Genomic DNA, 57353 nt, shown 5'->3' with positions numbered 1-57353 from the left:
CGGCAGGCCCGACGGGCTGGAGCGCTCGTAGGGAACCTGCGGCGCGTTGTTCGGATAGGTCTGGGCCATCGCGGCGGGGGCGGCCGCCAGGGTCGCGGCGAGAACGGCAAGGGACAGTTTGGCGTTCATGGCATCCTCTTCTCTCGATACGGCGTCTCGCACCGGCGGAGCGGTGCTGCGCCATTTCGCCCGCCCGGCCGGAACCGAGCAGGCTGGCGACCCCGACAACAGCGTTCGTCGCCCGTTGTTGCGGTCAAGCCAGCGTTATCGGGATGCCCCTCCCCCTTTTGGAACCGACCCTACCCAAAAAAAGCTCTTTACGGGAGCGGAGTCCGGGAACCTTTCAGACCGGAGCCGTGTTCTGCACAATACTAACACGCTCTTCACAGAGTAGGACGTTCAACAGACTGCGCGCCGGACGAGCTGTAACGCGCTTCGGACCGAGCGAGGGAGGTTAGGATGCTCTATTGGGCACTTGTTTTCTTCGTGATCGCGCTGATCGCCGGCGCACTCGGTTTCGGCGGGGTTGCGTCAGCCTCCTCAGGCATTGCGCAAATCCTGTTCTTCCTTTTCCTGATCCTGTTCGCGGCGAGTTTGATTCTGGGCCTGGTCAGGCGCCGCTAGACCCAGCACCCGCCCGGAACCGTCCGGGCGGGCGTTTCCCGCAGCGCGCCCTTGTCCGGTCTTTCACGTCTCGGAGGGCCGGGCTCGCGAGTACCCCCAAAGCCTCTCGATGTTAGCCTCGCACCTGACCGGCAACGCCCCATCCGGAGCGTTGCCGGTTTCTCTGTGCGGCCAGTGCTATTGAAGACCCAGCGTCATCGAAGACGGAACGCGGACGGGTCAGTCCTCGTCGGTCGGGCTGTGCCCTTCCATGAGCTGGCGCAGGGCACGCCGCCCGCGCGACAGGCGCGACTTCACGGTGCCGATCGAAATGCCGAGGATGTCCGCGGCCTCGCCATAGGAGATGCCCTCCAGCCCGATCAGCAGGACCACCTCCCGCTGCTCGGTCGGCAACAGGCCGAGCGCGCGCTTCAGATCGCGCAGCTCCAGCCGGACGAACTGCCCGCCATGGGCGGCGCCGATCGCCGCCTGCCCTTCCCCGTCGATGTCCACGACCGCCTGCCGGCGGCGGATGCCGTTGATGTGCAGGTTGCGCAGGATGGTGAAGAGCCAGGCGCGCAGGTTGCTGCCGGGCCGCCACAGATGCAGGCGCGACAGGGCGCGCTCCAGGCATTCCTGGACGAGGTCGTCGGCCAGCGTGGCGTCCCGCACCATGGCGCGGGCGAAACGGCGCAGGCGGGGAATCTCCGCCTCGATCTGCGCGATGATCGCCGGATCGGGGGGCGCCAACGGTGCCGAAGACGCTTCCGCCGCGTCTTCGGCGGCCGGATCGTCGGCTTCGACGCCATCCTCGGCTTCGACCGCAACGTTCAACTCGTCCTCGTCCGCACGGCGGCTTCCCATCACCGGCTTGAGGGCGACGGGGTCAAGCGGCGCGGGGCTGCTTGCCGGACGGCGCAAGGAACTCGCGACGTGGTTCGCCATCGGTGGAACGCTGCCTCCCTGTGTACCGAAAGATGTCCTGATCGCTCAGGGCGCGTCTGAAACGCCCGAACCATTACTCCGGCCCCCGCTTGCGCCGAATGCGCGCGGGGCATAACCGGATTCTCCAACGACGATCGTCGGTCCATCAGTACGTAATGGTGCACCACAGGGGCTGCCAGTTGGGAAAAAGGCTAGGCCCCTTCACAATTTGGCGAGATTACCCCTAACATGTCATTGATCGTCCGATTGCTCCCGTAGCATTCGATCGGAGATGATGTATCGTCTCCGGACATACGGGAGGCTCCATGACTTTGCTCAAAAGGAAAAGGCCGGCTGGCTTTCACCAACCGACCTCAAATCTCCTTTGCGGGATAGCCATGTCTATGGCCAACGATGAATTCGCTCATTCATCCATCCGCAGGTCCGCTGCCAGCGGCTCTTCTTCTCTGTATAGGCGGCGTTTCCGTCCCTTAGTGGAAGTCTTATTTCATTGTAGTCCGCTTCCTCTGTTGGCCGGAACCATATCGCATTACGTCTTTCGCGGACAGCCGGACGTTGGCTCTAGCGCGGCGATCTTCTCGCATACACCGAAAGACCGGCCGGCCTCACCAATCGGCGAAAGGCGCTTCAAGGCGGTGAAAACCGCGGCGGCGCTGGCCGCCGGCGGGCTGATCGCGTCCCTTCTGACGGCTCTGCCGGCCGCAGCCCAGGAGGTGTCGGTCCAGACGGCAACAGCCCAGCCCCCGTCTTTTCAAAACTCGTCCGAGCGCACGATCCGCGCGCTGGAGGCGCTCGCCAGCAAGGGCAGCGCCCGCGCCCAGTATGAGCTGGCCATGCGCTACGAGGTCGGCAAGGGCGTGAACCGGGACGAGCGGATGGCCCTTTCCCTCTATTGCCGGGCGGCCCGCCAGGACTACGCCGAAGCGGCCTACCGCGCCGGGCGCATGCACATGGCCGGACGGGGTGCGGTGTCGAAGGATGAGGAACTCGGCCGCTCCTGGCTGCGCCGCGCCGCCCTGCTGGGCAACGAGGACGCGACGCGGATGGTCAAGCCGGCCAGCGCCACGGGCAAGGGCGCGGTGAGCAAGACGCCCGACCGCTGCGAACCGCCGAGCGTGCGATGGGGCGTCATCCGCATGCCGCCCAAGGAAATCCGCGCGATGGTCACCAAGATGGCTCCCAGCTACGGGCTCGACCCGGATCTGGTGCTGGCGGTGATCGCCGTCGAATCCGGCTACCGCGTGGATGTGGTGTCCGAGAAGAACGCCATGGGGCTCATGCAGCTCATCCCCGAGACGGCAGAGCGCTTCGGCGTGACCAAGCCTTTCGACCCCGAGCAGAACCTGCGCGGCGGCATGAAGTATCTGCGCTGGCTGCTGGCCTACTTCGACGGCAACGTGACCCTGGCGCTGGCCGGCTACAACGCGGGCGAAGGGGCCGTGGTCCAGTACAAGGGCGTCCCCCCCTACCGCGAGACGCAGGACTATGTGGTGAAGGTCCACAGCGTCTATCCGCGCCGCGTCCATCCCCACGATCCGGGCGTGGTGCGCTCCGCCGGCCTCCCCGCCGCGAAGCAGGAGGAGGTCGCCGAGTTGAGCGTCTCCCGGTCGGGCGCCTCTGCAAAACGATGAAGCGCTCCCGCCGGCCTTTCCCGTATCATGCGGAAAGGCCGGCAAAGGGGATTGCGAATGGGCAGCGCGGACGGGACGGGTTCCGACAAGCATTACTGGCACCAGTACATCGACACCTACCGTCAGGCCTTCCAGACGCTGGGCCCGGTGCGGATCATCCTGGAATACGGGGTGTTCCGGGGCGATTCGATCCGCTGGCTGCGTTCACAGTTTCCGGACGCCTTCATCATCGGCGCCGACATCCTGGAACCGCAGCCGGAATGGCCGCAAGACGACCGCATCCAGTATGTGCGGTTCGACCAGAACGATCCCGAGCACATCGGGCGCAGCCTGCGGGCCAACGGCATCCTCTTCGACCTCATCATCGAAGACGGCAGTCACATCCCCCAGCATCAGGCGTGGTGCCTGACCCAGTCCCTGCCCCACCTGCGCAGCGGCGGCCTGTACATTCTGGAAGACGTTCACACCTCGCACCCGGAGCACGGCCTCTACCGGGCCTATTGCGCCGATTACGCCCAGCCCCCGGCCACCAGCCTCCAGGTGCTTCTCGCCCTCCAGCACATCCGGGCAGCGGGGATTCCCTTCACGGACGCGATGGCCGCGGGCTTGGCGTCCAAGGACTTCTTCACGGCGGACGAGGTGAAGGCGCTGCACATGGACATCGCCGGGATCGAACTCTATCGGCGCACGCGCTTGCCCCTTCACTGCTACAAATGCGGTTCCAGCGATTACGACTACGCGGCGATGCGCTGCCGCTGCGGCGTGCCGCTCTACGAGACCGCGGACTCCATGTCCTTCCTGATTCGCAAGACCTGAGGAGGGCGCGGCGAAACCACGCCGGTGCACTCCCGAAACGACGACGGCCCGCCGAAGGGCGGGCCGTGGATCGTTGATGCCGGAAAGGATGGCGTCCCCTAGGGGATTCGAACCCCTGTTACCGCCGTGAGAGGGCGGTGTCCTAGGCCTCTAGACGAAGGGGACCTTCATCGGGCGATGCTCGGTTGCCAGCCGATCGAATTGGCGTCCCCTAGGGGATTCGAACCCCTGTTACCGCCGTGAGAGGGCGGTGTCCTAGGCCTCTAGACGAAGGGGACAGTCTTTCGTCGTCTGACGACGTGGCGTCGTCGGCGTGGCGGGTTTTTAGCGAACCCACCCTGCCCGATCAAGCCTTTTCTGACAGATCCTTGGCGATTTTCAGAAAAGAGTTCACGACGGCCTGCGGCGTGTCGAAGGCGGTGACCAGACGCAGCAGATCGCCCTCCCAGCGGTAGAAGCGGTAGCCCGCCGCCTCCAGCCCGTCGGCCACCGCGGCGGGCAGGCGCACGAAGACCTCGTTGGCCTCCACCGGATGAGCCAGCTCCGCCCCCGGCAGGGTGGCGAGCCCCTGAGACAGCCGGTCGGCCATGGCGTTGGCGTGGCGGGCCAGCCGCAGCCACAGATCGTCGGCCAGCCAAGCGTCGAGCTGCGCCGACAGGAAGCGGCCCTTGGACACCAAGTGCCCGGCCCGCTTGCGGCGGAAGCCGAAATCCTCGGCCAGCGCCGGGTTGAAGAACACCACGGCCTCCGCGGCGAGGCAGCCGCCCTTGGTGCCGCCCAGCGACAGCACGTCCACCCCGGCCTTCCAGGTCACCTCCGCCGGGGCGCAGCCCAGCCGGGCCACCGCGTTGGCGAAGCGGGCGCCGTCCATGTGCACCGCCATGCCGTGGGCATGCGCGACGTCGGACAGGGCCGCCACCTCCTGCGGACGGTAGACCGTCCCAGCCTCGGTCGCCTGCGTCAGGCTGAGGGCGGCGGGCTGCACCCGGTGCACCACGCCGATGCCCGCCCCGGCCAGCGCCGCGCTCAGAGCGGCGGGGGTCAGCTTGCCACCCTCCCCGGCCAGCGGCACCAGCTTGGCCCCGCCGGTCGCCATCTCCGGTGCGCCGCACTCGTCGACGTGGATGTGGCTTTCCTGGTGGCAGTAGACCGCGCCGTAGGGTGGGACCAGGGCCGACAGGGCCAGCGCGTTGGCCGCCGTCCCGGTGGCGACCGGGAACACCGTCACCTCCGCCTCGAAGAGAGCGGACAGGCGACGGGTGACGCTGGCGGTCAGCGGGTCCTGCCCATAGGGATCGGCGGACCCGACCGCGGCCGCGGCCAGGGCGTTGACCACCTCCGGCGCCGCGCCGGCCACATTGTCGCTGCGGAAGTCGTGAATGACGGCGTTGGTCATGGCGCGGCGGCTCCGGCGGTGACGGTCACGGCGATGGCGCCGGTGCGCGGGTCCATCACATAAAGACGATCGGGGGCGTCCGGTATGGTGACGCGGAAGACGACGCGGTTGCCCACCGCCACCGGGTCGCCCAGGCGCGCGCCCGCCGGCAGGCCCAGCGTGACCTCCTCCGCCCGGCCCGCGGGGGTGGCGGCGCGCTCGGTCTCGGCGGCGGCCCGGCGCTCCGGATCGCTGATGCGCTTGTAGAGTTCGACGCCGAGGATCGCGAAGCCGGCGATGATCATCACGCCCATGATGACGACGAGTGCCTTGAGGAACTGCACGGTTTGGGGTCCACTCTCGCGCGAATGTGAGGAGTTTTGCCGAACGATGCCCGAACGCACCGAAATCGACGACGATGAGGACGAATACACCGGAACGCAGGACGGCGAAACCGGCGAAGGCACGCGGCACCGCTGGAGCGTTCCGGACGAGGCCGGCGGCCAGCGGCTCGACAAGGCCCTGGCGACGGGGCTTCCCGGCCTGTCGCGGTCGCGCGTGCAGGCTCTGCTGGAGCAGGGCTGCGTGCAGGACGGCAACGGGCGGACGGTCACGGACCCTTCCGTGAAGGTCAAGCCCGGACAAACTTTCGACGTTTTCATCCCCGAAGCTGAGCCTGCACAGCCCGAAGCCCAGGACATACCCCTGGACGTGGTCTATGAGGATGAGGACGTGTTGGTGATCGACAAGCCCGCGGGCATGGTGGTCCACCCCGCCGCCGGCAATCCGGACGGCACGCTGGTCAACGCCCTGCTCGCCCACTGCGGCGACAGCCTGTCGGGCATCGGCGGCGTGCGGCGTCCCGGGATCGTCCACCGGCTCGACAAGGACACCAGCGGCCTGATGGTCGTCGCCAAGAACGACCGCGCGCACCACGCGCTGACGGAGCAGTTCTCCGGCCGCACGCTCAGCCGCACCTACCAAGCTCTCGTTTGGGGCGTCCCCTCCCCCCGCGAGGGACGGATCGAGGGCAACATCGGGCGCAGCAGCACCGACCGCAAGAAGATGGCTGTGGTCACCGGCGGCGGAAAGCACGCGGCCACCCGCTACCGCGTCGTCCGCTCCTTCGGCACCGCGCTGGCGCTGGTCGAATGCACGCTGGAGACCGGACGCACCCACCAGATCCGCGTGCACATGGCGCACATCGGCCATCCCATCGTCGGCGACCCGCTCTACGGCAAGGGGCGTGCCGGCCGGGCCGGCGGCAAGCACGCCTCAGCCCTGCCGGAACCCCATCGCGAACGGTTTGTTGGCTTTCCACGTCAGGCGTTGCACGCCGTCGGGCTGACCTTCCGGCACCCCGCAACGGGGGAGACGGTCCGCTTCCAGGCGCCGCTACCCACGGATATTAAAGATTTGTCAGATTTCTTAGAATCGCTGTAATCCACTATACCCGCGCGCAGAAGTCGGTTATTCTTCGCGTCAACAGCCACCCACGCTCACGCTTGCATCCGGGACCATCCCCGGCGGATCGAACGGGCAAGCGGACGGCGAGGCGGCGCAGAACAGTGAACGGCCGTGTGCCCGTGAGAAGGCACGAACAACAGCCGTCGGAGAGGGTCCAACATGGCGACGATATCCAGCGTTCCGGTCATCAGTTCCGAAAGCAACCTCTCGCGCTACCTCCAGGAAATCCGCAAGTTCCCCATGCTTGCGGCGGAGGAGGAGTACATGCTGGCCAAGCGCTGGCAGGAGATCGAGGATTCGGACTCGGCGCACAAGCTGGTGACCAGCCATCTGCGGCTCGTGGCGAAGATCGCCATGGGCTACCGCGGCTACGGCCTGCCGCTGTCGGAGCTGATCTCCGAGGGCAACGTGGGCATGATGCAGGCGGTGAAGCGGTTCGATCCCGACCGCGGCTTCCGGCTGGCGACCTACGCCATGTGGTGGATTCGCGCCGCCATCCAGGAATACATCCTGCACAGCTGGTCGCTGGTGAAGATGGGCACCACGGCGGCGCAGAAGAAGCTGTTCTTCAACCTGCGCCGCCTGAAGGGCCAGATGCAGGCCATCGAGGAGGGCGACATGTCGCCCGAGCAGGTGCGCCACATCGCCACGACCCTCGACGTGCCGGAGCAGGACGTCGTCAACATGAACCGCCGCCTCGGCGCCCCCGACCATTCGCTGAACGCGCCGTTGCGCGCCGACAGCGAGGGCGAGTGGCAGGACTGGCTGGTGGACGAGACGGCGAACCAGGAAATCTCCCTGGCCGAGAACGAGGAGTTGGGCAAGCGGCGCAAGCTGCTGACCGCCGCCATGGAGAACCTGAACGAGCGCGAGCGCGACATTCTGGTGGAGCGCCGCCTGCGCGACAACCCCACCACGCTGGAGGATCTGTCGCAGAAATACGGCATCAGCCGCGAGCGCGTCCGCCAGATCGAGGTGCGCGCCTTCGAGAAGCTCCAGAAGGCCATCCGCAACGCCGCGGTGGAACAGAAGCTGGCTGGGTAGTTAACAACCCTCTCCCCTTTGGGGAGAGGGAAATACACTCTCCTCACGCCCCCGCGGGTTCGGCCAGTTGGTCCTGTTCGTCCGGCGCGTGACCGCCCGCCTCGTCGAACAGGTCGCCGGCCACCTCCGGCCCCCATTCCTGGACCAAGCCGACCTTCACGTCCTTCAGCGCGCTGACCCGCTTCTCGGCGCGCATCACCTCGAAATTCGCCACCATCGGCGGTATGCCGAAATAGAGCGCCCAGCCGATCGCCGCCGACCCGTACATCACCAGCCAGGCCAGCGGGTCCATGAAGATCTTGCCGGCGGCGCCGATGGTGTGATTGTGCTTCCACAGCTCGATGGCGTAGGGCATGCAGCCGCAGAAGTTCAGCCCGCCGACGGTGATCGGCGCCGATTTCTCCGGGTCGCGGTCGGTGACGTAGGCGACGATGGTCGGGATCATGCCGATGCCGAACAGGATCGACGTGGGCAGCACCACCAGACCCGCCGGGATGATCAGCAGGATCAGCGTCAGCATGCTGCCCTTGCGTTTCTTCTTCTTTCCGCCGTTCTTGCCGCCGCGCGCCATGGGTGCCACCCGATCCTTGGTTTGAAGGCCGCCGTCAGAAGGCGAAGAAGAGGATGATGCCGCCAACCAGAATCGTGGACAGCAGGCTCGACACGATGGCCGCCACCTGCCGGCCGGACGATTCGATGATGCTGTTCCGGTCGCCGATGCTCTGCCGCAGCTTGTTGATCTCGGCATCGGCCTCGCGGTAGGCGATCTGGGCGGCCTCGAACTCCAGCTTGTCGCGGCGCAGCGCCTCCGGATCGTCGACGATCTTCAGCAGATCGCCGAGGCGCCCATTGTGGGCCGCGGAATCGGCCAGCTTGCGCACGTTGTCCTGGTGTGGCCGGCTGTGGAAGCGGCGGAAGGCCGGGTCGAGCAGCGACACCACCCAGGCGGCAAGGTGCGACAGCGAGTCGGTGCCGGTGCGCACCTGCACGTCGGCGAGGATTGTCAGCATGGCGATCACCCGCCGCATCGGCTCGATGCTGGAACCGAGCTGGGTGTAGAGCATCTCGTCGGTCCGCCGGTGCCGCACCGCCAGGAAGGCGGCGACGTGGCGGTCGATGGGGTCCTTGTGCCGCTCGCTCCCCGCCCCCATCCAGTCGAGGGCGCGCAGCAGTTCCGCGGGTGTGGTCGGCATCTGCTTGGCGACCAGCGGGCTGATGCAGGGCATGGTGGGGTTCATCTCGTACAGCACGCGCTCCACCCCCAGACCGTGGCCCGTGCGGTCCAGCAGACCGCGGACCTGATCGAAGTTCTGCACCATCGGCACGAACTCCGGCTTGAAGTCACTCTGCACGCTCACCCAGAACATGGGAAGCTGGTTGGCCAGGACCTCCGCCGACGGCTGTGGCGACTCGCCGCGCAGGAAAGCATCGGCCAGCATGGTGCCGATGCCGTCCGGCATCATCGCCTTGCCGCGGTAGCGGATGGGCGCACCGGGGTCCAGCGCCATGCAGACGCGGGCAACCAGCCGTTCGGCCATGCTGCCGCCCTTGCCGGTGGTCGAGGCGGTCTGCACCGCGTTCGCCACCGCCTCCGCCCGCGCGTCGTCGCCCATGGAGCGGCGCAGCCACTTGTCCAGTTCGCCGCCCTCGATGACGGTGGCGGCAGGCGCCACATGACGGGCGAAGGCGCGGGCCAGCGTTCGGCAATGCCAGTAGTCCTGCCCCTGGAACTCCAGCGGGCGGGCGGCGCGGCGCGGCACCTGCGGCTGTTTCGGGCTGAGGCGGCGGCCGGCGACCCAGAGATCGAGATCCTGGAGCGTCCAGCGCTGCTTGGGATCGTCCACCAGCAGACCGCGGATTACCTCGCTGATGGCCAGCGGCAGGCGCATCTGGCCGACCAGCGCCGGGTAGGAGCCGCGCTCGATCTTGGCCTGGAGGATCGCCTCGTCCTCCAGCGCCCCCACCGGGTTGCGCCCCAGCAGCAGGAGCAGCAGCGTGACGCCCAGCGAATAGAGATCGTCGGCCATGGTGCCGGTGCCGCGCCCGGCCGGGGAGGCCATGCCGCGCTCCACCGTCTCCAGCAGGACCGGCTGGCCGTAGCCCGGCGGGGTGGACAGGCATTCGCCCAGCATCAGGCTGCTGGAGGCCAGATCGCGGTAATAGAGATTGGTTGGGCGGATCGCGCCATGGACCACGCCGCGGCTCGACAGCTCCTTCAACGCCGCGACCAGCGGGTGGATGATCTGCCGGGTCAGATGGTCTTCAGGGATCGGGTCCGTGGCCTCGGTCAGGCTGTTCATCAGCCGCTTGCCCGCCGGACGCTCGAAAATCATGCAGAGGCGGCGCCCGTGGCTTGCCGGCCAGTCCACCATGCCCCAGTCGAGCAGGCGCATGTGGGCCTGATTGTCGAGGCTGGCGACGGTGGCGGCGATGTCGGTGCGCGCCAGCGTGGCGCCGTGGCCGATGATGGCGAAGGCTTCGGACCGCTTGTCACGCAGCGGCTTCGCCGTGTAGGCGTTGCCGCCGATGGCGTTGAGCGCGGCGAGCGGCGCGTTGGGATGGATTTCGTACCGCTCGGCCAGCTTGACCGGCTCGGCGTTCGCCATCATCCGATCCGCGGCGGCTGCGGTCATGGCATCGGATGGCATGGCGTTCGAATCCCCGGAGCCTGCGAGCGTGTGCCAGCCTTAGTCGCTCGAAAAGGGCAAACAAACTGTTAACGAGGAGGGAAGTGGTTGCGGTGGGACCCCCACCGCAACCACTCAACAAGCCTCAATCCTGGAACGGGTCGTTCATCAGGATCGTGTCGTCGCGCTCCGGGCTGGTGGACAGCAGGGCCACCGGGGCCTGGATCAGCTCCTCGACATGGCGGACGTACTTCACCGCCTGGGCCGGCAGCTCCGCCCAGGAGCGGGCGCCCTGGGTGCTGTCCTTCCAACCCTCGAAGGTCTCGTAGATCGGCTCGACGCGGGCCTGGGCGCCGGCGTTGGCCGGGAAGTAATCCAGCTCCTGCCCGTCCAGACGGTAGCCGACGCACACCTTGATCTCGTCGAAGCCGTCCAGCACGTCCAGCTTGGTCATGGCGATGCCGTCGATGCCGCCGGTCTTCACCGCCTGGCGCACCATCACGGCGTCGAACCAGCCGCAACGGCGCTTGCGGCCGGTGACCACGCCGAACTCCTTGCCACGCTGGCCGATCAGCTCGCCGACGTCGTCGAACAGCTCGGTCGGGAACGGGCCGGAGCCGACGCGCGTGGTGTAGGCCTTGCAGATGCCCAGCACATAGCCGACGGCGCGCGGGCCCATGCCGCTGCCGGCGGCGGCGTTGCCGGCCACCGTGTTGGAGGAGGTGACGTACGGATAGGTGCCGTGGTCGATGTCGAGCATCTGGCCCTGGGCGCCCTCGAACAGGATGCGCTTGCCGGCGCGGCGCAGCTCGTCCAGCGTTTTCCAGACGACCGAGGCGTAGGGCAGCACCTGCGGGGTGATCTCGCGCAGCGGGTCCAGCAGGTCGGCCGGCTTCATCTCCGCCGCACCCAGGCCGCGGAGCAGCAGGTTGTGGTGGGCCAGAAGGGCGTCCACCTTCTCCTTCAGAACCGCCTCGTCGCCGAGGTCGCACAGGCGGATGGCCCGGCGGGCCACCTTGTCCTCATAGGCCGGGCCGATGCCGCGGCCGGTCGTGCCGATCTTGCCGGCGCCGCGGGCCTCCTCGCGCGCCTTGTCGAGCGCGCTGTGGACCGGAAGGATCAGCGGAACGTTCTCGGCGACCTGGAGCGTGGCGGGGGACACGTCCACGCCCTGGCTCTTGATCGCCGTCACTTCGCGGATGAAGGCCCAGGGGTCGAAGACGACGCCGTTGCCGATGATCGACAGCTTGTTCGGCCGAACCACGCCCGAAGGCAGCAGGCTCAGCTTGTAGGTCACGCCGTTGATCACCAGCGTGTGGCCGGCGTTGTGACCGCCCTGGAAGCGCACCACCACGTCGGCCCGGCTGGACAGCCAGTCGACGATCTTGCCCTTGCCCTCGTCGCCCCACTGGGCGCCGACCACCGCCACGTTGGCCATGTGTGTCTCCGCAAAAAAAGAAGGCAGAAAGAAAACGTTGCCCATGCAAAGGCGTCCCCCGACCTTGCGGGGGAAGCCCCATCGTGAAGTCTCAAGTCAGCGGCGTGACCGTGCCGCCGTCCAGCCGGTGGCCGCAGTCCAGCCGCCGGGCCTCCGCCGCCGCGTCCGCCACGGGGGCCAGCCCCGCCACGGTGACCCAGCCCTCGGCGCGCAGCTTGCCCGCGGCCGCCCAGGAGGTGCCATGCGGCACATAAACGCGCTTGGCCGGCTCCGGCGCCGGAACGGCGCGCAGGAGCGTGTCCATGTAGAGGGTGAAGCCGGTTCCCGGCTCGCCCTCCTCCTCCACGCCCGGACGCACGCCGGCGCGGTAGCGGCCCCCCGCCCCCAGCTCGCCGCGCACGTCGCGCGCGAACAGGGTGAAGCTGAGGCCGGTCTGGTATTCGAAGCCGCGGTGCTCCACCAGATCGACGGTGATCGTCAGATCGGGGCGCGCGGCGCGCAGCAGGCGCAGGGCGTCGGTCAGGCGGCGGCGGTCCTTCTCCGCCGTTTCCGGCAGCGGCAGCGCCGACAGCACCTCCATGGCGCGCTCCGCCGGGCCGGAGGCGGCCATCAGCGTGTGCAGCAGCGTGGCCGCCGGACCGCCGACCGCCGTCACCGCGGCGGCGTCCTTCTTGTCCAGCGCCTCGCGCAGGCGGGCGGTTTCCTCCTCGCCGAGCCCGAGGCCGCGGCAGACCCGCGCCACCATGGTCGGAACGCAGAGATCCACCGACAGGTGCCGCACCCCCACCCCTTCCAGGGCGTGGGCGGCGAGCAGGATCACCTCGGCGTCCGCCTCGGCCTCCAGCGGGCCGATCAGCTCGACACCGACCTGGGTGATCTGCCGTTCGGGACGGAGCTGCGACCCCTTCACGCGCAGCACCGGCCCGGCGTAGCACAGCCGCACCGGGCGGGCGCCGTTCTTCAGGCGTGTGGTGGCGATGCGCACGATCTGCGGGGTGATGTCCGCGCGCACGGCCATCATGCGCTGCGACAGCGGGTCCATCAGCCGGAAGGTCTGCTTCGCCATGGCGGCGCCGGAGCCGGACAGCAGATTGTCCTCGAACTCGACCAGCGGCGGCTCGACGCGCTCATAGCCGTGGGCGGTGAAGTCCGCCAGCAGGCGCGCCACCGCCGCCGCTTCGTGCGCCGCTTCGGGCGGCAGCACGTCGTGCAGGCCGGCGGGCAACAGGGCGGAGCTCAGGGAATCAGCGGGCATGGCCTGCGTCGTCTCGTCGAATGGGTGGCAAACCGTCGGCATGGCGAGAGCCCGCACGTCCGGTGGGCATGCGGTGCTCGGGCATACGGAGCGGGTCAATACCCCACCCCCCTTCCTCATGCAAACGGAAAAGCCCCGCGACCCGTGCCCGTCTCCCCTGCGCCGACGACAGGCGCCCATCCGGAAAGGTTCAAATCAGGATGGCATTCCAAACGAATCTCTGTTGAGTTTGACGCGAAACCTCCGGCATCCTGTGTACGAACCGTGCCAGCAGCAGCGGGGCAATGGCACCATGGCACGCCCGTCCGCCAGCTACGAAGTGCAGATCTACAAGCAGGACCACTGGGTCCTCGAAGCCCGCTTCGACACCGAGGCGGAGGCGCTGGTCTTCGGCCGCAAGGCGTTGTCCGGCGGCAAGGTCGAGGGCATGCGGGTGGTGCGCGACTGGCGGCGCCCGGACGGCCGCCATGTCGAGACGGAAGTCCATGTGGAGTTCCGTCAGGTCTCCCGCACGGTGGCCGCCTCCCCCATCGACGAGGCGCCGGCGCTCTGTCTCACGCTCGACCACTGCTACGGCGTGCAGAGCCGCATGGCCATGAACCGCGTGCTGCGCACTTACGTGGAGCGCGCGGTGGTCACTCCGACCGAGGTGCTGCACAACCACGCGGAGCTGGCGCGGCTTCTCAACACCGACAACCTCGTGCCCACCGCGGTCGGGCGGGTCGCCGCCCTCCAGGCGGGGAAGGCCGGGACGGACGGGCGCGGTCGACGCGACGCGCTGAACCTGCTGATGCACGAACTGACCGACCGGGCGCGCGTCGCCGCCGCGCGCAAGGACCTGCCGGCCATCGCCGCCACCGGCTTCCGCCCCATGTTCGACCGGCTGGATTCGAGCCTGCCGGCGGAGGAGCGCGACTTCCTCGCCCGCGTCGTCCTGTCCCGTGAGCTGGTGCAGATGCGCAACTGGCTGGCCAAGCTGGATTTCCTGGGCGAACTGGCGCGGGAGGACGGGGCTGCGGCCGACCGCCCGCTGGGGCTGCTCGACGGCGTGATCGCCGACGTCCTGGGCGCGCCCTCGGTCGCGCAGGAACTTCTCGGCGTCCAGGGCAGCCTCGCGGAGGCGCTGTGCAACCTGATCGACCTGTCGCGGGGCCGCCTGTCCCCGGCCAAGCGGGCGGAGGACGACCGCGCCGTCCAATTGAACGAGCTTCTCGCCTTCCACGATCTGGACCAGACGCGGCTGGTCATCCTGGATCTGGTGCGCCGGCAGTTGAAGGGCACGCAGCCCCTCTACCGCTCCGACCCGTCGCTGGAGATGGAGGCCTTCCAGGAGATCCTGAAGCGCACGCTCGGCCCCGACGGGCCGGCCGGTGGCGGGCCGATGGCCGAGGCGCTGGTCCTGCGCTACCTGCGCTTCCTGGAGGGCGGCGGTGCGCCGGGCCGCAGGCAAGCCATCGCGGAAGTGGCCGACCGCATCCCCGATGCGCGGGATCGGGTGCGCTTCCTGCTGGCACTGGCCGACTCGGACCTTGGGCATGGGCACACCACGGACATCTTGCGGCTGCTGCGCGCGCTGACCGGGAACCCGGCGTGCTATGGCCGCTTCATCCACCCCCGTCTGCCGCCCCGCGACAATCTGGAAGCGCTGACCCTGCTCTACTGCCAAGCCGCCGACTCGGCGCTGCCGGAGGAGGCCCGGACCCGCCTGACCAGCGATCTGGACGAAATTCTGGTGGCCTACATCACCGAGGAGCGGGTGGTGGAGCGGCTGGACGATCCCGGCGACGCGCTGCGGCTGCGGGCGAACCGCCTGCTGCAGGTCTGCGCGCCGGGCATCCTGCGCAGCCGGCGGGCGCTGGAGATGGTCCGGCGCCGCGTCGTCGAGCATCTCCGCCAACCGCAGTTCGACCGGAAATATGTGGAGGACCTGCCCGACGCGGTGGCGCAGCAGCGCGCCCTGCGGGAGTTCTACCGCATGTTGGGAGACGCCGGATTCGTCTGACCCGCAGACGGGTCCGCAGCCCCGATGCGGATGGACAGCTCCCGTCCCTTTGGATAATCAGCGCAGGACAACGGGGCAAAACTCGGGGAAGGACGGGGCGCCGCCACCGGCCCCCGCGGCGACGAAGGGCACAGCCTTGGGCAATGGCGTCGGCAATGGAATTGCGCTGGGACCGGTCTTCCACATCATCGGTATCCTTTTGACCATCCTGGGGCTGGGCATGCTGGTGCCGGCCTTGGCCGACGCCGCGGCAGGCAACAGCGACTGGACGGCCTTCGTCGGCTCCAGCGCGGCGACTCTGGCGGTCAGCGGGGGCATGGTCCTGGCGACGTCGAGCAAGGAACGCACGCGCTTCACCGTGAAGCAGCATTTCCTGCTGACGACGCTGTCCTGGTGCGTGCTGGCGGCCTTTGGCGCCCTGCCCTTCATGATCTCCGCCGCCCGCCTGTCCTTCACCGGCGCCTATTACGAGGCGATGTCGGGACTCTCCACCACCGGCGGCACGGTCATCGTCGGGCTGGACAACGCCCCGCCGGGGGTCCTGCTGTGGCGGTCGCTGCTGAACTGGTTCGGCGGGGTCGGCATCATCGTCATGGCGATCGCGGTGCTGCCCATCCTGCGGGTCGGCGGCATGCAGCTGTTCCGCACCGAATCCTCCGACAAGGGCGACAAGCCCTTCGCCACGGTGCAGGACACCGCCGGGGCCATCGCCATGACCTATCTGGCGCTGACCATCCTGTCGGCGGTCGCTTACCATCTGGCCGGAATGACGTGGTTCGACGCGATCAACCACGCCATGGCCTCCATCGCCACGGGCGGCTTCTCGACCAAGGACGCCTCGCTCGGCTGGTTCGACTCCCACGCGGTGCTGTGGGTGGCGACCTTTTCGATGATCTGCGGGGCCTTGCCGCTGACTTGGTACATCCGCCTGCTGCGCGGCCAGCGCAACGCGCCGGTCTTCGGCGACAGCCAGGTGAACGCGCTGCTGGCGATCCTGCTGGTGGCCGGCGTCGCCATGACCCTGTGGGCCTTCACCATAGTCGGCCTGCCCTTCTGGGACGCGCTGAGCCATTCGGCGGTGAACGTCACCTCGATCATCACCGGAACGGGCTTCGTCTCCACCGACTATTCGACCTGGGGCAGCTTTGCCGTCGTCGCCTTCTTCTTTTTCTACTTCATCGGCGGTTGCACCGGATCGACGGCGGGGTCCATCAAGATCTTCCGCTGGCAGGTGCTGGCCCTGTCGATGCTGAACCAGATGCAGCGGATGCTGAAGCCGAACCGGGTGCTGGTCCCGCTCTATCAGGGCAAGGTGCTGGACGAGGATGTGGTCGGCTCGGTCATCAACCTTGCCTTCGCCTTCATGGCGGCCTTCGGCATCCTGTCGCTCCTGGTCGCCGCGATGGGCGTGGACTACCTGAGCGCGGCCAGCGCCGTCGCCTCCGCGCTGGCGAACGCCGGGCCGGGGCTGGGGCCGGTGGTCGGCCCGTCCGGCACCATGGCCCCCCTGCCCGACGCCGCGAAATGGGTGCTGAGCTTCGCCATGCTGCTGGGCCGGCTGGAGGTCTTCACCGTGCTGGTGCTGATCCTGCCGAGCTTCTGGCGGGATTGAGCGGACCATGGAAAAGGCCGCGCAGAAACGCCTCAGCCGCGCAGTCTGTCCAGAATCTGTCGGCTGTGATTCACCCCACCAAAGAAGACGGCGAGAATCCTGACCTCGACCAACCCCTCATCGATTTCGAAATAGAAGATGAAATTTCCACTGGTGACGGTGCGGATGCCGGATCGAATTTCCGGATGCTCCGTGCCACGGTGTGGATGGGCCTCGAACGTCCGCATGTAGGCAAGGGCTTCGCCGATCCGCCCGGCGGCCCGCTCCATCGCACGTTCCCCGTCCTCGCCAAGGTCCCGATAGGCCTGGACGAGATGATCCTCGATCAGGTCGAAGTCTCGGGTAAGGGAGGCCGCGCGACGGACCTTATAGAGCCGCACGCGCCTGCCTCTTGCGGTCCAGCATCGCCTGGATTTCAGCCTCGCCGTCATCAAGATCGACGAACGCACCGGCGCGGCGCTGGTCGATCAGAATCCGCAATGCTTCGATCTCGACGTTGCTTCTCTCGGTGTCGCGTCGGAGCATGTCGAGGCCGCGCTGAAGAACCGCGCTGAGGCTCGGATACTGCCCGGCCTCGACAAGGCTGCGTGCGAAGGCTTCCTGTTCGTCGGTCAGCGAGATCGAGGTCTTCACAGTCATGCCTTGCCCTCCCTCACCAACCAAGTACTACCCAGTGGCACCAAGTTCAAGACTCAGCGCCCGAAGGTCTCCGCCTTGACCGTGGCGAAGGCCCAGTCGAGCCAGGGCAACACCGCCTCCATATCCTCGTTCTCCACCGTGGCGCCGCCCCACAGGCGCAGGCCCGGAGGGGCGTCGCGGTAGGAGCCGGCGTCGAAGGCGGCCTCCTCCTTCTCCAGCAGCGCGGCAAGCTTCTTGGCGAAGTCCGCCTGGGCCTCCGGCGTCAGGGCGGTCACCTCGGGATCGGTGAAGCGCAGGCAGATCGAGGTGCAGGAACGCGTCGCCGGATTGTCCGCCAGGAAGCCGGCCCAGGTCGAGGCCGCCACCCACTCCGAGACGATGCGGAGGTTTTGCTCCGACCGGCGGATGAGCTGGGTCAGGCCGCCGACCGACAGCGACCAGCGCAGCCCGTCGATGGCGTCCTCCACGCAGAGCATGGACGGCGTGTTGATGGTGTCGCCGACGAAGATGCCCTCGATCAGCTTGGCGCCGCCCTCCTTCCCGGCCGTCGTCAGGCGGAAGATCTTGGGCAGCGGACGGTCGGGCTGGAAGCTCTCCAGCCGCGCCACGGCGCGCGGGCTGAGCACCAGCATGCCGTGCGCGGCCTCGCCGCCCAGCACCTTCTGCCAGGACCAGGTGGCGACGTCGATCTTGCTCCAGGGAATGTCCATGGCGAAGGCGGCGGAGGTCGCGTCGCAGATCGACAGACCCTCGCGGTCCGCCGGAATCCAGTCGCCGTCCGGCACCCGCACGCCCGACGTCGTGCCGTTCCAGGTGAACACCACGTCGCGGCTGAAATCGACCTGCGACAGGTCCGGCAATTCGCCGTAGGCGGCCTGAATGGTCCGCACGTCGGACAGGCGGAGCTGCTTGGTGACGTCGGTCACCCATTCCTTGCCGAAGCTCTCCCAGGCCACCATGTCCACGCCGCGAGCGCCCAGCAGGTTCCACAGCGCCATCTCCACCGCCCCGGTGTCGGAGGCCGGGACGATGCCGATGCGGTAGTCGCCGGGGATCGCCAGAACGGCGCGGGTCAGGTCGATGACCTCCTTCAGCTTCGCCTTGCCCGGCTTCGAGCGGTGGGAGCGGCCGAGCAGCGCGCCATCCAGCGCGTCCAGCGACCAGCCGGGCCGCTTGGCGCAGGGGCCGGAGGAAAACAGCGGGTTCGACGGCCGGCGGGCGGGCTTCATGGACACTCTACTCCCCGGAACATGGGATTGCGGTATGGCCGGGGACGATAGGAGGTGCGCGGAAGCCCGTCAATCAGCCGCTCACGCGCAGCAGCGTCGCCTGGATGTGCCGGACGCCCGCCGCGTCGCAGATGTAGTAGCAGACCGCCACCCGCCCGTCCGCCAGAACGGTCGCCCAGGGATAGCCGACGTCGGGTGACGGGGCGTCGGCGCGGATGACGACCTCCGGCGCGCGCTCCAGAGTCTCCCGCCGGCTGTCCCAGACGCGGGCGCGCACGCCGTAGGGCTCGTGGCGGTAGCCGTAAACGACGAGCAGCCGTCCGTCCGGCAGCGGGCAGGCGTCGTAGGGATGCCCGATCACCGCGCTTTCGATCCAGGGCGCCCAGCTTTCCCCCAGGTCATGGGAGACGGAGGTGGCGAGGCGGTCGCCCAGCCCGGTCGTGCGGTGGAAGGCGACCAGTTGCCCGTCGGCGGTCAGATGCAGGGCGGTTTCGCAGAAGCCGGCCCGCCCCGCCGGGTCGCGCGCGATGGTGCTGCGCAGCGTCCAGCTTTCCCCCCGGTCGCGGGAGGCGAACAGGTAACTCGTGTAGGGGCCGCCGGTGTAGGTCGCCATCAGCAGCGTGCCGTCCGGCGCCTCCACCGCCCGCCCACGCACCGCGCCGCCCAGCATCGGGCGCATGCCGGGCAGGATCGGCCCCTGGTCCGGCAGTTCCGGCAGGTAGCGGTGGGCCGACCAATGCCGCCCGCCGTCGTCGCTGACGCGGGTGCTGCCGCCCCAGAACAGGAAGAAGGTGCCCGACGTCTCGGCGTTGCCCAGCAGGTGGACGCCCTTCTCCCGAAGCCGCAGGCCGTGGCGCGCCGACATCGGGTACCAGCCGAAGCTGCCCATGACGATCCGCCCCGAACGCAGAACCAGCAGGCTGGGGTCCTGATCGCCCGCCTCCGGGTCGGTGGGCAGGGGCTGCGGCGGGCCCTCCGGCTCGAAATCCGGGGTAAAACGCTGGACCACGAGGTGGGAGCGCGAATCCACATGGTCGACGCTGGTGAAGTCGCCGTTGCCCTCCGCCGGCTCCCCGTGCAGCCAGCGGTGGTCGCGGGCGCGCCGGAAGGCCACGAGCACCCGACCGTCGGCCAGCGTGGCCGCGGACGGAAAGGACGCATAAAAGCGCCGGTCGCTGTAGACGATGCGATGAGAAAAACTGTCGAGCATGCCCTCTGATCCGCCGGGCGCCCACGGCATTGGGGGCGCCCCGCCAATGTCCGGTTGCCGGAATGAAGGATTCCTTTACGGTGCGCGTGGTCCCTTGCTAGTCACACCGCTTTCCGCAGCCCTGCCCGGCGAAGGTCATGACCGAAGTGAGCACCGAAGCGACCGCTCCCGCGAACATTCCCTATGGCCGCCACCGCGACCGCAACGACCTGTCGCAGGTGCTGCCGCTGACCACCCCCTTCTCGCTGCTGATCGACCCGTCGAACGGCTGCAATTTCCGCTGCGTCTTCTGCGCCACCGGCAACCCGGAGCTGCTGAAGGAGGTCGGTCGCCCCCGCGGCGCCATGAAGTTCGATCTGTTCCGCAAAATCGCCGACGACATCGCCGAATTCGACGCGCCGATCAAATCCGTCCACCTCTACAAGGACGGCGAGCCGCTGGTGAACACGCGGATCGAGCACATGGTCCATCTTCTGAAATCGCGCGGCCTGGCCCGCCATGTCGAGATGACCAGCAACGGCTCCCTGCTGACGCCGGAGCGGGCGGACGCCCTGCTGGCCGCCGGGCTGGACGCCATGCGCGTCTCCGTCTACGGCGCCAGCGACGCCATGTACAAGCGCATCACCCGTCGCTTCGACCGCTTCCAGACCGTCGTGGACAATGTGGCGTACCTTTACCGCCGCAAGACGGAGATGGGCCGCGACTTCCACCTGCACTGCAAGATCATCAACGTGGAGTTGACGGAGGAGGAGCGGCAGAGCTTCATCGACACCTTCACGCCGATCGCCGACAGCCTGTTCGTCCATCCCCTGCACGGCGAGGCGCTGGCCGAGGATAGCGCCTTCGCCGCCGCCCCCGACACGGCGCGCAAGGTCTGTTCGGAGCCCTTCCTGAAGCTGGCCATCAACTTCAACGGCGAGGTGTCGGTCTGCTGCGCCGACTGGCGCATGGGAACCATCGTCGGCAACGTCGCCGAGGAGTCGCTGCGCGACATCTGGAACGGCGAGCGGCTGCGCGATTTCCGGCTGAAGCATCTGGAGGGCCGCCGCGACGAGATCGAGGCCTGCCGCGGCTGCTCCTACGTCCAGACTCTGCCCGCCGACAACAATCTGGACGGCTTCGCCGCGGACCTCATCGCCAAGTACCAGGCTTGAGCGTGCGCACAAGGCCGGCGTTCAGGGCCAGCGCTTCGCGCGCAGCGGCACCGGGCCGGAGCCCTCCCCCGCCACGGTCCCGGTGTCCTGCGACTCCGGTTCCCGCGGCCCCGTTTCGAGCGGTCCCGCCTCCAGGGGGCGGTCGGACAGCAGGTTCTTGATCGGCACGCCGAGGATGTCCTCCTGGTTCCGTTCCGCCTGCTCCAAAAGCTGGGCCGTGCGGTCCTGCCAGGGCAGTTCCAACCCGCCCAGCCCCCGGACGGAGCCGCGCAGGCCGATGCCCAGCGCCTTCATCAGGTCGAACAGCGTGGCCTCGCTCAGGTCGCGGGTGACGACCCAGGCGTTGTGCGTGGTGTGGGCCACCCAATGGGCGTCGCGAAGCTGCTCCAGAATGCCGTCGATCAGCACCGTCCCGACCGGAACGCGCCCGACCAGCGTCCGCCGCCGCAAGCCCACGCCGAGCCGCGTGCCCTCCAGAAGCTCGTGCAGGACGGCCAGCGCCAGCCCCAGCCGCTGGGCGGGCAGCAGCCCCTCCGGCCCGCCTCGGGTGATCTTGCCGGCCCGCCATTCCGGCAGCGAGGCGGTGATGACCGCGCCGAACAGCACCGTGGACCAGGCGATGTAGAGCCAGAACAGGAAGATCGGCACAGTCGCCAGCGCGCCGTAGATGGTCTGGTAAGCCGGAAACTCCTTCATGTACATGGCGAAGCCCGCCTTGGACGCCTCCAGCAGCAGCGAGGCGACCGCCCCGCCGCAGGCGGCGTCCATCCACCCCACGTCCCGGTTGGGGATGATGACGTAGAGCAGCGTGCAGCCGACCAACTGCAGCATGAAGGGCAGGATCGCCCCGATCCCCACCAGCGGGTCGGCAAACCCCTCCAGATGGGCGAACTGGAGCACCGCCCACAGGGTGCTGGACAGCGACAGGCTGGCGCCGGCGAACAGCGGGCTCAACGACACCACCGCCCAGAAGGACAGGATGCGGGTGACGTAGGAGCGCGGTTCGCGCACCCGCCAGACGGTGGCGAAGGACCCCTCGATGGTCCAGATCAGCAGGACGGCGGAGATCGCCAGCCCGAGGATCCCGAACACCGGCATCTGCCCGGCGTTGGCCATGAAGGCCGCCAGATATTGCAGGATGGCGTCGCTGTTCTCCGGCACGAGGTTCTTGAACAGCAGCGTCTGGATGCGCGACTGCAGCGCGTTGAAGGCGGGAAAGGCGGAAAAGATCGCGAAGCCGATGGTCATCAGCGGCACCAGCGCCAGCAGCGAGGTGTAGGTCAGCGACGCCGCGGTCTGGAAACAGTTGTCGTTGTAGAAGCGCATGGAGGAATAGGCGATGAAGCCGCCGATTTCCCGAACGCGCACAAAGGGGTTCCACGCCCCTTTCGAAGTGCCTTCGGTTTCAGCCACAGGACGCCTCCCGCCTAGGTTTGACCGGGCCGGTCTTTCGTGTAGGATGCGGCCCACTTTTCAAAGCATACTCTGGATGCACGAGGTACGGATGTCCAACCCGAAGCCGCTCATGGACGGCAAGCGCGGCCTGATCATGGGCGTGGCGAACGATCGGTCGATCGCCTGGGGAATTGCCTCCACGCTGGCGCAGCACGGCGCCGAGCTGGCCTTCACCTATCAGGGCGACGCGCTGCTGAAGCGCGTGAAGCCGCTGGCCGAACAGGTCAAGGCCCCGCTGCTGCTGCCCTGCGACGTCACCGACGAGGCCAGCGTCGACGCGACCTTCGCCGCCATCGAGAAGGAATGGGGCAAGCTGGACTTCCTGGTTCATGCGATCGCTTTTTCCGACAAGAACGAGCTGGACGGCCTCTATCTCGACACGACGCGGGCCAACTTCCTGCGCACCATGGACATCTCCTGCTACTCCTTCACCGCGGTGGCGCAGCGCGCCGTTCCGCTGATGAAGGACGGCGGCAGCCTGCTCACCCTCTCCTACTACGGCGCCGAGCGCGTGATGCCCCACTACAACGTGATGGGTGTCGCCAAGGCCGCGCTGGAGGCGAGCGTGCGTTACCTGGCCGTCGATTTGGGCGGTCGGGACATCCGCGTCAATGCCATCTCCGCCGGCCCGATCAAGACGCTGGCCGCCAGCGGCATCGGCGACTTCCGCTACATCCTGAAGTGGAACGAGCTGAACGCCCCGCTGAAGCGCAACGTCACCATCGGCGAGGTCGGCGGTGCCGGCCTGTTCCTGCTGAGCGATCTCGGCACCGGCGTGACCGGCGAGGTCATGCACGTCGACTCCGGCTATCACACGGTCGGCATGGTCGCGGTGGACGCGGCGGCCGAGGTGTCGCAGCTCCTGGGGTCGCTGGGCGGCGCTGGCAAGCCCGCCTGATCCCAGGCCTCCGGCGACGGCGGGCGCGTCCGGTTCGTTCCGGAACGCCCGCCGGAAACGCCCTTACCCCATTTGAGACATTTTTTACCGAACGTCGTATTACCTACTTTTGCGCACCGCAGCAGACCGCTATTCTTCACGCCTACGGAAGGTTGCGGAAGGTGACGGTCGGATGCGTGCACGGCGGCAATCGGATTCGGTGTCCCCGATTCTGGAGCAGATTCTCTACGGCGGCTCCAGCGTCTCGATGAACTTGATCACCATCACCCGCGAGATCCCCGAAGAAAACCGCCTGTTCCGTGCCCGTGGCTTGAACAAGGCCATTTTGTTCAAGTATCCGAATTTCGATGAAGACGCCGACGACTACGCCAACCCCATCGCCGACGAGGATGAGGATGGCGACGCCGCATCGCGCCCGGTCGAAACCGGCATCTACATTCCGCACAGCGTCGAACACACCGAAGCGGGCGGCCTCGCCATCTATCTGCGCGCCCGCAACAGCAACCTCCTGCTGGCCGAGCAGTTCGGCATCGGCGAGGCCAACAGCGAGGCCGCGGCCGCGGACCTGCGCACCCTCACCCTGATCGACAGCGTGCCCTCGCTGGACGCCTTCCTGCTGAAGGCCTGTTTCGAAGGCGAAAAGGTCCCGGTGGACAAGCGTCACTGGGCGATCAGCGACACCGAGGACCAGCAGCTCCGCCGCCTGATCCGGGCGCGCATCGAACCCATCGTGCGCAAGGCCATCGACGGCGGCGGCAACGGCGCCCAGAGCATCGAACGTTTCCTGGAGGCAATCTGGAATCCCGAGCTTGAGGAAGCCGGCCTGTTCGTCTCGGCCTTCGGCATCGACCGCAGCGAAGCGGACCAGATCTTCAGCGCCTGGAAGGGCACGACCTTTTACGAGTACCAGCTTCGCCGCATCGCGCCGCGGGCGCGGATCATCCTGAACTGGCTGAAGTCGCGGGAATGCATCCCGGTCGATATCCGCATGCACAAGCCCTACGAAACCCAGCTTCTGATGCACATCGAGAAGGTGGGCAAGCTGCTGGAAACCACGCTGATGGACATCCGGCAGATCCTCGCGGATTACGAGGCGAGCTTCTCCGCCTTCATGGCCGGCCAGCCGGAACCCTTCCGCGACTATTTGCGCAAGATCCGCTCCCATTACTGGCTGCTCGGCTACTGCGTCTCGGCGCTCACCAGCGTCGCCCATCTGGACGCTCGCTGCATGAAGAACAACCCGCAGCGCAAGCTCTACTTCGAAACCACGCACAAGCTGCTGCGCCAGTTCGAAGTCGCGCTCGACCGGCGGCGTGAACAGAAGGGAGCGTTTTAAGCCCTCTCGCGCTTGACGCGCCGGCCGAAACGCCGCAAGAAACGCGCTCCACCGTACAATGTACGGCAACATCGCGTCGCATCGGGAGTCCTCGCCATGGCCGGCAACAGCTTCGGAACGCTTTTCCGCTTCACCACCTGGGGCGAGAGCCATGGGCCGGCGATCGGCGTGGTGGTGGACGGCTGCCCGTCGCTGCTCTCCCTGACCGAGGCGGACATTCAGCCCTGGCTCGACAAGCGCCGCCCCGGCCAGTCGCGCTACACCACCCAGCGCCAGGAGCCCGATCAGGTCAAGATCCTGTCCGGCGTGTTCGAAGGGCAGACCACCGGCACGCCGGTATCGCTGATGATCGAGAACACCGACCAGCGTTCCAAGGACTACAGCGAGATCGCCGCCAAGTTCCGGCCCGGCCACGCCGACTACACCTACTGGAAGAAATACGGCATCCGCGATTACCGCGGTGGCGGCCGCTCCTCGGCGCGCGAGACGGCCTGCCGCGTGGCGGCGGGTGCCGTGGCGCGCAAGGTGCTGGGCGACGGGGTGACCGTCCGCGGCGCGCTGGTGCAGATCGGCCCGCACAAGGTGGACCGCGGCCGCTGGGATTGGGCGGAGGTGGACAACAACCCCTTCTTCTGCCCCGACCCGCAGGCCGCCGCCGAATGGGCCGACTATCTGGACGGCATCCGCAAGAGCGGCTCCTCCATCGGCGCGGTGGTCGAGGTCGTGGCCTCCGGCCTGCCCGCCGGGCTCGGCGACCCGCTCTACGACAAGCTGGACGGCGATCTGGCCCGCGCCATGATGACGATCAACGCCGTGAAGGGTGTGGAGATCGGCAACGGCTTCGAGGCCGCCACCCTGACCGGCGAGCAGAACGCCGACGAGATGCGTTCCGGCCCTGACGGCGAGCCGGAATTCCTGTCCAATCAAGCCGGCGGCATCCTGGGTGGCATCTCCACCGGACAGGACATCGTGGTGCGCTTCGCCGTGAAGCCGACCAGCTCCATCCTCACCCCGCGCCAGACCGTCGATCTGGAGGGCAAGGACACCGACATCCTGACCAAGGGCCGCCACGACCCCTGCGTCGGCATCCGCGCCGTTCCGGTGGGCGAGGCGATGATGGCCTGCGTGCTGGCCGACCATCTGCTGCGCCACCGCGCCTACGCGCGGGGCTGAGGCCGATGCGGGGACCGGGACGCAGGACGGGTGCGTGGCGTGGTGGCGTGATCGCGGGGGTTCTGCTGGTCGCCGCCCTCCCCGCCGCCGCCCAGTCTCCGGCCTACCGCGAGCATTCGGAGACCTTCAAGGACTGGCGCCTCTACTGCCAGGTCTGGAGCGAGCCGCGCCGCGTCGAATGCGAACTGCTGTCCCGCCCCGGCAGCGACCGGCGGTCCCGCCTCGTCTGGCTGCGCTCCAGCGAGCGCTGGCTGGAGGGGCTGCGCTTCCGGCTGGACGAGCAGACGATGGACCTGTCGAAGATCGTCCGCGTCTGGGTGGACCGGGCGCTGTTCCGCCCCGAATATCCGTGCGAACGCTTCGAATGGGAGACCAACACCTGCGCGGTGGGCGATCCGGAGACCAACGCCAAGCTGGTCGAGCGGCTGACTCCCGGCAAGGAGGTCTCCGCCGTCGGCTCCGCCCCGGCAGGCGGCAAGGCGGAGGTGCGCTTCTCCCTGACCGGCTTCAAGCCGGCGTTGGAGCGCATGGAGGAGATCCGCCGCGAGGCGGGCATACGCTGGAAATAGATACGGCGCTCAGGCCGGATCGCCCTCGCTCTCCGGCTTGGCGTACTTCTTCTTGGCGCGGTCCAGCGAGGCGAGAAGCTGCTGGCCGATGGCCCCGCCGTCGCCGCTGATCCGACCGGCCATCACCGCCTTGATGGCGTCCACATGGGCCTTCAGCAGCAAGCGCTCATTGCCGGTGACGGCGGGAAAGCTGCCGTGCGTCGCCTCATAGAGCGACTTGGCGATTCGGGTGATCAGCGGATAGCCGAAAATGCCGCCCTGCCCGCGCATCTCGTGAGCGGAGCGGTTGATCTGCGCCATCAGCGCCGGGACCGCGGCGGCGTCCTCGCGCAGCCGGTCGACGCGGCGGGCCAGCTCGTCCACCTCACCGGCGATCCAGGTGGCGTAATCGCCCGCCCGGTTCTGGATCTCCGCCTCCGCCGCCGCCAGAACCTCGTCGGGCAGGGTCGGGACGGGATCCTTCGGCGCGATGCCCATCTTGGCACCCAACCGGTTGGGCAAATCGAAATGGACGACCGGAAAGCGGTCGATGCCCATCGCCTTGGACTTGCTGTGCACCACCAGGACCTCGCCGGGGCCCGTCATCCGGCAGTCCATCGCCACGGGTCGCTGCGTCCGCCGCCGGTCCGGCCCGAAATAGCCCTTGGCGAGCACGAAGCGCCGCGGCCGGGCGATGGCGGTCAGCAGGCGGCTGGCGATGGTGGCGGCGGAAAAGGGCTTGGCGATGAAGTCGGTGGCGCCCAGGTCGCGCGCCTGCTCCACGTAATGGCGGTCGGCGGCGCCGGACAGCATCAGCACGGGCAGGAAGCGGTCCGGCGACTTCGGACTGCAGCGCAGCCAGCGCAGCAGCATCAGCCCATCCACCTCCGGCATCACCAGATCGGAGATGATCACGTCCACCGGCGCCGTGCCGGGCGGCAAGGCCGCCCGCCGCTCTTCCAGGAAGCGGATGGCTTCCGCCCCACCCGGCTCGGCATGAACCGCGCCGACGCCGATGGTGCGCAGGGTGGCGGTCAGCACATTGCGGATGAAGGCGCTGTCCTCGACCACCAGAATCGAGAGGAGGCCAAGCTTGGGCGCGCCTTTGCCTCCCGAATCGTTCATCGGTCGAACCACTGCGTTGCAAGGAGATGAACTCTTCGCACGAGCAATGGCGGCTTGGCGAGAGACAACGCATGAAAGGCAGGATTGCAACCCATGGTGAAGCGCCTGGACCGCCCTGACCGGAGGTGGGGCTTTGCGAAGCGTCTCCGCCCGGCTACCCTGTCGGCCAAAACAGCATCGACCGCAACGACGCAGACACACCGGAGGAGAGCACCGCGATGCCGCAGCCCGATCACGTCATGGCCCTGCCCGTTCCCGAGACGCCCGACCTCGACCCGGAGATGGCGGCGCTCTTCGCCAAATGCGAGGAGAAGCTGGGCTTCGTCCCCAACGTGCTGCGCGCCTACAGCCTGCGCCCGAAGAAGCTGCGCACCTTCGCCCAGCTCTACAACGAGCTGATGGTCGGCGAGAGCGGACTGTCCAAGCTGGAGCGGGAGATGATCGCCGTGGTCGTGTCCTCCGCCAACCACTGCTACTACTGCCTCGTCGCCCATGGGCAGGCGGTGCGCAAGCTGTCCGGCGATCCGGAGTTGGGCGAGATGCTCGCCTTCAACTACCGTGCCGCCAAGCTGGAGCCGCGCCAGCGCGCCATGCTCGATTTCGCGTGGAAGCTCACCAAGGAGCCCTGGACCATGGGCGAGCCGGACCGGCAGGCGCTGCGCGATGCCGGCTTCGGCGAGGAGGAGATCTTCGACATCGCCGACACCGCCGGCTTCTACAACATGTCGAACCGCGTCGCCTCCGCGGTGGACATGCTGCCGAACCGCGACTACCACAAACTGGACCGCTGACGCCGCGCAACCACCGGAGCCACCCGGATGCTGAGGTTCTTTGTCCGCCTGTTCGCCCTCATCGGCTTCCTCGTGGTGGCCGCCGTGGTCACCGGGATCGTCCTGGCGGTTCGGCATGAGCCCTCCCTGCCCGACACCGTCGTGCTGGAACTGGACCTTCGCGACCCGCTGGCCGAAGGGAGCGTGGACCGGCTGGGCAGCGTCCTCGGCCATGAGACGACCTTCCAGGAAGTGCTGGACGCGCTGGAGCGGGGGCGCGGCGACCCGCGGGTGAAGGGCGTTCTCGCCCACTTCGGCGGGGACGGTGCCAGCTTCGCCCAGGTGCAGGAACTGCGGGCGGCGGTGGAGCGGTTCCGCGCGTCGGGCCGCTTCGCCATCGCCTTCGCCGAATCCTACGGCGACACCGGGGCGGGCAACCGCTCCTACCTGCTGGCCAGCGCCTTCGACGAGGTGTGGATGCAGCCGCTGGGGTTGCTCGGCCTGACCGGCCTGTCGGCCCAGATCCCCTTCGCCCGCGGCGCTCTGGAGAAGCTGGACATCCAGCCGCAGGTCTTCCAGCGCGAGGAGTACAAGAGCCTCGCCGACAGCGTCATGCGGACGGACTTCACGCCCGCCCACCGCGAGATGATGGAAGCGCTGCTCGGCGACCTGACCAACCAGATCGTCGACGGGGTGGCGGTGAGCCGCCGCCTCCCCCCCGCCGCCGTCAAGGCGGCGATGGACCGTGCCCCCCTGATCGACCGCGAGGCGATGGACGCCAAGCTGGTCGACCGGCTGGGCTACGCCGACGAAGCGCGGGAGGAGGCGCTGCGCCGCGCCGGGGCCGCGCCCGGCGCCGACACCATGGAGGCGGCGGACTATCTGGACGTCGCCGGCCCGCCCAACCGCGGCGGCCCGACCATCGCCCTGATCCACGCCACCGGCACCATCACCGGCGGCGACAGCGGCAAGCCCGGTCTGGGCGAGGTCACCGCCGGGTCGGAAACCATCGTGGAGGCCATCGAGGACGCGGTCGACGATCCCGACGTCAAGGCCATCCTGTTCCGCATCGACAGCGGCGGCGGCAGCGTGACCGCGTCCGAAACCATCCGCCGCGCGCTGGTCAAGGCCCGACAGTCGGGCAAGCCGGTGATCGCCACCATGGGCGGCACGGCGGCATCCGGCGGCTATTGGATCGCGCTGGCCGCCGACCGCATCGTCGCCTCCCCCGCCACCGTGACCGGCTCCATCGGCGTGGTCGCCGGCAAGATGTCGGTCGCCGGCCTGTCGGAGCGGCTGGGCGTGCATTGGGGCGTCCTCGACACCGCCCCCAACGCCGGCCTGTGGTCGCCCTTCCGCCCCTTCGGCCCCGCCGGGGAGGAGCGGCTGAACGCGATCATCGACAGCAGCTATTCCACCTTCCTGTCCCGCGTCGCGGAGGCCAGGCACCTCACCCCCGAACAGGCCAGGGACGCCGCCAAGGGCCGCGTGTGGACCGGCGCCCAAGCCAAAAATCTCGGCCTGATCGACGAGCTGGGCGGAGTCGCCACCGCGCTGACGCTCGCCAAGCAGGCGGCCAAACTGGCGCCGGACTCCCCCGTCACCGTGACCAGCTACCCCCGCCCGAAGCCGCTCATCCGGGAAATCCTCGACCTCGCCTCGGGCAAGGGCGATCTGGTGGAAGCCGTGGCGGTGCTGGCCGGGCTGCGCCCGGCGCTGGCCGAATTGGCGCCGCTGGTGAAGGCGGCCCGCGGCGGCGCGGTGGAGGCGCGCATGCCGCCGCTGGGCCTCGAACGGTAGGACTCTCGGATAAAGTTCAGGCCGGCGGAACAACCGCCGGCCTGCAGGAGAGTGGCTGCGTTGCGTCGTGACGGCTGCGCCTCGTCACAAGTGCGTCGTCAATGCCGCGTCGCAAGCCCCGCCGAACAGAGCATCATCAGCGAACCGGCGCTGGTCCGGTTCTCACTTTCCAAGTAACTCTGAAATCCCGGTGAGCAGACCAACCGCGCGATTTCGTCCTTCGAAAAGACCGGCAGGAAGGGATTGTTCGACAGCTCCTCGTAAGCAGCCCTGGCCACTACTCTCAGATTAAGCGGAATCGCCGCGATATATCGGTCGAGAGCACATTCGTCCTCGCGCTCCATCTGGCGCACTCCTTTCCTACGTTTCTCATGATTAGTGGCTACGGATTAAAGATTGCGCAAAGCGCCAATCGCGTAAAGCGACATAAGCGAACGAGGCAACAGATCCTGCACAGTGTTGTGCCCGTATCACATCATACGTTCTGGGTAAGCTGTGCGCTGGTGGCAAATCCCATCGATTTTTATCTTTCAACCCGGCCATGAAACGTAGCTCTCGAAAAAAGGAACGAGGCACCGCAACACAATGAGTTCGCGCAACCGAAGTCAGGACATTGGAAATAAACGAATATGGAAAATCGCGACACATTCGAAAGTCTCGGCTCGGCGAGCTTTGAAAGCCGAAATCGAACATTGTTCAATGCGTGGCCAAAAACCCATTAGTCATATGCGCAACGTCAAGGACAGTACAGGTTCCCACGCCACGCCGGATCTTTGGAAAGCCGGCGCGGTACGTCCCTTCAAAGGAGGGATTGTCCGGATTGACTGGCATGGATGCTTCCTATATAGCCGCTAGACCCTTCGCCGTTTCAAAACCGCCGGCGCGTACGGATAAGGAAAGGCGCCGTGCGAGGGAGGGTTTGAATGTCACAGGCAGACGGCGAATAATTTGGAAGGCCGTCTTTTACTCCCGCAGACCCGAAGTGCTCCGTGGAACCAGAAGACAACGATCACCCCATCGCCGACGCGCCCATGCCACCCGACGAGGGTGAGCACACGGTTTCCGTCTATGGTCCCTATCCGGAAGGCCGGGATCGGGTCTGCTGCATCGTCGGCATCGGCGCCTCCGCCGGCGGGCTGGAAGCGCTCCAGCGCTTTTTCGACAATGTGCCGGGGGAGAGCGACCTCGCCTATGTGGTGGTCCAGCATCTGTCGCCGGTCCACAAGAGCCTGATGGTCGATCTGCTGGCCAAGCACACCGCCATGTCGGTGGTGCAGGCCGCGGATGGCATGGCGGTGGAGCGCAACACCGTCTATCTGCTGCCCCCCGCCAAGCATCTGTCCATCGAGGACGGGCGGCTGATCCTGACCGCCAAGGACGCCGCCGGGGGCATGAGCCTGCCCATCGACATCTTCTTCACCGCTCTGGCCAAGGACCAGGGGCCGCGGGCGCTGGGCGTGGTGCTGTCCGGCACCGGGTCGGACGGCACGCGCGGCCTGCTGGCGATCAAGTCGGCGGGCGGCTTCGCCGCGGCGCAGGACCCCGAATCGGCGCAGTTCGACGGCATGCCGCGCAGCGCGATCGCCACCGGGCAGGTGGACGCCGTGAAGACGCCGGACAAGCTGCCGGGCTGCCTGATCGAGCACGCCGGCCGGGTGCTGTCCCGCAACCTGCCCGTCCCGGCCAAGCCGCAGGACCGCGACAACGACCCGCTGGCGCAGATCGTCGCGGCCATCCGCTCCGTCACCGGCGTGGATTTCTCGCATTACAAGCTGGCGACCCTGCTGCGCCGGATCGAACGGCGGATGCACACCGCCGGCCTCGATTCGATGAGCGACTACGCCGCCCTGCTCCGCCGCAACAGCGCCGAAACGGTCAGCCTCTACAAGGAGATGCTGATCGGCGTCACGCGGTTCTTCCGCGACGAGGGGGCCTTCGCCTCGCTCGCCGACAAGGTGATCCCCACCCTGCTGGCCAAGCGCAGCCCCACCGACATGGTGCGCGTCTGGGTCTGCGGCTGCGCCACGGGTGAAGAAGCCTATTCCATCGCCATCCTGTTCGCCGAGGCGCAGGAGCGGATGGGACGGTCCTTCGACGTCAAGATCTTTGCCACCGACATCGACCAGGACAGCATCGAGATCGCCAGCCTGGGCGAATACCCGCGCTCCATCGCGGAGGACGTGTCGCAAGAGCGGCTGACCCGCTACTTCATCGCCCGCGGCGATCATTATCTGGTGTCGCGCGACATCCGACGCATGGTGGTTTTCGCCGCCCACAACATCATGCGCGATCCGCCCTTCACCAAGATTGATCTGGTGAGCTGCCGAAACCTGCTGATCTACATGGACTCGCCGCTCCAGCGGAAGGTGCTCAGCCTGTTCCAGTACGCGCTGCGGCAGAGCGGCTTCCTGTTCCTGGGCACCAGCGAGACGCTGGGCGACCTGTCGGCGGAGTTCCAGGTCCTGGACAGCCGGAACAAGCTGTTCCAAAGCCTGCGCACCGGCACCCACCGGCTGTCGCGGCTGCTCGTCCCCACCGTCGCCGCCCCGGCGCACCGCCATGGCGACGAGACCATGTCGCAGGCGCAGGAGGAAGGGGCCGCCATCGACGAGGCGATCTCGACCCTGATGCGGGCCTATGTGCCGCCCAGCCTGCTGGTCAACGAGCAGATGAACATCATGCACGTGTTCGGCGAGGCGTCGGCCATCCTGAAGGTGCCGCCGGGCGAGGCCACGCTGAACGCGCTGAAACTTCTGCCCTCCTCGGTTTCCATGGTGGTGGGAACCGCGCTGACGCGGGCCTTCCGCTCCGGCGAGGAATTCGCCCTGTCGAACATCCCGGTGAAGGACCGCGAGGGGCTTCCCGCCGTCAGCCTGCGCGTCAAGCCCTTCGTCGCCCGCAAGACCGGCCGGCGTTTCGCGCTGATCGTGCTCGACCCCAGCGCCCCGGCGCTGGCCTTGCCGGACAGCGACTTCGACTTCGACACCGACACCGCGGAGCGCATCCGTGGGCTGGAGCAGGAGTTGGTTTCCCGCGGCGAAAATCTCCAGGCCACCATCGAGGAGCTGGAGACCGCCAACGAGGAGCTGCAGGCGACCAACGAGGAGCTTCTCGCCTCCAATGAAGAATTGCAGAGCACCAACGAGGAGTTGCAGTCCGTCAACGAAGAGCTGTACTCCGTCAACGCCGAATACCAGGCAAAGGTGGAGGAGCTGACGGAGGTCACCAACGACCTGGACAACCTGCTGCGCTCGACCGAGATCGGCACGGTCTTCCTGGACAGCGGCATGGTGATCCGGCGCTTCACCCCGGCGGCGGCACGCTTCATCAACATCATCCCGCGCGACGTCGGGCGGTCGATCTCGCACCTGTCGACCAACATCGACTATCCGGACTTCCTCAAGGACATCGAACGGGTCTTCCACGACCACAAGCCGGTGGAACGCCACGTCCCGGTGCGCGGCGACCGCTGGATCCAGACGCGGATCCTTCCCTACCTGACCGAGAAGAACCAGGTGGCCGGGGTGGTCGTCACCTTCGTGGACGTCACCGCCGCCAAGGCCGCGGAGCACCGGCTCCAGACGGTGCTGGACAGCCTGCCGGAGCATGTGGCGGTCATCGGTTCCGATGGCGCCATCACCATGGTCAACCACGCCTGGCGCGTGTTCGGCGAAAGGAACGGCGCCCCGGCGCTGGAACGTTGCGGGCCGGGCACCAATTATCTTGATGTGTGCAACGCCGAGGAAGGAACCGAAGGCGAAGACATCGCCCGTGCCGTGAACGACGGGCTGCGTCGGATTCTGTCCGGCGACATCGAGCAGTTCACCATCGAATACCCTTGTCACTCCGACAAGGAGGAGCGCTGGTTCATGATGCACGCCTGCCGTCTGGCCGGATTGTCAGGGGGAGCGGTGGTCAGCCACATCGACATCACCAACCGGAAGCGGATGGAACTGCGCGCGAGCGGACGGCGGAACGGTCAGAAAAAATCCGGGGCATCCACAGTCAAGGATCCCGCGACCGGAGGCGCGGCGTGAACGGATTCCGCAACGAACGGCTTCGCAAGCGCGCGGAACAGGCACTCAACTCGGGCGGCTTTGAAGGGGCGGAGGTCTCGGCGACCACGCTCAAGGAAGTCCTGCACGAGCTGTACGTCCATCAGGCCGAGCTGGAGATCCAGAACGAGGAACTGCGCACCGCCCAGCAGGCGCTGGAAGCCTCGCGCATCCAGTATCTCCAGCTCTTCCAGTCGGTGCCGCTGGCCTGCTTCACCGTCAACGCCGCGGGCATCATCTGCGAGGCCAACGCCGCCGCCGAGCGGCAGTTCGGCCTGCCGCTCCGCCGGCTGAAGGGCCGCCCGCTGACCCTGATGGTCGAGTCGCTGGACCATGGGCGCCTGTTCACGGCGCTGGCCCGGCTGCGCGACTCCGGGCAGTGGACGCGGCAGGAATACACCTTCGTCGGCGCCCACAGCGCCATCGACGGGCTGACCGACGCCCGGGTCGTCGAGCTGGAGGCCGGGCCGGACGGGGTCGACAAGGGCGACGTCCTGCTGACCATCACCGACGTGACGGAACGCAACGCCTGGGTCAGCGAGCTTCAGGACGCCCGCGACGAGGCGGAACGCACCCGCGCCGCCTACCACCACATCCTCCAGGCGGTGGCCGACGGCATCTGCGGCCTGGACGCGCGCGGCGCCGTCACCTTCGTGAACGCCGCAGCCCAGTCGATGACCGGCTTCGGCGCCAGCGATCTGGTCGGCCGCGCCTTCGCCACGCTGATCGGCGGCGACGAGGAGGAGGAAAGCCGGCGCGCCTTGACGCTGTCGCTGGCCGACGGGCTGGTCCGGCAGGTGACCGACGGACGCCTCCGCCGCCAAGGCGCCGGCGATTTCGTGGCGGAGCTGACCGTCTCCCCGATCCTCCAGAACGGGGCGATCACCGGAGCGGTGGTGGCCTTCCGCGACGTGACCGCCCGCCGCGCCGCGGAACAGGCGCTGGCGGAGAGCGAGCGGCGGCACCGCACGCTGGTCCAATCGCTGTCCGAAGGACTGGTCATGCGGTCGGTGGACGGCACGGTGATGGTCGCCAACGCCATGGCGGAACGGCTGATGACCGGGCCGACGGGCGTGCTGCTCGATCCCCTTGCCCGCCCTTTCGAAAGCCGCAAGCCGGGCGACCGGGCGGGCCGCGCGGCCCGGCGGCGCTTCATCGGCGCCGACGGCGCCCGGCTGACCGGACTGCCGCCCGCCGCCAAGGCGGTGGACAGCGGGAGGCCGGTCGTCGAACAGATCGTCGGCATCGCCGAGGGCGACGAGGCGGCGGCCCCCACCCGTTGGCTGCGCGTCTCCAGCCATCCGGTGCCGGGTGCGGACGGACAGCCCGAGGCTGTGGTGTCCAGCGTCACCGACATCTCCGCCATCAAGTCGATGGAACGCGACCTGAACGTGGCGCTGGACGCCAAGGAGCGCTTCATGGCGGCGGCCAGCCACGACCTGCGCCAGCCGGCCCAGGCTTTGACCCTGCTGTCCGGCCTGCTGCTGAAGGAGCCGATCCCGGAAGACGCGCGGCGCATCGCCACCCAGCTCCGCGACACGGTGGCCTCGCTCGGCGGGCTGCTCGACTGCCTGCTGGACATCTCCAAGCTGGAGGCCGGTCTCATCACTCCCCACAGCACGCCGGTGGAGGTGGGGGCGATCATGGAGCGCCTGCACGGGGAGTTCCGGGCGGTCGCCGCCTCCTCCGGCCTGACGCTGCGCACCGTGCCGGTGCGGCTGGGCGCCTGCACCGACGGCGGACTGCTGGAACGGGTGCTGCGCAACCTGCTGACCAACGCCATCCGCTACACGCGGCAAGGCCGGGTGCTGTTCGGGGCGCGGCGGCGCGGCGGCGCCCTGCGGTTCGAGGTGTGGGACACCGGCATCGGCATTCCGGAGAACCAGCTCGACCGGATCTTCCAGGACTTCTACCAGATCGGCAACGCCGCCCGCGACCGGCGGGAGGGGCTGGGCATGGGGCTCAGCATCGCGCGGCGCCTCGTCCATATGCTGGGCGGCACGATCGAAGTGACCTCGACGGCGGGCAAGGGGTCCTGCTTCGCCGTCACCCTGCCGCAGGCGGCCATTCTCGACCAGCGGCACTGCGGCGATTCGCCGGACGACTCCGCCTCGGGAAGCGGCGAGGCGGACGGCGACGCCTCCGTCCTGCTGGTCGAGGACGATGCGGTGATCCGCATGGCGCTGGCCCTGATGCTGGACGGCTGGGGCTACCGGGTGACCGAGGCCGGCTCGGTTGCGGAAGCGTTGGAGATGGTGGACGGCACGCTGGTGCCCGACCTCGTGCTGACCGATTACCGCCTGCCGGACGGCGACACCGGGCTGATGCTGATGGACACGCTGCGCCGCCGCTTCGGTCCCGACCTGCCGGGGGTGCTGCTGACGGGCGACACCTCCTCCGACCGGCTGCGCGAGGCCGCCGGTGCGCAATGCGCCCTGCTGCACAAGCCCATCCAACCCGACGACCTGCGCCGCACCGTACGCGCCAGCCTGGAGCACCGCGACGCGGAGACGGAGGCGACGTAGCGGAAAACCTTGCCCCCACCCCGGCCCTCCCCCGCTGACGCAGGGGAGGGTTAGGGAGGGGGCAAGGTCAGCAGCCTTACGGACGCTCCAAATCCGCCTGGGTGGCGCGTTTCAGGTGGTTCAACCGCTCCTCGGCCTCGTTGCGGGCATAGGGACCTTCCACATCCATGCCGAAGCTCACATAAAAGCCGTCGGCTTGGGCGATGTGGGTTCCGACGGGCAGATACTCGTCGGTGGGCTCGTCGTTGCCGATGATCGCGCCGTTCCGGATTTCCACGATGTGCGCCATGACCCGCTCCCCGCCGTCGTTGGTGAACACCAATCGGTGTTCAACGGTGGCGGTCCCGTCCGGGTTCCTTACGCTTGCCTCCGCCGCACCAGCCGGTCGAGCCGCAGCCGGTGCCGCCGGTCGCTGAGCCGACGCACCGTCGCCAGCGAGGCCGCCAGCACGCCCAGCCCGGTCGCGCCGGAGATCAGGAACATGATGAGGATCTGGTACTTCACCGCCTCTCCCGGATCGACGCCGGAGAGGATCTGGCCGGTCATCATGCCGGGCAGAGCCACCACCCCCATGGCCGCCATGCTGTTGATCGTCGGCATCAGCGCGGTGCGCAGCGCGTGGCGCAGAATGGGCCGCAGGGCCGTCCAGCGGGTGCAACCGAGCGCAAGCTGCGCCTCGATGGCGGCCCGCTCCCGCGCCGCCGTCGCGGTCAGCGTGTGGAGGGCCAGCCCCACCCCGCTCATCGCGTTGCCCAGCACCATGCCCAGCATCGGAATGGCGTAGCGCGCGTCCCACCAGGGGTCGGGCCGCACCGCGGTGGACAGGCCCAGCAGCAGGACGATCCCCGCCGCCGCCCCCATCGCCCCGGTGCCGATGCCATAGGACCACCAGCCGGCCAACCGGCGCTCCTGCCGGGCCATCGTCTCCTGGCCGGCGAACAGCAGCATGACCAGCGCCGCCCCCAGGGTCAGCCAGGGCGACTCCAGGGCGAACAGCCGGGTCAGCACCAGCCCGACCAGCGACAGCTGCACCACCATCCGCAGCGCCGCCACCAGCAGCGGCCGCGCCAGCCCGAGCGCCAGCGCCGTGGACAGGCCGCCGTTGACCAGCAGAAGCAGCGCCGCCATGGCGAGGTCGGCGTAATGCAGGGTCACCAGCATCGCCCTACCCCTCCGTCACCACGCCGTCCGCGACGTGCAGATGCCGCCGGGCCAAGCGGACGGCCTGTTCCGGCGAATGGGTGACGATCAGCACCCCCGCCCCGCGGGCCAGTTCGGCGCGCAGCAGCGCCTCCACCCGCTCCGTCGCCTCGGCGTCCAGCGGGCCGGTCGGCTCGTCGAGCAGAAGCACCTCCGGCCCCTGGACCAGCGCGCGGACCAGCGCCAGCCGTTGCCGCTCCCCGGTGGACAGGCGGGCGACCGGCCAGTCCATCACCTCCCCCGGCAGGCCCAGCGCCCCGGCGAGCGCGGCGGCGCGGTCCGGCCGCGCGAAGTGGGCGCCCACCCGGTCCTCCCACCAGCCCGACTCGGCGGCGACGTAAGTCACCCGGCGGCGCCAGAGCGGAGCGGGCACCTCCTCCCGCAGGGCGCCGTTCAACCGCACCTCTCCGGTCGACGGATCGAGGTCGGCCAGGGCGCGCAGAAGCACGGATTTCCCCGATCCGGACTTTCCCTGCACGGCCACGCACTCGCCGGTCTCCAATCGGAAGGTGGCGGGCTTCAGCACGGTCGTGGACAGGTTGCGCACGGTCAGCATGGAGGGTTACGGCGACTATTCCGGAAGGTGGGCGGGGAGATTAGCAGCCATCCGCGGCGGAGTCCTTGCGCGGAACGTCCCGGGGGCTATGGTACGCCCCACCGTTCATTCCGGCCTGAACCGAGACCATGACCGACGCCTCCAACGACCACGCCGTCTTCACCCACCGCGAAATCATGCGGGTGTTCAGCGGGGTGGCGCTCGCCATGCTGATGGCGGCGATGGACCAGACCATCGTCGCGACGGCCCTGCCGACCATGGCTCACGACCTGGGAAGCCTGGAGAATCTGCCCTGGGTGGTCACCGCCTATCTGCTGGCCTCGACCTCCACCACGCCGATCTACGGGAAGCTGAGCGACCTCTACGGGCGCAAGCGGGTGCTCCAGGTGGCGATCTTCCTGTTCCTGATCGGGTCGGTGCTGTGCGCGCTGGCGCAGAGCATGGGGCAGCTCATCCTGTTCCGCGGCATCCAGGGTCTGGGCGGTGGCGGCCTGATGGCTCTGGCCTTCACCATCATCGGCGACGTGGTGGCCCCGCGCGAGCGCGGGCGTTACCAGGGCTACATCGGCGGCATCTTCGCCCTGTCCAGCGTGGCCGGGCCGCTGCTGGGCGGCGTCTTCACGGAACGGCTGAGCTGGCACTGGATCTTCCTCATCAACCTGCCGCTGGGGGCGGCGGCGCTGATGATGACCAGCCGGGCGCTGGACCGCCTGCCGGCGGGACGGGCGAAGCCGACCATCGACTATCTGGGGGCGGCGCTGCTGATGGGCACGGTGACCTCCCTGCTGTTCGTGGTGTCGCGCGCCGGGGTCGCCCTGCCCTGGACCTCCCCGACGATCCTCGGCCTGTGCGTCCTGGGCCTCATGATGTTCGGGGTCTTCCTGTGGCACGAGCGGCGGGTGGAGGAGCCGATCCTGCCGCTCCACCTGTTCCGCGAACCGGTGGTGGCGGTCGCCAACCCGGTGGTGGCGGTGTCGGCCATGGTGCTGTTCGCCGGCATCGTCTATCTGCCTCTGCGCTCGCAACTCGTCGCCGGGACCAGTGCGACGACGTCGGGCTTCCTGCTGCTGCCGATGGTGCTGGGCATGGTGCTGGGCGCGGGTGGCGGCGGTCGGCTGATCTCCAAGTCGGGCCGCTACAAGGTCTTCCCGCTGGCCGGGCTGGCGCTGGCGGCGGTGATGTATCTGGCGCTCGGCCTGTCGCCGACCGTGTCGGAGAGCGGGCTGTGGTCCACGCTGATCCTGGTTCCGCTGGGCATCGGGCTGGGGCTGGTCATGCCGGTGATGACGGTCGCCGTGCAGAACGCGGTGGACCGGCGCGACCTCGGTGCGGCCACGGCCTCGGTCGGCTTCTTCCGCTCGCTCGGCGGATCGGTCGGGGTGGCGGTGTTCGGCGCGGTCTTCGCCGCCGACGTCGAGGCCCGGCTGAACGCCGCCGGCCTGCCCGGCATCAGCGGGCGCGAGGTGATGGAGCGCGGCCCGTCCGCCCTGTCGAACCTGGCACCAGCCGCCCGCACCACCGCCCAGTCGGTGTTCGAGCACGGCTTCTCGACGCTGTTCCTGCTGGCCGCCGGGCTGGCCGTGGTGTCCTTCGTGCTGACGCTGTTCCTGAAGGAACTGCCCCTGCGCTCCGCCGCCGACGCCACCAAGGCCGGGGCGGAGGTGGTCTGAGAATAGCCAGCAAGCCCTGCCTTACGCCTTGTCCTCGCTGGGGAAGTGCCGCCCCTCCCCCAGCTTGTCCTCGATGTAGAGCATGTTGACCAGCACCAGCATCACGACCGCGAAGGGCGTCGCCAGGAACATGCCCATCAGCCCGAACAGCACGCCCCCCGCCGCGATGGCCGCGATGGTGATGACGGGGGGCAGGTCCACCACCTTCTTCTGCATCAGCGGCATGACGACGTTGCCCTCGACCTGCTGGATCGTCAGGTAGAGCAGCGCCACCCACAGCGCGTCCTGCGGGGATTGGGCGAAGCCGATGAGAAGCGCCGGGACCGCCGCCAGGAACGGGCCGATCAGCGGAACGAACTCCAGGAGCGCGGCCAGCAGGCCCAGCGCCGGAGCGCTCGGGATGCCCAGCAGAAGCAGGCCCGCGGTGGTCAGCACGCCGACGATGGCCATGGCCGAAAGCTGCCCGATCAGCCACTTCCACAGCGAGTCCCCCATCACGTCCATGACCTCCCGCGCGCGCTCATGGCCGCGCGGCGGCACCAGCAGGATGACGCCGCGCCGGTAGACGCCGGGCGAGGCCGCCAGATAGATGGCCGTGAACATCACCACCAGCAGATCCCCCAGAAAGAACATCACGCTGGACGCGACCGTCTGCAGCCGGTTCAGCCAGGAGGAGGCGTCCCGCCCTTGCTCCATGATCTGGTCGCGCAGCGAGCCGGGAAGCTGCTGCACGGCCCCGCTGATCTGCTGGGAGAACTGGTCGAACTGGCTCACCACCGACTGGCCCATCAGGAAGCCGCCACCGACCAGCAGCCCCGCCAGCAGCAGCAGCACGACGCCGAGCGACCAGCCCTGCGGCAGCCCGGTGTAGCGCCGCACCAGCCCGGCCATGCGCTGGAACAGGATCGCCATAAGCACGCCGGCGAAGACCAGCAGCAGCGCGTCCGCCACCCGCCAGGCCAGGAACAGCGCTCCCAGAACGCCCGCGGCGATCAGCACCTTCCAGGTGAACAGCTTCAATTCGGTCGTGGTGTTCCGCCCGGCGGTCGCCGGCTTCCCGACTTGAATGGGAGCCTGTCTGGTCGCGTCCATCGTGTCTTCCCGCCGTGTTGCCACCGGCATGCCGGTCCGATGACAAACGCCGTCCGCAGGAAAGTGTTGCACCGCCACCCGGCTAGCACCTTCGTGCTAATACACTTATCCGAATGCGCGCGGATGGTTGGCGCCCCATATCATGCCTGACGCCAAGGAGTCATTCTCGCTGATGTCACCTCAAAAGCCCGCCGGAAACGGCGGGCTCTTTTCTTGTGGGGAGCGTCAACCAGCGTCCGGCGGGAAGACGATGCCGACCCGCAGCCCAGGTTCGTTGTCGTCCAACCGCAGCGACGCGTCGTGCAGCCGCGCCACCGCGTCCACGAGGCTCAGGCCCAGCCCGTTCCCCGGCGAAGCCCGCGCGGCGTCCAGCCGGACGAAGCGCTCCAGCACCTTCTCCCGCATGCCGGCGGGGATGCCCGGACCGTTGTCGGCCACGGTGATGCGGGCGGCCTGCCCCGGCTCGGCGCCCTCCAGCAGCAGCGCGATGCACCCGCCCTCCGGCGTGTATTTGATGGCGTTGTCGAGCAGGTTCGACACCGCCTGGGCCAGCAGTTGCTCGTTGCCGCGCACCGTCGGCTCCGCCCGGATGTCGGTGACCAGGGTCAGGCCCTTCTCCTCCGCCACCGGTTCGTAGAGATCGGCGGCCAGTCGGACCACGTCGGCCAGCCGCACCGGTTCCAGCGCCTTTCGGTTGGCCCCGGATTCCGCCTCGGCGATGGAGAGCAGCGCGGTGAAGGTGGCGAGCAGCCGGTCGGCCTCCAGGATCGTGTCCTGCAGCACGCCGCGGTAGACCTCCGGGTCGTTGGTCTCGCGGATCAGCGCCAGCTCGACGCGGGCGCGCAGGCGCGACAGCGGCGTGCGCAGGTCGTGCGCCACGCTCTCGGTCACCTGCCGCATGCCGGTCATCAGCCGCTCGATCTGGTCCAGCATGGCGTTCAGGTTGCCGGCCAGCCGGTCGATCTCGTCGCCGCCGCCGCCGCGCGGGACGCGGCCCGACAGGTCGCCGGCCATGATGCGATGGGTGGTGCGGTTGATCGCCTCGATCCGGTGCATGGCGCCGCGCGCCAACAGCAGACCGCCGCCCAGCCCCAGCACCACCGTCACCACGAAGACCCAGCGCAGCGACACGACCATGCGCCCGCGGAGCTGGTCCAGTTCGCTCATGTCGCGCCCCACCAGCAGGCGGAACTGGCCGGGCAGGACGAAGCTGACCGCCATCGCGGTGGAGGGCCGGTTGTTCACCCCGCCATAGTCGGAAATCTTGAAGTGGGTCCAGCCGCCCGGTCCCGCCGTGGCGTCGGGCCATCCCGACAGGTTGCCCGCCAGAATGACGCCGCCCGGCGTGGTCAGCAGATAGATGGAGTTGGTGTGCGAATAACCGCTGCGCTCGCGCACGGAATCGACCAGCCCGCGCAGGCCGGCGCTGCGGTACTGGTCCTGAAGCCCGGCGACCTCCAACGCGATGGTGGCGCCGATCTCTTCTTCCAGAAAACCCGCGGTGGAGCGGTAGACGACGGCCAGGATCACCCCGACCGAGATGACGAACAGGCCCAGATACAACAGGGCCAGCCGGAACGGCGTGGTGCGCAGAAGGCGCAGTGTGGGAATGGCCGCCTTCACGTTCTCCCGCCCGCCACCGTTCCCGGCGCCATCGCGAGCACCGTCATTGCGGCGTTCGCAGGCTGTAGCCGGCGCCGCGCACCGTGTGGATCAGCGGCGTCGGGAAATCCTTGTCGATCTTCTGGCGCAGGCGGGCGATGTGCACGTCGATGACGTTGGTCTGCGGGTCGAAGTGATAGTCCCACACATTCTCCAGCATCATGGTGCGGGTCACCACGCTGCCGGCGTTGCGCATCAGATACTCCAGCAGGGCGAACTCCCGCGGCAGAAGGTCGATGGACTTGCCGGCCCGCCGGACGGTGCGCGACAGCAGGTCCAACTCCAGGTCGCCGACCGCCAGACGGGTCTGCGGCTGGGCGGCGCTGCGGCGGCGGACCAGCACCTCGATCCGGGCGAGCAGTTCGGAGAAGGCGAAGGGCTTGGTCAGGTAATCGTCGCCGCCGGCCTTCAGCCCCTTCACCCGGTCGTCCACGCTGCCGAGCGCGGAGAGGAACAGCACCGGCGTGTCGTTGCCGGTGGCGCGCAGGATCTCGACCAGCGACAGCCCGTCGCGGCCCGGCAGCATGCGGTCGACGATCATGACGTCATAATGCTCGGAGCCGGCCAGGAACAGCCCCTCCTTGCCGTCGTTGGCGACGTCCACGACGTGCCCAGCCTCCTTCAGCCCCTTGGCGAGGTAGGAAGCGGCCTGTTGGTCGTCTTCGATGACGAGGACTTTCATGAGCATGAGTCTACCTCATCCTTCCGACCGTCAAAAGACGAATGCCTCGCCCCTCCGGGGACAGAAGGCCAAACGAAAACAAGGGGGAGGATGCCTGCGGAGCGGGGGCTCGCACCGCGGACATCCTCCGCCCCATCACCGGCGGCGGGAGAGAGGCGCCGGTGTTCTCCAGCGTCACGCCTTGCCGAGCTTCAGCGGGACGAAGCTCTCGTTGCCGCCGCGGTTGACCAGCAGCAGGACCGCCTTGCGGCCGTCCTTCTCGGCCTCGTGCAGACTCTTGGTCACCTCCGCGGGGGAGGTCACGCTGTGGTCTCCGACCTTGACGATCACGTCGCCCGGGCGGACGGGCAGGTCACCGGCCTGCGGCGACACCGAGGTGACGACCACGCCCTTGACACCCTCGCCCAAGCCGAGGCGGCTGCGGGCGGCGCCGTCCAGCGGGGCCAGCTTCAGCCCCTTGACGGTCTCCACCGCGCTCTCGGTGGCGGGGCCGGTCCCCTCCGCGGCTGCCACGCGCTGCTCGGCGGGCAGCGGCGCGATGTGGGCGGTCAGGGTCGTCTCCTTGCCCTTGCGGACCACGGTCATGTCCACCGTGTCGCCGGCCTTGGTGTCGGCCACCCGGCGGGTCAGGTCGCGCAGGGTGTTCACCGGCTTGCCGCCATAGGCCAGGATCACGTCGCCCTGACGCACGCCGGCCTTGGCGGCGGGGCTGTCCGGGGTCACCTCGGCGACCAGGGCGCCCTTGGGCTGGGACAGGCCGACCGACTCGGCGATCTCCGGCGAGATCTCCTGGATCTTCACGCCCAGCCAACCGCGCTCGACATGGCCGTTCTCCCTCAATTGGGCGACGACCTGCTTGGCGATGTTGGAGGGAATGGCGAAGCCGATGCCGACCGAGCCGCCGTTGGGCGAATAGATGGCGGTGTTGATGCCGATCACCCGCCCGTCCAGGGTGAAGGTCGGGCCGCCCGAGTTGCCGCGGTTGATGGCGGCGTCGAGCTGGAGATAGTCGTCGTAGGGGCCGCTGTGGATGTCGCGCCCGCGAGCCGAGATGATGCCCTTGGTCACCGTGCCGCCCAGCCCGAAGGGGTTGCCGACCGCCATCACCCAGTCGCCGACGCGGGCGGCGTCGCTGTCGCCCCAGTCCAGCGCGGGCAGCGCCTTGTCGGACTTCACCTTCAGCAGGGCGATGTCGGTCTTGGCGTCGCGGCCGACCAGCGTCGCGGGCAGCTCCGTCCCGTCCTGAAGCGTGACCTTGATCTCGTCGGCGCCGTCGATGACGTGGTTGTTGGTCACCACATAGCCGGCCGCGTCGATGATGAAGCCGGAGCCGAGCGAGCCGACCTTGCCGCGCGGCTGGCCCTCGGACTCGTCATCCGGACCGCCGCCCGGACCGCCGTTTTGGCCGAACTGATCCTGGAACTGGCGGAAGAACTCCTCGAAGGGCGACCCCGGCGGGAAGCCGGGCAAGCGCGGGTTGCCGCGCTCGGCCTTGGCCTGCTGGGTGGTGGAGACGTTCACCACGGCGGGCGACACCTTGGCCGCCAGATCGGCGAAGCTGCCCGGCGTGCCTTGAGTCAGGACGCTTTCGGCGGCGGCGGCGGTGGCATGGTTGGCGATCAGGAACGGACCGGTCAGCACCGTAGTGCCGAGGAGGACGGCGGCGATGGTACGCCGCACCCGGCTCGACCGCGGGGCGCGTCCGGCGTTGGCGGGGGTGGACATCGGTTGCTCTCCGTGACTGGCATGCGTTGTTCGTTGCCCTCAAAGTAGCGGGCGCCGAGTCACGGGGGGCTTGCAGGCGGATTAAAAGATTTTCAGAGAGGGAATATTAAGTCACGTCTCGATTACAGCGCCGATCCGGCCATGCGCAGGCGGATGTTGGCGGCCTGCTGGCGGACGCGGTCGAGGTGCGGGTTGATGGCCAGGGCGGCGTCGAAAGCGCGCAACGCGCCCGCCGGCTGGTCGATCGCGAGATAGACGAGGCCCAGCCCGGCCAGCGCCCCGAAGTGCCGCGGCTCCAGCGCCAGAACGCGGCGGATGTCGCGCACCGCGGCGTCGTAATCGCCCAGCATGTATTCGGCGTTGGCCCGCTTGTTCCAGCCTTCGGCGTAAGTCGGATCGGCGGCGACCACCTGATCGAAGGCGGCCAGCGCTTCGCCGTAGCGGTCGGCGTTCAGGCTCTGCACGCCGTGGTGCATCAGCACGATCAGGTCGTCGTTGGGGTGCTCCAGCCAGACGTCCCAGATGCGGTCCTCGACCGCCTCCGCTGCGACCGCGTCGTCGGCGGTCTGCAGATCCTGGAACAAGCCACCGAGTCGCGCGTCCTCCTGCCCTGCCCAAGCCCACGAACCGGGGCCGGAAGCGCCGAGGAGCAGAAGGGCCAGGAAGGCCACGGGCAAGAAGATTCGCTGGGTCATTCCCAAAAACTGGGATGCGTCACCTGCCAGCAACACTGATCCGAAAGGCGTATCGCCGCAAGAAGAATCCCTCATCCCGCCGGGGTGGCTCCGGCAAAGTTCCCGCCGGACAAAGAAAAAGGGCCGGCGAATCGCTTCGCCGGCCCCCGTTCCCGAATGCAGCAGCCCGGTATCAGGCGGCCTTGTTGCTGCGGCCCGCCACGATCTCGTCGGTGACGTTGCGCGGCACCGGCTCGTAGTGGCTGAACTCCATCGAGTAGGACGCGCGGCCCGAGGTCATGCCACGGAGCTGGCCGATGTAGCCGAACATCTCGTTCAGCGGCACATGGGCCTCCACGGCGATGTTGGTGCCACGCTCGAGCTGGCCCAGCACCGTGCCGCGGCGGCGGTTCACGTCGCCGATGACGTCGCCCAGGTAATCGTCCGGGGTGACGACCTCGACCTTCATGACCGGCTCGAGCAGGATCGGGCCGGCCTGCTTGAGGGCCTCACGGAAGCAAGCCTTGGCGGCGATTTCGAACGTCAGGGCGTTCGAGTCGACGTCGTGGTACTTGCCGTCCACCAGGCGGGCGCTGAAGTCGACAGTCGGATAGGAGGCGAGCACGCCCTCTTCCTTCTGCATCTCCAGACCCTTCTGGACCGACGGGACGTACTCGCGCGGCACCGTGCCACCGACCGTCTCGTCCTTGAACACGAAGCCTTCGCCACGCTCCAGCGGCGCGAAGATGATCTTGACTTCGGCGAACTGGCCCGAACCGCCGGTCTGCTTCTTGTGGGTGTAGGTGTACTCGACCGGCTTGGTGATCGTCTCGCGGTAGGCGACCTGGGGCTTGCCCATGTTGCCTTCCACGCCGAACTCCGTGCGCAGGCGGTCCAGCGTCACTTCCAGGTGCAGCTCGCCCATGCCGCGCAGGATGGTCTGGCCGGTTTCACGGTCGGTCTCCAGACGCAGCGACGGGTCCGCGCGAACCATCTTGCCCAGCGCGATGGAGAACTTCTCCTGCTCGCCCTTGGTCTTCGGCTCGACCGAGACGCTGATGACGGGGTCGGGGAAGCGCATGCGCTCCAGGATCACCGGCGCCGAGGCGTCGCAGAGCGTGTCACCGGTGTCCGTCTCCTGCAGGGAGACGAGCGCGATGATGTCGCCGGCGCGGGCTTCCTCGATCGGGTTGGCCTGGGCGGCGAACATCTCGACCATGCGGCCGATCTTCTCGCGCTTGCCGCGGGTCGTGTTCAGGACCGACATGCCCTTGGTCAGCACGCCCGAATAGACGCGGACGAAGGTCAGCGAGCCGTAGGTGTCGTTCAGCACCTTGAAGGCCAGCGCCGAGAAGGGCGCGTCGTCGGAGCTGAGACGCTCGCCGTTCGGGTTGCCGTCCTCGTCCACCGTCTTGATGGCCTCGACGTCCGTCGGTGCCGGCAGGAAGTCGACGACCGCGTCCAGGACCTGCTGCACGCCCTTGTTCTTGTAGGACGAGCCGCAGAGGACCGGGGTGAAGGTGCTGGTGATCGTGCCCTTGCGGATGCAGGCGCGCAGGACCTCCGGCGAGGGCTCCTCACCGGACTCCAGGTAGGCCTCCATCGCGGCCTCGTCCATCTCCAGAGCGGTGTCGACCAGCTCGGTGCGGAGCGCCGGGATGCTCTCGATGTTGTCGAGGTCTTCCTTGACGGTCAGGTTCAGCTTCTGGGCCAGATCGTCGGTGATCTCCCAGATCTCCCACTTGGAGTCCTTGTCGTCGGAGAACCAGACGTAGGCCTTCATCTCGATCAGGTCGACCATGCCGCGGAAGTTGTCTTCCGAGCCCAGCGGAACCTGCAGGCAGAGCGGACGGGCGCCCAGGCGGGTCTTGATCATGTCGACGCAACGACGGAAGTTCGCACCCGAACGGTCCATCTTGTTGACGTAGCACATGCGCGGGACGTTGTAGTTGTCCGCGAGGCGCCAGTTGGTCTCGGACTGCGGCTCAACGCCGGCGACGCCGTCGAACACCACGACCGCGCCGTCGAGCACGCGGAGCGAGCGGTTCACCTCGATGGTGAAGTCCACGTGGCCCGGGGTGTCGATGACGTTGATCTTCTTGCCGCGCCAGAAGGCCGAGACGGCAGCCGACTGAATCGTGATGCCGCGCTTCTGCTCCTGCTCCATGTAGTCGGTCGTCGTCGAGGACTTCAGGTCCTTCGTCTCGTGCACGTCGATGATCGTGTGCTTACGACCGGTGTAGTACAGAATGCGCTCGGTGGTCGTCGTCTTGCCGGCATCGACGTGGGCGATGATGCCGATGTTCCGGATGTCAGAAAGAGGCGTTTGGCGCGGCATGTTGCGAATCCATTACTGTAACGCAGCTATCGAAGCGCAACGACGGTCGTCCGCTCCGGCGGCAGAGGTTGGTCGGGGTTTTACGGATGATCTGTTAAGGCGTGATTAACGTTCTGTAAATCCGGAAGGTCAAGCCTTCCGGATTTTTTCGAAGCACGCGGCCCTCACAGTCTGGTGGGCCACGCCGGCAAACCCCAACCGAGGGAGCCGGGTCGCCCCGTTACGCAGCTTATTTGGCCGCGGTCACCTGAATTTCAACGAGATACTCCGGCGCGGCGAGCTTCGCTTCCACCGTGGCGCGGGCGGGCGGGTTGGCCGTATCGACCCAGGCTTCCCACGCCTTGTTCATCGCGCCGAAGCTGGCCATGTCCGTCAGATAGATCGTGGCGGACAGCAGCTTGCTCTTGTCGGAGCCGCCCTCGGCCAGCAGGGCGTCGATCTGGCCCAGGATCTGGCGGGTCTGCGTCTCCACGTCCGGAGTCGGATCGTTGGCCACCTGGCCGGCCAGATAGACCGTGTCCTTGTGGATGACCATCTGGCTCATGCGCGGTCCGGAATGGAAGCGCTGGATCGACATCGGTACGGCTCCGGTTACGGGGTCTTGAACGCGCGTACGTCTATGCGATTCACGTCCAGGGGCCTAGCAAAAAATGAGGCGTCACCGCTCAAAGCTGCCCCGCGCCCGTGCATCACCGCAAAGAAGGCGTATTTCCCTCCACCGCGGCCACGAAAGCGGCGCTCGGCACGGCGATGTTGCGGGGATTGGGACCGCTGACCGCGGCCACCGCGATGCCGGCGACCGCCCAGCCCTCCCCCGCCCCGTCCTCGCCCCCATCCCCGCTGGGCGTGCGCACCAGCAGCGCCGCTCCGCTCACCCCGCGCGTCCCGTCGCAGTCGTGGACCAGCAGCGGCCCACGGTCGGTGTCGTTGATGCCGCGCGCCGCGCAGCCGGTGTCGGCGGTGACGAGGTGCGCCTTGTCCTGGCTGTAGCCGCCGAGCATCAGCGGCGTGCCGGCGTCCGGCGGGACTCGGGCGAGCGGCAGCGGCGGCATCCCCTCCGGCGCGTCGCCGTCCAGAGTCAGCACCGCCCAGTCGCCGACCAGCCCGTCCAGCCGCCGCTTGGTGTCGTAGGGGCCGCCGGTCTCCAGCGCGGCGACGGCGCGGTGCTGCCGGTACTCCCCGCGCTCGTAGCCGAACAGGACGTGCAGGGAGGAGGCCGGCAGGAAACGCTGCGCCCGGTTGAGCAGGCAGTGGGCGGCGGTGACCACCCGGCGCGGCGCCACCAGCACGCCGGTGCAGCGCGCGCCGAGATTGCTCTGCACCTTGACGAGGCTGTTCCACGGCGCATGGCTGGCGTCCACCACCACCCGCCGGTCCTTCTCCCCGATCCCCGGCAGCAGCGGATTCTGCGCCATGGCCGGCAGTGCGGCTACGAGAAGCGGCACGACGATCAGGAATCCGCTCCGAATGGCCTTCAAGTGTTCTTGATACGTTTTCATGTTCGTCTTACCATGGCGGCCATGGCCACGCTCATCATCACGGAAAAATCCAGTCAGGCAAAGGACCTGCGCGCCGCGCTGGGGGATCGCTACGGGCGCATCCTGCCGGCCGAGGGACACCTGCTGCGGCTGGCCGAACCGGACGAGGTGAACCCGGACTGGAAGCGCTGGTCGCCCACCCTGCTGAAGCCGGACGGACTCTACCCGACCCGGCCGGACAGCGGCGGTAACAAAACGGCGAAGCTGGCGGCGATCAAGGCGGCGCTGAAGGGCTGCGATCAGGTCATCCTCGCCACCGACTGCGACCGCGAAGGGCAGCTGATCGGCCAGGAGATCCTGGAGCATCTGGGCTTTCGCGGGCGGGTGCAGCGCGCCCTGTTCACCGCCCAGGACCCCAAGACGATCCGCGACGCCTTCGCGAAGCTGAAGCCGAACACCGAGCTTCGCCCGCTCTACGAGGCGGCGGTGGCGCGCCAGCAGGCCGACCAGATCTTCAACCTCTCCCTGACCCGCACGGCGACGAAGACGCTGCTGGCGCCGGGGACGCGGGGCGTGATCGGCATCGGGCGGGTAAAGACGCCGACCCTGTCCATCGTCTGCCTGCGCGAGTTGGAGATCCGCAACTTCAAGCCGGAGGATTATTTCGAGGTCGTGGCGACGGCCACCGCCGCGGGCGGCTCCTTCCTGATGCGCCACGCCCCGCCGCCGAAGGACCGCATCAAGGACCGCGCCCGCGCCGAGGCCATCGCCCGTGCCGCGGATGGCCATGGCGGCCCGCTGTCGGTGACGGTGGAGGACCGGCGGCAGGCCCCGCCGAAGCTCTACGACCTGCCCGCGCTGCAGAAGACCTGCGGCCAGCGCTGGGGCTGGACCGCCGACCGCACGCTGGAGGTCGCGCAGGAGCTTTACGACGGCGAGGGCAAGAAGCTCATCACCTACCCGCGCGCCGAGGCGCGCTACCTGTCGGAGAACCAGATCGCCGACGTTCCGGCGATCACCGGGGCGCTGACCCGGCTGCGCGGCTTCGCCCACCTGGACATTTCCCGCCCGGTGATCCGCCGCGGCAAGTCCGGTCATTTCTGCGACAAGGCGCTGGAGGGCGTGTCGCACCACGCCATCGTGCCCAACGTCAACGTGCTGGACGATCTGGAAAGCCGGCTGAACCGCCTGACCGACGACGAGAAGCGGCTCTACGCGCTGATCTGCCGCTCCTACCTCGCCGCCGTCATGCCCGACTACGAGTACCGGCAGACCACCGTCCTGATGAACGTTCCCGTCGAGGGCAAACCGGTGGTCTTCCGCGCGGTCGGGCGCATCCCCCTGAAACTCGGCTGGAAGGCGGCCTTCGGCTCCGCCGAGACGGACGGCAAGCCCGACGAGAAGGAGGAGGAGCAGACCCTCCCCCCGCTGGCCGACGGCGAGCCGGCCCGCCTGTCCGAGCCACGGGTGGAGGCCAAGCGGACCCAGGCGCCGCCGCGCTACAACGAGGGCACGCTGGTCGACGCCATGCAGAACGCCTGGCGCTTCGTCGAGGACCCGGCGCTGCGCGACCGGCTGAAGGAGGCCAAGGGCATCGGCACCCCGGCCACCCGCGCCGAGATCATCAAGGGCCTGCGGCGGCAGAATCTGCTGGGAGCCGACGGCAAATGGCTGGTGCCCACACCCGCCGGGCTGCAGTTGTTCGAGACGCTGCGCGGCGCCGCCCCCACCCTGGTCGATCCCGGCACCACCGCCCTGTGGGAAATGCGGCTGGACGAGGTGGTGGTCGGACGCGCCGATTTCCGCAGCGTCATCGACGGCATCGCCGACGAGGCCGGGCGTCTGATCGGGGTGCTGGTCGGCAACCGGGGGCCGGCGGTGGATCTCGGCGTCCGCGGCGGTCCGATCCGCGCTGGGCGGGGCGTCGGGCGGCGACGCTCGACCAGCCCGCGCGCTGCCGGTGCAGCGCCGCGCACGCGCACGCGCAAGGCGGCGGTCGCCGCGGTCGGGATGGACGGCGAAGCGCCGAAGAAGCCCCGCCGCAGCCGCAAGGGGAAGGCCGCGCCGGAGGTCCCCGACTCGATCGCTCCGGTGGCCGACGCCGCCCCGCCGGCACCCGCCGCACCGTCGAGTGGGGCACGGCGCAAGGCACCGACGGACAAGATGGTCGCCTTCGCCCGCAGCCTCGCCGACCACAAGGGTGTGGAGTTGCCGGACACGGTGCTCCAGGACTTCGATTCCTGCCGCCGGTTCCTGGACCAACACGCGCGCTGAGCGTCGGCTTGCCCCACCCCGGCCCTCCCCCGCTGTCGCAGGGGAAGGTTAGGGAAGGGGCCACAGTTTTCCAAACATCTCCAAATCACCCCCGACTGTGGCCCAGGCCACAGCGGCGGGGGCGGCATCCGCCTACCCTCTCCTCCACGGACATCGCCCCACACCCCGGAGGAGACCCCGCCCATGCGCCGCCTGACCCTGATCGTCGCCGCTGCCGCCACGCTGCTCGCTGCCCCGGCTTTCGCCAACGACCTCAAGACTGGCGGCGTGCCGGTCAATCCGATGATGATGCAGCCGGGCTTCGGCAGCCCCTTCGCCGCGGCGCCCTCCCTCTCCAGCACCAACGTCGGCATCGCGACAAATCTCGCCGCGGGGATCGGCAACAAGGCCAAGCAAAACGTGTTCGCCATGCAGCAGGGCACCGGCGGGTCGCTGGTGAACACCAACGTCGGCGTCGCCACCAACGTCGCCGCCGGCATCGGCAACAAGGCCAAACAGAACGTCACCGGCGTCACCTTCGGCTTCGGCAAGGGCGGCCTGCTGGACACCAACGTCGGGGTGACGACCAACGTCGGCGCCGGCATCGGCAACACCGCCGGACAGAATCTGTTCGGTCTTAAGGCCCAGTGATCCGCCCCGCAGGGCGCCGTCGGGCATCACTTCAAACGGCCTTTGCCCGGCGGTGCCCGTTTCCGGATTCCTCATTGGAGGACTGCCGTCATGCTTCGCTTCGCCCTGCCGGTCTTCGGTACGCTCGCCGCCATCCTGGTCCTGGCCGGAACCCCGCAGACCGCCGCCGCCGAAAATCTCGCCTGCCAAACGGTCAACGGGAAGACGGTGTGCAGCCGCGGCTCGGGCTCGCTGTCGTGCCAGACGGTCAACGACCGGACCACCTGCGTGACCGGACCGGGCGCGCTGACCTGCGAAACCGTCAACGGCCACACCGTCTGCCGCCGCGGCCCGTCGCAGCCCGACCTGAAGCCGATGCCCATGCCGCCGCTGCCCCCGCAGGCCATCCCAATGCCCGACCATCCCTTCGGCAAGAACTTCCCTTTTGAGGAAGAGGCGTAAAGCCCGGCGGCACAAAACACGGCACCTGTGGCCCGCCTCACAGCGGCGCCCCGCTCGGCCGCCTTAGGATCAGCGCACACCGCCGAACAGAGGAGCCCCGCCATGGTCCGCACCCGCCGCTTCGCGCCGCTGCTTTCCGGCCTCGCCGCCCTGGCGCTGCTGGGCGGAACCGCCGCCGCCCAGGACGCCGGCGGTTTCTCCGTCAACCCGCAACTGGGCGCGGCGGTCGGCATGTCGATGGGGATGGGCATGGGAATGCCGCCGCTGCTGCCGCGCCAGCCCGTCTTCGTCAACGCCGCCCAGCGCGGTGCGCCTCCGGGGGCGACGGTGACCAACCCCAACGTCAGCCGGCAGGCCAAGCACCAGCAGGCCATCGCCAAGATCCGTGGCGACGCCGGCTTCCTGGGCGGCTTCAACAAGGGCCAGGCGCTGGCCGCCAGCCGCCAGCCGCCGCCGGAACCCATCGTGCCGTCCTTCACCTTCATCGACGCGCCCTTCATCGTGAACAACTTCGACAGCTCGCTGGCCCTGTCCTTCGGCGACAGCAACGTGACGGAGCAGTTCATCATCCAGGGTGCGGACGGGTCGGCCGGCGGTGGCGGTGGTGGCGTCGCTGGTGGTGGTGTCGCAGAGCAGGCTGCCCCGCAGGCCTCCGCCGGTCAGGCGCCCGCACCGGTCCAAGCCGCCCCTCCGGTGCCGGCCAAGGCTCCGGCGCCAAAGCCCCAGCCGGGCGTGACCACCGGCAACGGCGGTCCGCCGCCCGACGGCTTCTTCGACCCGGTGATGAGCAACTTCGGTCCGCTGCCGCATCTGCCCGCGGCCCTGGCCAGCGGCGGCATCCAGTTCAACAACGTCGGCAGCGCCTTCAACGCCGCCATGGGCCAGGGCAACGTCGCCTCCCAGCAAATCACCAGCATCCAGGGCAAGAAAGGCAAGCGCTGAGCCCTCGACAAAGAAAAGCCCCCTTGCCGGCGGCAAGGGGGCTTTCTCCGTTCAAGGTTGCAAGGTTACGCGGCGACCGGCTCGTTGGCGGCCTTGACCTGCGCGGCGGCGGGCTGGGCCACGCCCTGCGGGGCGGGCAGCGGCGCCGGGCGCGGGGTGCCGGCGGGCAGCATGTCGCCGATCGCGAGGCCCACGGCCATCAGGTTGGGCACGGCCATTGCCATCAGCAGGATCGCCCACAGCTCCAGCGACAGGGTGCCCAGCGGGTTGGCGAACCACGCGGTCACCGCGGAGACCAGCAGTGCGCCCGACAGCCAAGCTTCCGGCTTGGCGCAGAAGGCGCCCTGGGTCCGCTTGCCGCCCTTGGCGGTAACGCGGAAGGCGTCGCGCTTGCGGACCACGCCGCGGAGCGCAGCCAGCGCCACCGTGGTGGACAGCGCCATGCCCACGGCGCAGGCCCCGAAGCTCTCCTTCCACGAGTTGCCGGAGGCGTAGCGCGAGGCCAGCAGGCTCGACCCGGCGCGCAGGATCAGGGCACCCAGCACCGCGGCGGTGGCCTGGACCGGCGGCAGGTGCAGCGGCAGGACCAGCGACGCGAAGGTCCAGGTGACCGCCGCACCGGCGGCCAGCACGCCCACCGCGTCGGACCACCAGCGCGCCCAGTTGGTCAGGTAGCCGATCTTCTGGCCGACCGTCAGCTCCGTGGCGCCGGGCAGGAACTTCCGCCAGTGGGCGCGCAGGATCTGGGTCGAACCGAAGACCCAGCGGTCGCGCTGCTTGCGGAACTGCATGAAGTTATCGGGGGCGAGGCCCTGGCCCAGCCGCTCGTCGGTGTAGGCGGCGCGGTAGCCGGCCGACAGGATGCGGATGCCCAGCTCGGTGTCCTCGCAGATGCCCTCTTCCGACCAGCCGCCGACCTGCTCCATGGCGGAGCGGCGCAGCATGATCATCGTGCCGTGGCAGACGAAGGCCTGGGAGGTCAGACCCTCCTGCATGCCGACGTCGAAGAAGGGGCGGTACTCGGCGGTCATGGCGGCCTTCAGCGGCGTCTCATGACCGTCGCGGTGCTCCTGCGGGGCCTGGACGATGCCGACACGCGGGTCGGCGAAGGTCGGGGCCAGCTTGTTCAGCCAGTCCGGCTCGACCGTGTAGTCGGCGTCGAGCACGGCGACGATCTCGGCCCGCGGGTCGGTGTGGCGCAGCGCGGCGTTCAGCGCGCCGGCCTTGAAGCCGCTGATCTTCTTGTACCAGTGGAACTTGAACTTCGGACCCAGCTCCGCGCACAGCTCCTCGACCGGGCGGACCAGCGCCTCGTCCTCGGTGTTGTTGATGAGGACGACGACCTCGTAGTCCGGGTAGTCGACGCGGGCCAGCGAGGTCAGCGTGGCGGCCAGCACGTCCGGCTGCTCGCGGCAGGCGGCGATGTGCACCGACACCATCGGCTTGTGCTCCGGCACCGCGGGAACCCGCGGCAGCAGGGCCGGGGCGCGGCCGGTGAACAGGCGGCGGGCCACCTCGGTCAGGTCGGCGAAGGCCACCGACATCATCAGCGCGCCCAGCAGGAAGGCGGAGCCCCAGGTGGTCGCGGCGCCGAAGGTGAAGTATTCGGCGTAGGCGCCGGCGACGGCGGACCCGACGCCGAAGCCGACGATGTTGGCGCCCACCGACGCGGCCAGCGCGTAGGTCATGTTGGTGCGGCGGCGGAAGGCGGCGAAGGCCGACAGGGCGAGGCCGAGGGCCAGCGCCACGGCGGCGCCCGCACGGTCGCCCCAGGGGGCCGGGACGTCGCCGGCCAGCGGCCATTTCGGCGCGCGGTCGGCGTCGAGCACGCCCCAGGTCGGGCCGGGCGAGCCTTCGATGCTGGACTTCCACACGCCGTCGAACGCCTCGACCACGTTGTAGTCGATGCCGAGCATCCCCGCCTCGGCGGCGAAGTTGCGGACGACGAAGGCCTGGGCCTGCGGCGTCGGATAGGCGTCGTGGAAGTTCTCGCCGCCCGACGGCCAGCCCACCTCGCCCACGAACAGCGGCTTGCCCGGATGCGCCTTGCGCACGGTGTCCAGCCGGTCGCGGATCCAGGTCAGAGCGTTCTCCACGGGCACGCCTTCCCAGTAGGGCAGGACGTGGACGCCCATGTAGTCCGAGGCCGCGATGGTCTCCTTCGCCTTGACGATCTCCGACCACACGTCGGCGGTGCCGACCTTGATGTGCTTCGGCACGCCGGCGCGGACGCGGCGGATGTAGGAGGCCAGCTCCGCGTCGGTCAGCTCGGCGCGCAGCAGCGTCTCGTTGCCGACCACGACGCGCTCGATGCCGCGCACGGTGCGGGACAGCACGATGGCGCGGGCGACCTCGCGCTCGTTGCGGGCCTTGTCGTCGCTCAGCCAGACGCCCAGCGTGACGTCCAGGCCATGCTTGGCCGCGATGGCCGGCACGTCGCCCTGGGAGCCCAGCGTGGAATAGGTGCGCACACCGTCGGCGAAGCCGGCGATGGCGGTCATGTCGCGGTCCAGTTCCACCGCATCGACCACCGGCTGGTGGTTCGGGTCGTAGCTGCGGCCCGACGGGGAGTAGGAGACGGATTCGATGCGACCCGGCACGGCGTCCACAGGAGTGGGCGCGTTGCGCCAGGACCAGAAGGACGCGTGGCCGGCAGTCACGGCGAGCATCGCCGCGGCCAAGGCCGCAGACCGGATCGAACGCTTCGGGTTGCTCATGTGGGGATTTCGCAAGCCTGGGTAGGATGGGTGGCGGGCGCCACCGGACACACAGACGAACGTGCGCTGCAAAAAACTATTCCCGCGCCCGCGTCGAATTTTTTACGGGTGACTGCCCGGATTACCAAATTGGGAACGGCCGCCGTCCCGCTCCTGTTGGCATCACCAACCGCAACGACGGGAGACGACGAAATGACCGGCAAAAAGGTCGATGTGACCGCGCTGGAGGAAACGATGGACGAGGTGGTCGAAACCCTCGACCTCGCCGAGCAGGCCGCCGGCTATGTCTGGAAGGAAAGCAGCGACCCCATGGACCAGGCCCGCGCCGCCGCCGTGCAGAAGCAGGCCGAAGCCATGCTCGACGCCGCCGAGCAGGCCGCGACGGGAGAACGCTCGCAGCGCAGCAACCCCTCCCCCCTGCCGGGCATGCGCCGCCCGCCCTCCCTCATCAATTGACGATCATTCGGCAAGGAGACATTCATGACCGGCAAGCATGAACAGAGTCCCGAGCACCGCAAAGCCCACGATCTCGCTGAAGAG

At 68.5% G+C, this 57353-nt stretch carries 50 protein-coding genes and 2 tRNA genes (2 of these 52 only partly in view); 23 read left to right on the top strand and 29 right to left on the bottom strand.

Annotated elements, in window-relative coordinates:
- Positions 1-129 carry the start of a hypothetical protein gene (locus H0B54_RS09195; RefSeq protein ID WP_188260039.1) on the bottom strand. It extends 510 nt beyond the left edge of the window, so the window shows 129 of its 639 coding nt (coding positions 1-129); the start codon lies at positions 127-129; its stop codon lies off the left edge, out of view.
- A gap of 330 nt (positions 130-459) precedes the next feature.
- On the opposite strand from H0B54_RS09195, the gene H0B54_RS09190 reads away from it, so the two are divergent.
- A complete protein-coding gene (locus H0B54_RS09190; protein ID WP_188260038.1) occupies positions 460-624 on the top strand; it encodes a DUF1328 domain-containing protein in 165 nt (54 codons plus the stop codon).
- Positions 625-843: 219 nt separating this feature from the next.
- On the opposite strand, the gene H0B54_RS09185 is transcribed toward H0B54_RS09190, so the two are convergent.
- The gene (locus H0B54_RS09185; RefSeq protein ID WP_094302905.1) at positions 844-1548 is read right to left on the bottom strand and encodes a sigma-70 family RNA polymerase sigma factor; all 705 of its coding nucleotides are present in this window, start codon (positions 1546-1548) and stop codon (positions 844-846) included.
- Positions 1549-2183: 635 nt separating this feature from the next.
- On the opposite strand from H0B54_RS09185, the gene H0B54_RS09180 reads away from it, so the two are divergent.
- The gene (locus tag H0B54_RS09180) at positions 2184-3179 is read left to right on the top strand and encodes a transglycosylase SLT domain-containing protein (protein WP_188260037.1); all 996 of its coding nucleotides are present in this window, start codon (positions 2184-2186) and stop codon (positions 3177-3179) included.
- A gap of 57 nt (positions 3180-3236) precedes the next feature.
- Entirely contained in the window at positions 3237-3995 is a 759-nt protein-coding gene (locus tag H0B54_RS09175; RefSeq protein WP_188260036.1) for a class I SAM-dependent methyltransferase, read from the top strand.
- Between the two features lie 89 nt (positions 3996-4084).
- Here the strand turns inward: H0B54_RS09175 and H0B54_RS09170 are convergent.
- The 4 genes from H0B54_RS09170 to H0B54_RS09155 all read right to left on the bottom strand — a co-directional run bounded on the left by H0B54_RS09170 (position 4085) and on the right by H0B54_RS09155 (position 5714).
- Positions 4085-4160 (bottom strand) — tRNA-Glu (locus H0B54_RS09170).
- Between the two features lie 37 nt (positions 4161-4197).
- Positions 4198-4273 (bottom strand) — tRNA-Glu (locus H0B54_RS09165).
- A gap of 68 nt (positions 4274-4341) precedes the next feature.
- Entirely contained in the window at positions 4342-5391 is a 1050-nt protein-coding gene (locus tag H0B54_RS09160) for a threonine aldolase family protein (protein WP_188260035.1), read from the bottom strand.
- On the bottom strand, positions 5388-5714 hold the full coding sequence (locus tag H0B54_RS09155; RefSeq protein ID WP_188260034.1) for a hypothetical protein: 327 nt from the start codon (positions 5712-5714) through the stop codon (positions 5388-5390). Before H0B54_RS09155 ends, H0B54_RS09160 begins: the two co-directional genes overlap by 4 nt.
- Before the next feature lie 46 nt (positions 5715-5760).
- Here H0B54_RS09155 and H0B54_RS09150 point away from each other — a divergent pair, with 46 nt between their 5' ends.
- Positions 5761-6813: an RluA family pseudouridine synthase gene (locus tag H0B54_RS09150; RefSeq protein WP_188260033.1), complete on the top strand. Its 1053-nt coding sequence runs from the start codon at positions 5761-5763 to the stop codon at positions 6811-6813.
- Positions 6814-6996: 183 nt separating this feature from the next.
- Positions 6997-7881: an RNA polymerase sigma factor RpoH gene (rpoH, locus tag H0B54_RS09145; protein ID WP_094302910.1), complete on the top strand. Its 885-nt coding sequence runs from the start codon at positions 6997-6999 to the stop codon at positions 7879-7881.
- 43 nt (positions 7882-7924) lie between these two features.
- On the opposite strand, the gene H0B54_RS09140 is transcribed toward rpoH, so the two are convergent.
- The 4 genes from H0B54_RS09140 to H0B54_RS09125 all read right to left on the bottom strand — a co-directional run bounded on the left by H0B54_RS09140 (position 7925) and on the right by H0B54_RS09125 (position 13201).
- Positions 7925-8452, bottom strand: coding sequence for a hypothetical protein (locus H0B54_RS09140; protein WP_188260032.1), 528 nt, complete (start codon positions 8450-8452; stop codon positions 7925-7927).
- Between the two features lie 34 nt (positions 8453-8486).
- Positions 8487-10529 carry a serine/threonine-protein kinase gene (locus tag H0B54_RS09135; protein WP_188260031.1) on the bottom strand — a complete coding sequence of 681 codons (2043 nt, stop codon included), beginning with the start codon at positions 10527-10529 and terminating at the stop codon, positions 8487-8489.
- A gap of 124 nt (positions 10530-10653) precedes the next feature.
- Entirely contained in the window at positions 10654-11946 is a 1293-nt protein-coding gene (locus tag H0B54_RS09130; protein WP_038527059.1) for an adenylosuccinate synthase, read from the bottom strand.
- Between the two features lie 91 nt (positions 11947-12037).
- Positions 12038-13201 (bottom strand): ATP phosphoribosyltransferase regulatory subunit, encoded by a 1164-nt coding sequence (locus H0B54_RS09125; protein ID WP_094303034.1) that lies wholly within the window; start codon positions 13199-13201, stop codon positions 12038-12040.
- A 292-nt stretch (positions 13202-13493) separates the two neighbouring features.
- Between H0B54_RS09125 and H0B54_RS09120 the strand changes: the two genes are divergently transcribed.
- Both H0B54_RS09120 and H0B54_RS09115 read left to right on the top strand, forming a co-directional pair.
- A complete protein-coding gene (locus H0B54_RS09120) occupies positions 13494-15203 on the top strand; it encodes a hypothetical protein (RefSeq protein ID WP_188260030.1) in 1710 nt (569 codons plus the stop codon).
- 136 nt (positions 15204-15339) lie between these two features.
- Positions 15340-16815 carry a TrkH family potassium uptake protein gene (locus H0B54_RS09115; RefSeq protein WP_246472417.1) on the top strand — a complete coding sequence of 492 codons (1476 nt, stop codon included), beginning with the start codon at positions 15340-15342 and terminating at the stop codon, positions 16813-16815.
- Between the two features lie 32 nt (positions 16816-16847).
- Here H0B54_RS09115 and H0B54_RS09110 read toward each other — a convergent pair whose 3' ends face one another.
- The 4 genes from H0B54_RS09110 to H0B54_RS09095 form a co-directional block, all read right to left on the bottom strand.
- Complete coding sequence (locus tag H0B54_RS09110) at positions 16848-17195, bottom strand: type II toxin-antitoxin system RelE/ParE family toxin (protein WP_211109265.1); 348 nt, start codon at positions 17193-17195, stop codon at positions 16848-16850.
- Positions 17182-17454 (bottom strand): ribbon-helix-helix domain-containing protein, encoded by a 273-nt coding sequence (locus tag H0B54_RS09105; protein WP_188260029.1) that lies wholly within the window; start codon positions 17452-17454, stop codon positions 17182-17184. The genes H0B54_RS09110 and H0B54_RS09105 overlap by 14 nt, the downstream gene beginning before the upstream one ends.
- A gap of 53 nt (positions 17455-17507) precedes the next feature.
- Positions 17508-18683: a phosphoserine transaminase gene (locus H0B54_RS09100; RefSeq protein ID WP_188260028.1), complete on the bottom strand. Its 1176-nt coding sequence runs from the start codon at positions 18681-18683 to the stop codon at positions 17508-17510.
- A gap of 73 nt (positions 18684-18756) precedes the next feature.
- The gene (locus tag H0B54_RS09095) at positions 18757-19893 is read right to left on the bottom strand and encodes a sialidase family protein (protein ID WP_188260027.1); all 1137 of its coding nucleotides are present in this window, start codon (positions 19891-19893) and stop codon (positions 18757-18759) included.
- A gap of 137 nt (positions 19894-20030) precedes the next feature.
- Between H0B54_RS09095 and H0B54_RS09090 the strand changes: the two genes are divergently transcribed.
- Positions 20031-21047 (top strand): radical SAM/SPASM domain-containing protein, encoded by a 1017-nt coding sequence (locus H0B54_RS09090; protein ID WP_188260026.1) that lies wholly within the window; start codon positions 20031-20033, stop codon positions 21045-21047.
- A 21-nt stretch (positions 21048-21068) separates the two neighbouring features.
- On the opposite strand, the gene H0B54_RS09085 is transcribed toward H0B54_RS09090, so the two are convergent.
- Positions 21069-22415, bottom strand: coding sequence for a YihY family inner membrane protein (locus H0B54_RS09085; RefSeq protein ID WP_188260025.1), 1347 nt, complete (start codon positions 22413-22415; stop codon positions 21069-21071).
- A gap of 136 nt (positions 22416-22551) precedes the next feature.
- Here H0B54_RS09085 and fabI point away from each other — a divergent pair, with 136 nt between their 5' ends.
- The 4 genes from fabI (at position 22552) to H0B54_RS09065 (ending at position 26478) form a co-directional block, all read left to right on the top strand.
- On the top strand, positions 22552-23400 hold the full coding sequence (gene fabI, locus H0B54_RS09080) for an enoyl-ACP reductase FabI (protein ID WP_094302920.1): 849 nt from the start codon (positions 22552-22554) through the stop codon (positions 23398-23400).
- Positions 23401-23599: 199 nt separating this feature from the next.
- Positions 23600-24736 (top strand): hypothetical protein, encoded by a 1137-nt coding sequence (locus tag H0B54_RS09075; protein ID WP_343068916.1) that lies wholly within the window; start codon positions 23600-23602, stop codon positions 24734-24736.
- A gap of 96 nt (positions 24737-24832) precedes the next feature.
- On the top strand, positions 24833-25909 hold the full coding sequence (gene aroC / locus H0B54_RS09070; protein WP_188260023.1) for a chorismate synthase: 1077 nt from the start codon (positions 24833-24835) through the stop codon (positions 25907-25909).
- Positions 25910-25956: 47 nt separating this feature from the next.
- Complete coding sequence (locus H0B54_RS09065) at positions 25957-26478, top strand: invasion associated locus B family protein (RefSeq protein ID WP_343068915.1); 522 nt, start codon at positions 25957-25959, stop codon at positions 26476-26478.
- A 9-nt stretch (positions 26479-26487) separates the two neighbouring features.
- Here H0B54_RS09065 and H0B54_RS09060 read toward each other — a convergent pair whose 3' ends face one another.
- The gene (locus tag H0B54_RS09060) at positions 26488-27582 is read right to left on the bottom strand and encodes a response regulator (RefSeq protein WP_188260021.1); all 1095 of its coding nucleotides are present in this window, start codon (positions 27580-27582) and stop codon (positions 26488-26490) included.
- 218 nt (positions 27583-27800) lie between these two features.
- On the opposite strand from H0B54_RS09060, the gene H0B54_RS09055 reads away from it, so the two are divergent.
- The gene (locus tag H0B54_RS09055) at positions 27801-28373 is read left to right on the top strand and encodes a peroxidase-related enzyme (protein ID WP_094302925.1); all 573 of its coding nucleotides are present in this window, start codon (positions 27801-27803) and stop codon (positions 28371-28373) included.
- Between the two features lie 27 nt (positions 28374-28400).
- Entirely contained in the window at positions 28401-30152 is a 1752-nt protein-coding gene (sppA, locus tag H0B54_RS09050) for a signal peptide peptidase SppA (protein ID WP_188260020.1), read from the top strand.
- Positions 30153-30250: 98 nt separating this feature from the next.
- Here sppA and H0B54_RS09045 read toward each other — a convergent pair whose 3' ends face one another.
- Positions 30251-30496: a hypothetical protein gene (locus H0B54_RS09045; RefSeq protein WP_094302927.1), complete on the bottom strand. Its 246-nt coding sequence runs from the start codon at positions 30494-30496 to the stop codon at positions 30251-30253.
- A 645-nt stretch (positions 30497-31141) separates the two neighbouring features.
- Here H0B54_RS09045 and H0B54_RS09040 point away from each other — a divergent pair.
- Positions 31142-34189, top strand: a complete 3048-nt coding sequence (locus tag H0B54_RS09040) for a chemotaxis protein CheB (RefSeq protein WP_188260019.1) — start codon at positions 31142-31144, stop codon at positions 34187-34189.
- Positions 34186-36732 carry a PAS domain S-box protein gene (locus tag H0B54_RS09035; protein ID WP_188260018.1) on the top strand — a complete coding sequence of 849 codons (2547 nt, stop codon included), beginning with the start codon at positions 34186-34188 and terminating at the stop codon, positions 36730-36732. The genes H0B54_RS09040 and H0B54_RS09035 overlap by 4 nt, the downstream gene beginning before the upstream one ends.
- 76 nt (positions 36733-36808) lie before the next feature.
- Here the strand turns inward: H0B54_RS09035 and H0B54_RS09030 are convergent, their stop codons facing one another.
- The 3 genes from H0B54_RS09030 to H0B54_RS09020 form a co-directional block, all read right to left on the bottom strand.
- Positions 36809-37021 (bottom strand): hypothetical protein, encoded by a 213-nt coding sequence (locus H0B54_RS09030; protein WP_143271883.1) that lies wholly within the window; start codon positions 37019-37021, stop codon positions 36809-36811.
- A 68-nt stretch (positions 37022-37089) separates the two neighbouring features.
- Positions 37090-37893 (bottom strand): ABC transporter permease, encoded by an 804-nt coding sequence (locus H0B54_RS09025; protein WP_188260017.1) that lies wholly within the window; start codon positions 37891-37893, stop codon positions 37090-37092.
- Between the two features lie 4 nt (positions 37894-37897).
- Positions 37898-38488: an ABC transporter ATP-binding protein gene (locus H0B54_RS09020; RefSeq protein WP_188260016.1), complete on the bottom strand. Its 591-nt coding sequence runs from the start codon at positions 38486-38488 to the stop codon at positions 37898-37900.
- 128 nt (positions 38489-38616) lie between these two features.
- Between H0B54_RS09020 and H0B54_RS09015 the strand changes: the two genes are divergently transcribed.
- Entirely contained in the window at positions 38617-40158 is a 1542-nt protein-coding gene (locus H0B54_RS09015; protein ID WP_188260015.1) for an MDR family MFS transporter, read from the top strand.
- Between the two features lie 21 nt (positions 40159-40179).
- Here the strand turns inward: H0B54_RS09015 and H0B54_RS09010 are convergent, their stop codons facing one another.
- The 8 genes from H0B54_RS09010 to H0B54_RS08975 all read right to left on the bottom strand — a co-directional run bounded on the left by H0B54_RS09010 (position 40180) and on the right by H0B54_RS08975 (position 49830).
- Positions 40180-41250 (bottom strand): AI-2E family transporter, encoded by a 1071-nt coding sequence (locus H0B54_RS09010; protein WP_188260014.1) that lies wholly within the window; start codon positions 41248-41250, stop codon positions 40180-40182.
- Positions 41251-41475: 225 nt separating this feature from the next.
- Positions 41476-42873, bottom strand: a complete 1398-nt coding sequence (locus H0B54_RS09005) for an ATP-binding protein (RefSeq protein ID WP_188260013.1) — start codon at positions 42871-42873, stop codon at positions 41476-41478.
- Between the two features lie 43 nt (positions 42874-42916).
- Positions 42917-43594: a winged helix-turn-helix domain-containing protein gene (locus H0B54_RS09000; RefSeq protein WP_188260079.1), complete on the bottom strand. Its 678-nt coding sequence runs from the start codon at positions 43592-43594 to the stop codon at positions 42917-42919.
- A gap of 174 nt (positions 43595-43768) precedes the next feature.
- Positions 43769-45319: a DegQ family serine endoprotease gene (locus H0B54_RS08995; RefSeq protein WP_188260012.1), complete on the bottom strand. Its 1551-nt coding sequence runs from the start codon at positions 45317-45319 to the stop codon at positions 43769-43771.
- Positions 45320-45441: 122 nt separating this feature from the next.
- Positions 45442-45903 carry a tetratricopeptide repeat protein gene (locus H0B54_RS08990; protein ID WP_246472416.1) on the bottom strand — a complete coding sequence of 154 codons (462 nt, stop codon included), beginning with the start codon at positions 45901-45903 and terminating at the stop codon, positions 45442-45444.
- A gap of 283 nt (positions 45904-46186) precedes the next feature.
- Positions 46187-48331, bottom strand: coding sequence for an elongation factor G (gene fusA, locus H0B54_RS08985; protein WP_188260010.1), 2145 nt, complete (start codon positions 48329-48331; stop codon positions 46187-46189).
- Positions 48332-48560: 229 nt separating this feature from the next.
- Positions 48561-48908, bottom strand: a complete 348-nt coding sequence (locus H0B54_RS08980) for a RidA family protein (protein ID WP_094302939.1) — start codon at positions 48906-48908, stop codon at positions 48561-48563.
- Between the two features lie 112 nt (positions 48909-49020).
- Positions 49021-49830, bottom strand: a complete 810-nt coding sequence (locus H0B54_RS08975) for a trypsin-like serine peptidase (RefSeq protein WP_246472415.1) — start codon at positions 49828-49830, stop codon at positions 49021-49023.
- 21 nt (positions 49831-49851) lie between these two features.
- Here H0B54_RS08975 and H0B54_RS08970 point away from each other — a divergent pair, with 21 nt between their 5' ends.
- The 4 genes from H0B54_RS08970 to H0B54_RS08955 all read left to right on the top strand — a co-directional run bounded on the left by H0B54_RS08970 (position 49852) and on the right by H0B54_RS08955 (position 54096).
- Positions 49852-52083 carry a DNA topoisomerase gene (locus H0B54_RS08970; protein ID WP_246472414.1) on the top strand — a complete coding sequence of 744 codons (2232 nt, stop codon included), beginning with the start codon at positions 49852-49854 and terminating at the stop codon, positions 52081-52083.
- Positions 52084-52266: 183 nt separating this feature from the next.
- Positions 52267-52713 (top strand): hypothetical protein, encoded by a 447-nt coding sequence (locus tag H0B54_RS08965; protein ID WP_188260007.1) that lies wholly within the window; start codon positions 52267-52269, stop codon positions 52711-52713.
- Between the two features lie 90 nt (positions 52714-52803).
- On the top strand, positions 52804-53154 hold the full coding sequence (locus H0B54_RS08960) for a hypothetical protein (protein ID WP_094302942.1): 351 nt from the start codon (positions 52804-52806) through the stop codon (positions 53152-53154).
- A gap of 102 nt (positions 53155-53256) precedes the next feature.
- Positions 53257-54096, top strand: coding sequence for a hypothetical protein (locus H0B54_RS08955; RefSeq protein WP_188260006.1), 840 nt, complete (start codon positions 53257-53259; stop codon positions 54094-54096).
- A gap of 65 nt (positions 54097-54161) precedes the next feature.
- On the opposite strand, the gene H0B54_RS08950 is transcribed toward H0B54_RS08955, so the two are convergent.
- On the bottom strand, positions 54162-56813 hold the full coding sequence (locus H0B54_RS08950; RefSeq protein ID WP_188260005.1) for a glycosyltransferase: 2652 nt from the start codon (positions 56811-56813) through the stop codon (positions 54162-54164).
- A 192-nt stretch (positions 56814-57005) separates the two neighbouring features.
- On the opposite strand from H0B54_RS08950, the gene H0B54_RS08945 reads away from it, so the two are divergent.
- Together H0B54_RS08945 and H0B54_RS08940 are read left to right on the top strand one after the other, a co-directional pair.
- The gene (locus H0B54_RS08945; RefSeq protein ID WP_188260004.1) at positions 57006-57269 is read left to right on the top strand and encodes a hypothetical protein; all 264 of its coding nucleotides are present in this window, start codon (positions 57006-57008) and stop codon (positions 57267-57269) included.
- A 24-nt stretch (positions 57270-57293) separates the two neighbouring features.
- Positions 57294-57353: the beginning of a hypothetical protein gene (locus H0B54_RS08940; RefSeq protein WP_188260003.1), read on the top strand. It continues 162 nt past the right edge of the window; only the first 60 of its 222 coding nucleotides appear in the window; its start codon is at positions 57294-57296; the stop codon falls past the right edge of the window.

This window comes from Azospirillum tabaci, from assembly GCF_014596085.1.
In the GTDB taxonomy this organism is placed as follows: domain Bacteria; phylum Pseudomonadota; class Alphaproteobacteria; order Azospirillales; family Azospirillaceae; genus Azospirillum; species Azospirillum tabaci.
Note: the sequence above shows the minus strand (reverse complement) of the source record. Positions and strands in the feature narration are given on the sequence as shown.

Bases quoted from the DNA above. Each gene is read 5' to 3' on its own strand.
- H0B54_RS09190 (WP_188260038.1), top strand. From the start codon at position 460: ATGCTCTATTGGGCACTTGTTTTCTTCGTGATCGCGCTGATCGCCGGC.
- H0B54_RS09185 (WP_094302905.1), bottom strand. From the start codon at position 1,548: ATGGCGAACCACGTCGCGAGTTCCTTGCGCCGTCCGGCAAGCAGCCCC.
- H0B54_RS09175 (WP_188260036.1), top strand. From the start codon at position 3,237: ATGGGCAGCGCGGACGGGACGGGTTCCGACAAGCATTACTGGCACCAG.
- H0B54_RS09160 (WP_188260035.1), bottom strand. From the start codon at position 5,391: ATGACCAACGCCGTCATTCACGACTTCCGCAGCGACAATGTGGCCGGC.
- H0B54_RS09150 (WP_188260033.1), top strand. From the start codon at position 5,761: ATGCCCGAACGCACCGAAATCGACGACGATGAGGACGAATACACCGGA.
- rpoH (WP_094302910.1), top strand. From the start codon at position 6,997: ATGGCGACGATATCCAGCGTTCCGGTCATCAGTTCCGAAAGCAACCTC.
- H0B54_RS09140 (WP_188260032.1), bottom strand. From the start codon at position 8,452: ATGGCGCGCGGCGGCAAGAACGGCGGAAAGAAGAAGAAACGCAAGGGC.
- H0B54_RS09135 (WP_188260031.1), bottom strand. From the start codon at position 10,529: ATGCCATCCGATGCCATGACCGCAGCCGCCGCGGATCGGATGATGGCG.
- H0B54_RS09130 (WP_038527059.1), bottom strand. From the start codon at position 11,946: ATGGCCAACGTGGCGGTGGTCGGCGCCCAGTGGGGCGACGAGGGCAAG.
- H0B54_RS09125 (WP_094303034.1), bottom strand. From the start codon at position 13,201: ATGCCCGCTGATTCCCTGAGCTCCGCCCTGTTGCCCGCCGGCCTGCAC.
- H0B54_RS09120 (WP_188260030.1), top strand. From the start codon at position 13,494: ATGGCACGCCCGTCCGCCAGCTACGAAGTGCAGATCTACAAGCAGGAC.
- H0B54_RS09105 (WP_188260029.1), bottom strand. From the start codon at position 17,454: ATGACTGTGAAGACCTCGATCTCGCTGACCGACGAACAGGAAGCCTTC.
- H0B54_RS09100 (WP_188260028.1), bottom strand. From the start codon at position 18,683: ATGAAGCCCGCCCGCCGGCCGTCGAACCCGCTGTTTTCCTCCGGCCCC.
- H0B54_RS09095 (WP_188260027.1), bottom strand. From the start codon at position 19,893: ATGCTCGACAGTTTTTCTCATCGCATCGTCTACAGCGACCGGCGCTTT.
- H0B54_RS09090 (WP_188260026.1), top strand. From the start codon at position 20,031: ATGACCGAAGTGAGCACCGAAGCGACCGCTCCCGCGAACATTCCCTAT.
- fabI (WP_094302920.1), top strand. From the start codon at position 22,552: ATGTCCAACCCGAAGCCGCTCATGGACGGCAAGCGCGGCCTGATCATG.
- aroC (WP_188260023.1), top strand. From the start codon at position 24,833: ATGGCCGGCAACAGCTTCGGAACGCTTTTCCGCTTCACCACCTGGGGC.
- H0B54_RS09060 (WP_188260021.1), bottom strand. From the start codon at position 27,582: ATGAACGATTCGGGAGGCAAAGGCGCGCCCAAGCTTGGCCTCCTCTCG.
- H0B54_RS09055 (WP_094302925.1), top strand. From the start codon at position 27,801: ATGCCGCAGCCCGATCACGTCATGGCCCTGCCCGTTCCCGAGACGCCC.
- sppA (WP_188260020.1), top strand. From the start codon at position 28,401: ATGCTGAGGTTCTTTGTCCGCCTGTTCGCCCTCATCGGCTTCCTCGTG.
- H0B54_RS09045 (WP_094302927.1), bottom strand. From the start codon at position 30,496: ATGGAGCGCGAGGACGAATGTGCTCTCGACCGATATATCGCGGCGATT.
- H0B54_RS09030 (WP_143271883.1), bottom strand. From the start codon at position 37,021: ATGGCGCACATCGTGGAAATCCGGAACGGCGCGATCATCGGCAACGAC.
- H0B54_RS09025 (WP_188260017.1), bottom strand. From the start codon at position 37,893: ATGCTGGTGACCCTGCATTACGCCGACCTCGCCATGGCGGCGCTGCTT.
- H0B54_RS09020 (WP_188260016.1), bottom strand. From the start codon at position 38,488: ATGCTGACCGTGCGCAACCTGTCCACGACCGTGCTGAAGCCCGCCACC.
- H0B54_RS09015 (WP_188260015.1), top strand. From the start codon at position 38,617: ATGACCGACGCCTCCAACGACCACGCCGTCTTCACCCACCGCGAAATC.
- H0B54_RS09010 (WP_188260014.1), bottom strand. From the start codon at position 41,250: ATGGACGCGACCAGACAGGCTCCCATTCAAGTCGGGAAGCCGGCGACC.
- H0B54_RS09000 (WP_188260079.1), bottom strand. From the start codon at position 43,594: ATGAAAGTCCTCGTCATCGAAGACGACCAACAGGCCGCTTCCTACCTC.
- H0B54_RS08995 (WP_188260012.1), bottom strand. From the start codon at position 45,319: ATGTCCACCCCCGCCAACGCCGGACGCGCCCCGCGGTCGAGCCGGGTG.
- fusA (WP_188260010.1), bottom strand. From the start codon at position 48,331: ATGCCGCGCCAAACGCCTCTTTCTGACATCCGGAACATCGGCATCATC.
- H0B54_RS08980 (WP_094302939.1), bottom strand. From the start codon at position 48,908: ATGTCGATCCAGCGCTTCCATTCCGGACCGCGCATGAGCCAGATGGTC.
- H0B54_RS08975 (WP_246472415.1), bottom strand. From the start codon at position 49,830: ATGAAAACGTATCAAGAACACTTGAAGGCCATTCGGAGCGGATTCCTG.
- H0B54_RS08970 (WP_246472414.1), top strand. From the start codon at position 49,852: ATGGCCACGCTCATCATCACGGAAAAATCCAGTCAGGCAAAGGACCTG.
- H0B54_RS08965 (WP_188260007.1), top strand. From the start codon at position 52,267: ATGCGCCGCCTGACCCTGATCGTCGCCGCTGCCGCCACGCTGCTCGCT.
- H0B54_RS08960 (WP_094302942.1), top strand. From the start codon at position 52,804: ATGCTTCGCTTCGCCCTGCCGGTCTTCGGTACGCTCGCCGCCATCCTG.
- H0B54_RS08955 (WP_188260006.1), top strand. From the start codon at position 53,257: ATGGTCCGCACCCGCCGCTTCGCGCCGCTGCTTTCCGGCCTCGCCGCC.
- H0B54_RS08950 (WP_188260005.1), bottom strand. From the start codon at position 56,813: ATGAGCAACCCGAAGCGTTCGATCCGGTCTGCGGCCTTGGCCGCGGCG.
- H0B54_RS08945 (WP_188260004.1), top strand. From the start codon at position 57,006: ATGACCGGCAAAAAGGTCGATGTGACCGCGCTGGAGGAAACGATGGAC.